The organism is Paenibacillus sp. GXUN7292 (genome assembly GCF_050864975.1).
Classification (GTDB): Bacteria; Bacillota; Bacilli; order Paenibacillales; family Paenibacillaceae; genus Pristimantibacillus.
Genome location: NZ_JBOZWO010000049.1, coordinates 1 through 42836, shown reverse-complemented (window position 1 = coordinate 42836; position 42836 = coordinate 1). Strand labels below are relative to the sequence as shown.

39 protein-coding genes are annotated in these 42836 nt (G+C 45.3%); 14 read left to right on the top strand and 25 right to left on the bottom strand.

Going from position 1 to position 42836, the window contains the following annotated elements; translation table 11 throughout:
• Positions 1-54 precede the first annotated feature (54 nt).
• Entirely contained in the window at positions 55-852 is a 798-nt protein-coding gene (locus ACRRU2_RS25655; protein WP_331700758.1) for a helix-turn-helix domain-containing protein, read from the bottom strand.
• Between the two features lie 183 nt (positions 853-1035).
• Here ACRRU2_RS25655 and ACRRU2_RS25650 point away from each other — a divergent pair, with 183 nt between their 5' ends.
• Positions 1036-1278: a DUF1761 domain-containing protein gene (locus ACRRU2_RS25650; RefSeq protein ID WP_331700757.1), complete on the top strand. Its 243-nt coding sequence runs from the start codon at positions 1036-1038 to the stop codon at positions 1276-1278.
• A 16-nt stretch (positions 1279-1294) separates the two neighbouring features.
• Positions 1295-2035: a spermidine synthase gene (locus ACRRU2_RS25645; RefSeq protein WP_331700756.1), complete on the top strand. Its 741-nt coding sequence runs from the start codon at positions 1295-1297 to the stop codon at positions 2033-2035.
• Between the two features lie 107 nt (positions 2036-2142).
• Here ACRRU2_RS25645 and ACRRU2_RS25640 read toward each other — a convergent pair whose 3' ends face one another.
• Positions 2143-3021: a LysR family transcriptional regulator gene (locus tag ACRRU2_RS25640; RefSeq protein ID WP_432506029.1), complete on the bottom strand. Its 879-nt coding sequence runs from the start codon at positions 3019-3021 to the stop codon at positions 2143-2145.
• Between the two features lie 149 nt (positions 3022-3170).
• On the opposite strand from ACRRU2_RS25640, the gene ACRRU2_RS25635 reads away from it, so the two are divergent.
• From ACRRU2_RS25635 to ACRRU2_RS25610, 6 genes are all read left to right on the top strand, one after another.
• Positions 3171-4061, top strand: coding sequence for a 3-hydroxyacyl-CoA dehydrogenase family protein (locus ACRRU2_RS25635; protein ID WP_432506027.1), 891 nt, complete (start codon positions 3171-3173; stop codon positions 4059-4061).
• Complete coding sequence (locus ACRRU2_RS25630) at positions 4051-5244, top strand: acetyl-CoA C-acetyltransferase (RefSeq protein WP_432506025.1); 1194 nt, start codon at positions 4051-4053, stop codon at positions 5242-5244. The genes ACRRU2_RS25635 and ACRRU2_RS25630 overlap by 11 nt, the downstream gene beginning before the upstream one ends.
• A gap of 17 nt (positions 5245-5261) precedes the next feature.
• The gene (locus ACRRU2_RS25625) at positions 5262-5951 is read left to right on the top strand and encodes a CoA transferase subunit A (protein WP_432506023.1); all 690 of its coding nucleotides are present in this window, start codon (positions 5262-5264) and stop codon (positions 5949-5951) included.
• 19 nt (positions 5952-5970) lie between these two features.
• Entirely contained in the window at positions 5971-6636 is a 666-nt protein-coding gene (locus ACRRU2_RS25620) for a 3-oxoacid CoA-transferase subunit B (RefSeq protein ID WP_432506021.1), read from the top strand.
• A gap of 53 nt (positions 6637-6689) precedes the next feature.
• Positions 6690-7466, top strand: a complete 777-nt coding sequence (locus tag ACRRU2_RS25615; RefSeq protein ID WP_432506019.1) for a 3-hydroxybutyrate dehydrogenase — start codon at positions 6690-6692, stop codon at positions 7464-7466.
• 65 nt (positions 7467-7531) lie between these two features.
• Positions 7532-8104 carry a hypothetical protein gene (locus ACRRU2_RS25610; RefSeq protein WP_432506017.1) on the top strand — a complete coding sequence of 191 codons (573 nt, stop codon included), beginning with the start codon at positions 7532-7534 and terminating at the stop codon, positions 8102-8104.
• Positions 8105-8626: 522 nt separating this feature from the next.
• Here the strand turns inward: ACRRU2_RS25610 and ACRRU2_RS25605 are convergent.
• Positions 8627-8854: a sulfurtransferase TusA family protein gene (locus tag ACRRU2_RS25605; protein ID WP_432506032.1), complete on the bottom strand. Its 228-nt coding sequence runs from the start codon at positions 8852-8854 to the stop codon at positions 8627-8629.
• Between the two features lie 21 nt (positions 8855-8875).
• Complete coding sequence (locus tag ACRRU2_RS25600) at positions 8876-9244, bottom strand: rhodanese-like domain-containing protein (protein WP_331700749.1); 369 nt, start codon at positions 9242-9244, stop codon at positions 8876-8878.
• 284 nt (positions 9245-9528) lie between these two features.
• On the opposite strand from ACRRU2_RS25600, the gene ACRRU2_RS25595 reads away from it, so the two are divergent.
• Positions 9529-9822 carry an ArsR/SmtB family transcription factor gene (locus ACRRU2_RS25595; RefSeq protein ID WP_432506015.1) on the top strand — a complete coding sequence of 98 codons (294 nt, stop codon included), beginning with the start codon at positions 9529-9531 and terminating at the stop codon, positions 9820-9822.
• Positions 9823-9836: 14 nt separating this feature from the next.
• Positions 9837-11501: a CoA-disulfide reductase gene (locus tag ACRRU2_RS25590; protein WP_432506013.1), complete on the top strand. Its 1665-nt coding sequence runs from the start codon at positions 9837-9839 to the stop codon at positions 11499-11501.
• Positions 11502-11563: 62 nt separating this feature from the next.
• Here the strand turns inward: ACRRU2_RS25590 and ACRRU2_RS25585 are convergent, their stop codons facing one another.
• The 8 genes from ACRRU2_RS25585 to ACRRU2_RS25550 form a co-directional block, all read right to left on the bottom strand.
• A complete protein-coding gene (locus ACRRU2_RS25585; RefSeq protein ID WP_331700746.1) occupies positions 11564-12628 on the bottom strand; it encodes an HD-GYP domain-containing protein in 1065 nt (354 codons plus the stop codon).
• 44 nt (positions 12629-12672) lie between these two features.
• Entirely contained in the window at positions 12673-13035 is a 363-nt protein-coding gene (locus ACRRU2_RS25580) for a response regulator (RefSeq protein WP_331700745.1), read from the bottom strand.
• 14 nt (positions 13036-13049) lie between these two features.
• The gene (locus ACRRU2_RS25575) at positions 13050-15437 is read right to left on the bottom strand and encodes a response regulator (RefSeq protein ID WP_432506010.1); all 2388 of its coding nucleotides are present in this window, start codon (positions 15435-15437) and stop codon (positions 13050-13052) included.
• A 287-nt stretch (positions 15438-15724) separates the two neighbouring features.
• Positions 15725-16750, bottom strand: a complete 1026-nt coding sequence (locus tag ACRRU2_RS25570; RefSeq protein WP_331700743.1) for a DUF4432 family protein — start codon at positions 16748-16750, stop codon at positions 15725-15727.
• 117 nt (positions 16751-16867) lie between these two features.
• Positions 16868-17764, bottom strand: coding sequence for an aldo/keto reductase (locus ACRRU2_RS25565; protein ID WP_331700742.1), 897 nt, complete (start codon positions 17762-17764; stop codon positions 16868-16870).
• Positions 17765-17984: 220 nt separating this feature from the next.
• Positions 17985-18926: a DUF2167 domain-containing protein gene (locus ACRRU2_RS25560; protein ID WP_331700741.1), complete on the bottom strand. Its 942-nt coding sequence runs from the start codon at positions 18924-18926 to the stop codon at positions 17985-17987.
• 750 nt (positions 18927-19676) lie between these two features.
• Entirely contained in the window at positions 19677-19988 is a 312-nt protein-coding gene (locus tag ACRRU2_RS25555) for a YbjQ family protein (RefSeq protein ID WP_331700740.1), read from the bottom strand.
• Positions 19989-20105: 117 nt separating this feature from the next.
• Positions 20106-22373, bottom strand: a complete 2268-nt coding sequence (locus tag ACRRU2_RS25550; protein WP_432506007.1) for a DUF2339 domain-containing protein — start codon at positions 22371-22373, stop codon at positions 20106-20108.
• Between the two features lie 223 nt (positions 22374-22596).
• On the opposite strand from ACRRU2_RS25550, the gene ACRRU2_RS25545 reads away from it, so the two are divergent.
• Positions 22597-23076, top strand: coding sequence for a DUF4362 domain-containing protein (locus tag ACRRU2_RS25545; RefSeq protein WP_432506005.1), 480 nt, complete (start codon positions 22597-22599; stop codon positions 23074-23076).
• Positions 23077-23214: 138 nt separating this feature from the next.
• Here ACRRU2_RS25545 and splB read toward each other — a convergent pair whose 3' ends face one another.
• Both splB and ACRRU2_RS25535 read right to left on the bottom strand, forming a co-directional pair.
• Positions 23215-24243, bottom strand: a complete 1029-nt coding sequence (splB, locus tag ACRRU2_RS25540) for a spore photoproduct lyase (protein ID WP_331700737.1) — start codon at positions 24241-24243, stop codon at positions 23215-23217.
• On the bottom strand, positions 24240-24503 hold the full coding sequence (locus ACRRU2_RS25535; protein ID WP_331700736.1) for a transcriptional regulator SplA domain-containing protein: 264 nt from the start codon (positions 24501-24503) through the stop codon (positions 24240-24242). The genes splB and ACRRU2_RS25535 overlap by 4 nt, the downstream gene beginning before the upstream one ends.
• 230 nt (positions 24504-24733) lie before the next feature.
• Between ACRRU2_RS25535 and ACRRU2_RS25530 the strand changes: the two genes are divergently transcribed.
• Both ACRRU2_RS25530 and ACRRU2_RS25525 read left to right on the top strand, forming a co-directional pair.
• On the top strand, positions 24734-24955 hold the full coding sequence (locus tag ACRRU2_RS25530) for a PspC domain-containing protein (RefSeq protein ID WP_331700735.1): 222 nt from the start codon (positions 24734-24736) through the stop codon (positions 24953-24955).
• Positions 24956-24984: 29 nt separating this feature from the next.
• On the top strand, positions 24985-25653 hold the full coding sequence (locus ACRRU2_RS25525) for a PspA/IM30 family protein (protein WP_432506002.1): 669 nt from the start codon (positions 24985-24987) through the stop codon (positions 25651-25653).
• Positions 25654-25718: 65 nt separating this feature from the next.
• On the opposite strand, the gene ACRRU2_RS25520 is transcribed toward ACRRU2_RS25525, so the two are convergent.
• The 9 genes from ACRRU2_RS25520 to ACRRU2_RS25480 form a co-directional block, all read right to left on the bottom strand.
• Complete coding sequence (locus ACRRU2_RS25520) at positions 25719-28151, bottom strand: hypothetical protein (RefSeq protein WP_432506000.1); 2433 nt, start codon at positions 28149-28151, stop codon at positions 25719-25721.
• A 300-nt stretch (positions 28152-28451) separates the two neighbouring features.
• A complete protein-coding gene (locus ACRRU2_RS25515) occupies positions 28452-29123 on the bottom strand; it encodes a class D sortase (RefSeq protein ID WP_432505998.1) in 672 nt (223 codons plus the stop codon).
• A 76-nt stretch (positions 29124-29199) separates the two neighbouring features.
• Positions 29200-29568 carry an aspartyl-phosphate phosphatase Spo0E family protein gene (locus ACRRU2_RS25510; protein ID WP_432505996.1) on the bottom strand — a complete coding sequence of 123 codons (369 nt, stop codon included), beginning with the start codon at positions 29566-29568 and terminating at the stop codon, positions 29200-29202.
• A 6-nt stretch (positions 29569-29574) separates the two neighbouring features.
• Positions 29575-31353 (bottom strand): LPXTG cell wall anchor domain-containing protein, encoded by a 1779-nt coding sequence (locus ACRRU2_RS25505; RefSeq protein WP_432505994.1) that lies wholly within the window; start codon positions 31351-31353, stop codon positions 29575-29577.
• 27 nt (positions 31354-31380) lie between these two features.
• Positions 31381-32763 (bottom strand): hypothetical protein, encoded by a 1383-nt coding sequence (locus ACRRU2_RS25500; RefSeq protein WP_432505992.1) that lies wholly within the window; start codon positions 32761-32763, stop codon positions 31381-31383.
• A gap of 486 nt (positions 32764-33249) precedes the next feature.
• Complete coding sequence (locus ACRRU2_RS25495; protein ID WP_331700728.1) at positions 33250-34035, bottom strand: hypothetical protein; 786 nt, start codon at positions 34033-34035, stop codon at positions 33250-33252.
• Entirely contained in the window at positions 34019-34543 is a 525-nt protein-coding gene (locus tag ACRRU2_RS25490; protein ID WP_432505990.1) for an RNA polymerase sigma factor, read from the bottom strand. Before ACRRU2_RS25490 ends, ACRRU2_RS25495 begins: the two co-directional genes overlap by 17 nt.
• Positions 34544-35223: 680 nt before the next feature.
• A complete protein-coding gene (locus ACRRU2_RS25485; RefSeq protein WP_432505988.1) occupies positions 35224-36159 on the bottom strand; it encodes a M15 family metallopeptidase in 936 nt (311 codons plus the stop codon).
• 18 nt (positions 36160-36177) lie between these two features.
• Positions 36178-37080, bottom strand: a complete 903-nt coding sequence (locus ACRRU2_RS25480) for an AraC family transcriptional regulator (protein ID WP_331700392.1) — start codon at positions 37078-37080, stop codon at positions 36178-36180.
• A gap of 163 nt (positions 37081-37243) precedes the next feature.
• Here ACRRU2_RS25480 and ACRRU2_RS25475 point away from each other — a divergent pair, with 163 nt between their 5' ends.
• Entirely contained in the window at positions 37244-39010 is a 1767-nt protein-coding gene (locus tag ACRRU2_RS25475) for a glycoside hydrolase family 35 protein (protein ID WP_432505986.1), read from the top strand.
• A 118-nt stretch (positions 39011-39128) separates the two neighbouring features.
• Here ACRRU2_RS25475 and ACRRU2_RS25470 read toward each other — a convergent pair whose 3' ends face one another.
• Entirely contained in the window at positions 39129-40103 is a 975-nt protein-coding gene (locus tag ACRRU2_RS25470) for a hypothetical protein (protein ID WP_432505984.1), read from the bottom strand.
• 17 nt (positions 40104-40120) lie between these two features.
• Positions 40121-42007 carry a tetratricopeptide repeat protein gene (locus ACRRU2_RS25465; RefSeq protein ID WP_432505982.1) on the bottom strand — a complete coding sequence of 629 codons (1887 nt, stop codon included), beginning with the start codon at positions 42005-42007 and terminating at the stop codon, positions 40121-40123.
• Positions 42008-42836 lie beyond the last annotated feature (829 nt).

Sequence of the window (42836 nt, the reverse complement as noted above, 5' to 3'; positions counted from 1 at the left end):
TGATCAAAAATAGCCGTTTTGAAATTGTAACGAAGATTAAGTACGCTATCTGATCTATTCATGCATCCGCCAGCGCTGCTTTCTCCACTGTGAAGGCGAGATGCCTTCGGCGCTCTTAAACCACTGCGAAAAAGAGTGCAGCCTGCTGAAGCCGATTTGCTCCGCAATCTCGTTCATATCTTTATCCGATGCGCTGAGCAGCCACTTCGCTTCCTGCATACGGCATTGCTGCTGATACTGCTTGGGGCTCAGCTTATAAAATTTCTCGAACGTTCGGCGAAATCCTACTACAGTCATGCCAGTCAGCTTGGCCAAATCGGCAACTTTAATTTGCTCATGTAAATTTTCGCGCAGGTAATCAGCCGCCTTAGTAATGGTCATTGCCTGCAGGTCAGACTGTGAATGCTCAAATAAATATAGCAGCAGCAGCTCGGCCCACACCTCATGCGTTCGCTCCTTCTCCTTCAGCGGCGAAGAAAGAACATGAATCCACTCCCTGTATAGCTTCTCAAAACGAGTCTGATCAAAACGGGACAAGGCATATATGCGCGGATACTTATAATCCTGTGCCAGCCTGTCCGCTACGCTCGTTAAAGCAGGCGTCATATGCTGCAAATGAATAACGCCAAACCTTATTTTAGCAGTTGCTTCAAAGCGGTGCGGAATACCTGGGGGAATAATGATCACATGCCCTGCTTCGATGGATACTCTGCGGTCGACCCATTCAAATATACCTCTGCCTTCGAGCACGATCTCGATTTCGAGTGAAGCATTTTGATGAAAGCCGGGGTCTTCCCAGTCTTCATTATACGTTCCAATACCGCTTAAAATCGAAAATGTTTTGTCTGCCAACAGCTTGTCCCTCCCGCTGCCTTTTGCAATCGCCTTACAAATATTTATGTACTTAGTTACCAATATTATTATTTATATTAAGCTTACTTTATCATACTTTATAAAAACACTATACAGCTATACAAATATCCTTTACACTGCTTGCAGGTGTTCAATTTTATCTTTATTTAGGAGGATTTAATCATGCTTCAATTTGGCGAAATTAATTATCTCGCTGTTCTGATTGCAACTGCCGTAACGATGGTTCTCGGCTTCTTGTGGTACTCGCCTGTTTTGTTCGGCAACGCTTGGGTGAAGCAAATCGGTCTGAATAAAGAAGAGATGTCGAGCGGCGGTCCAATAACTTACGTGCTTACGGCATTAACTGCACACGGCGGCACTTATCTGCTTGCTTTACTGCTTATTTGCTGTCGGGCATTATTTTAGGAGCCATGTAATAAGAATGAATGTACTAACTACATATGGCGAGGATTCGGACAAAATACAAGTTTATGAAACCGATACTTTATTTGGTGAAAAAGGACGCTTTCGCGTGCTGCAATTTGCAGATGAAGCCGTTCAAGGAGCTATAGATTGTCATCATCCAGAACGTATAGTATTTGAATATCCGCGTGCCCTCATTCACCTGATGGAATACAACGCCTCGGGCTTGCTGGATGATATTTTTATAATCGGTCACGGCATTGGCACGCTCGCTGGTTATTTTTCAGACAAGCATTGTGTCAGTGTGGAAATTAACGAGCAAATTGCGCAAATAAGCAAGCAATATTTTGACTATAACGGGGCTGCTGTACGAATTGGTGACGGACGGGATGTGCTGGAGAAGGATACGAACGTATATCAATATATGATTATTGACGCCTTTACAAGCGATGGCATTCCCAAGCATCTATGCACGCGGACCTTTTTTTCAATCGTTCGATCACACTTAAAGCCAAATGGAGCCATTCTTTGCAACGCAATTGGCAGAGGCAAGCAGGATATACAGACAAGCGCAATTTATAGCACCCTGCAGCAAGTATTTCCTTATGTCTATGCTTTCACTCTGCCATCCGAGAGCGAAAGAGATATACGCAACAGCCTGCTCGTCGGCAGCAACCAGGCAATGCAATATCGCTTGCGAAGCATGGCTGGCTTTATCCCTTACACGCCTAATGCCGGTTATATAATAGAAGACGATTAGTTCTATTCATCGCAAGGATAAACGGTTTCGCCGTCCTTTGGAAAGACGCGTTTACCGATGAAATATAGGAACAAATATAAGGTGAAAAGCTTATACTTTGCTATATTTTAAAATACTTTCTTCGCATATTGAATCCACTCTTTGGCAGCATGGGACAGGTAACTGTCCTTCTTCCATATTACACCGAGATTCCAATTAATCGGCGGCTCAACATCATGAATAACGGCCACCTTGCGCTTATCCATCCTCGCACAAATCGTTTCCGGGAGAAAAGATACGCCCTGCCCCGCGCATACAAGCTCATAGATGAAATCCCACTGACTGCTTTCAAAAGCAATATTCGGCGTAAAGCCCTGCGCGATACACGCCTCTTTGACTCGCTCATGCAGGCTGAATTCCTGTCGGAATAATATAAAGGGCTCATCCTTCAAATCAGCAAGCACAGCCTTTCTCTTATGCGCCAGCTGATGATCCAAGGGTACGACAAGCTTCAAATGCCTATTGACGATCGGCACAGTTTCGAATAATTGCCCATCCACCGGCAGCACGACAACGCCCAAATCCAGCTCGCCTGCCAATAGTCTTTGCTCAATCTGCTTGCCTCCCTCCTCTGTCAGCTTAATTGTAATTTGCGGATACAAGCGCCTAAATTCCATAATGACTTTAGGAAAGAAGCTTGCTCCAATCACAGGTGGCAGCCCCAAACTGAAGCTCCCTGCTCTTAGCTCCGATAGATCTGCGACAGCGGACTGTAAATTTTCCATAGCCTGCGAGACAGCCTGGGCATGAAGCTGAACAACCTGCCCTGCCTCGGTCAGCTCAACTGCGCGTGTTGATCGATTGAACAGCACAACGCCGAGCTCTTCCTCGAGACCTTTAATCATTTTGCTTAGAGTTGGCTGTGATATATGAATAGATTTACTCGCATTGGAAAAGCTCTTATGCTTGGCTACCTCCAGAAAATATTGTAATTGCCGAATATCCATTTCCGCACCTCACTTCAAGCGTTTATCATTTATAGATATTAGTAATAAATCGTATTCTATATATGTATTATCCCTATATTACCATCTCATGTAAAATAAAAAGAAAAAGCTTTAGCTCTCTTCAATTACATCTCATAAGGAGACCAAAAATGATTACACATATTGCTGTTCTTGGAGCCGGAACGATGGGATTTTCAATAGCCAAATTATTTGCCGAGCATCATTATAGTGTTGCGCTGTATGAGCCGTTCAGCCTTCAGGCTGCAAGGGAAAGGATTTCGCAAGAAGCGCTTTCGATTCATTTAGTATCCGAACTTGAGGAAGCGGTTTCAAATGCCGACCTTGTCATAGAATGCGCGCCCGAGACTATGGAAATCAAACAGCCGCTCTACAGGCAATTAACTACCCTGCTGAAGCAAGAAGCGATCGTCGCCTCCAACACCTCTACCTTTTCACTGCAGCAATTGGCTGATGGATTGCCCTATGCGGATCGTATCGTAATCGCTCACTTTTTTAATCCTGCGCATCTTATTCCATTGGTTGAGCTTGTAGGCTTGGCTAACACTCGTCCTGGGATTTTGGAGGTGCTTGCAGAGCTGCTCCGCCAGATGGGCAAGGCTCCTGTTGTGCTAAGCAAGGATATTCCAGGCTTTATAGCCAACCGTCTGCAGGCAGCGCTGCTGCGCGAAGCTAATTTTCTGCTCGAAAACGGCATCGCCGGTGCGGAGGAGATTGATTCTGTCGTTAGCAATGGGCTTGGATTGCGCTGGGCGCTTAGAGGCCCTTTTCAAATCGCAGATCTGGGAGGATTGGATATTTGGTCGAAGGTGACCGGCCATCTCTTTCCAGCGCTTAACAACGGTACAGAGCCCCCTGCAAGCATGATAAACCATATCGCACGCGGCGAGCTTGGCGTCAAGTCAGGCGGCGGCTATTATACATACAGCCAGCAGGAGCATGCAAACGGACAGATGATGAAAGAGCTGCAGCAGCTGCTCGCCTATATGAAGCATAAGGAGGAGAACGACAATGGCATCTGATTCTGTCGTTATTGTAAGCGCAGCAAGAACGGCTATTGGCAGCTTTGGCGGGATATTTAAAGATATATCTGCTATAGAGCTTGGGAAAGCAGCTATTCAAGCAGCGATCGACCGTTCGGGCATTGAATTAACTGCGATAGACGATGTCATAATGGGCAATGTGCTGCAGGCTGGACTAGGGCAAAATCCTGCCAGGCAAGCGGCGCTGGCTGCAGGTATACCTGCAGCCAGCCGCGCACTTACGATCAACCATGTTTGCGGTTCAGGTCTCAGCGCAGTCAGTATAGCCGCTAATGCTATTTCATGCGGAAATAGCGACATTATAGCAGCAGGCGGCATGGAAAATATGAGCCTCGCCCCTTATTTGCTGCCTGCAGCACGCGCTGGTTATCGAATGGGCAACCAAACCGTGATCGACAGCATGATGCACGATGGCCTCCGCTGTGCGGCAAATGATTATGCGATGGGGATTACAGCAGAAAATCTGTGCGAGCAATTCAACTTCTCGCGTGAGCAGCTAGATCAATTCGCTTACAATAGCCAGCTTAAAACGAAAGAAGCTATGCTTGCCGGTAATTTCAAGGATGAAATTGTCAGTATTAGCCTGCCGCAAAAAAAAGGCAGCGCAATAACGGTTGCCGAAGATGAATACCCGCGCCCAGATACAAATCTAGACGCGCTAGGAAAGCTTCGGCCTGCCTTTAAGCCTGCTGGAATCGTCACTGCTGGCAACTCATCAGGCATCAATGACGGGGCTGCTGTGCTGCTTCTTATGTCGGAGGCTAAGGCACGCTCATTAGACTTGAAGCCGCTTGCCAGCATTCGAGCGCATGCTGCAGCAGGAGTTGACCCAGCTTATATGGGTCTAGGTCCAATACCTGCAACCGAGTGTGTCCTAAAGCGGGCAGGGCTGCAGCTGACGGACATAGATTTATTTGAAGTAAATGAAGCCTTCGCAGCGCAAGCACTAGCTTATACCATGCATTTTGACATCGATCCGTCCCGGTTTAATGTGAACGGCGGGGCCATTGCATTGGGCCATCCTATTGGCGCCAGCGGAGCGCGAGTGCTGGTTACCTTGCTGTATGAATTACGGCGCAGAAAAGCCCGGTATGGGCTGGCCTCTCTGTGCATAGGCGGCGGTCAAGGTGTGGCGATGATTATAGAAAATTCATTTCATTAGAAAGGTGCTGGCCTTGGATGAAGCAAATACTAACCTCCTTCCCGGATGCCGTAAAAAACATTCATGACGGGGCAACAATTATGGTTGGCGGCTTTGGGCTCGTCGGCATACCTGAGCAGCTTATTAAAGCTTTGGCTAATAAAGGAACAAAAAATTTAACAATTATATCGAATAACTGCGGAGTCGATGATTGGGGACTGGGCCTGCTGCTGCAAAATAAACAGATAAAAAAAATAATAGCCTCCTATGTCGGCGAGAACAAAGAGTTCGAGCGCCAGGTGCTCAGTGGAGAAATAGAAGCCGAGCTTGTGCCTCAAGGCACGCTGGCAGAGCGGATACGGGCTGGCGGCGCTGGCATTCCTGCATTTTACACGCCAGCAGGGGTCGGCACTTCAATGGCAGATGGTCGGGAAACAAAAATGTTCGGCAATAAGGAATACGTGCTTGAGTATGCCCTTAAAGCGGATTACAGCTTAATCAGAGCGGCCAAATGCGACTATGTGGGCAATGCTGTATATAATAAAACAGCCCGCAACTTCAACCCTATTATGGCTGCTGCTGCAACGACTACAATTGTCGAGACAGAATGCCTAGTAGAAACAGGGCAAATTGATCCTGAGCTGATTCATACGCCCGGCATTTATATACAGGCGATTATTGTCGGCAAGCAAGAGAAGCGCATCGAACGGTTAACGATTAAAGCCTAGCGGAAAGGAGCCTCCCTTTATGAATACACAACTCTCTATAAGAGAACGTATAGCCCTTCGAGCCGAAAAAGAAATAGAAAACGGCATGTATGTCAATCTTGGCATTGGCATTCCGACACTAGTAGCCAACTTTATATCAGCTGACAAACAAATTATTTTACATTCTGAAAATGGCTTGCTGGGCATAGGGCCTTATCCTGAAGCCGATAAAGTTGACGCTGACCTGATTAATGCCGGCAAGGAAACGGTCACAGCTGCTCTGGGCGCTTCTTATTTCAACAGCTCAGAGTCCTTCGCCATGATTCGAGGCGGCCATATAGATCTGGCTATTCTTGGCGGCATGGAAGTTTCAAGCAAAGGTGATTTGGCTAACTGGATGATCCCTGGCAAGATGGTAAAGGGTATGGGTGGCGCGATGGACCTTGTGCACGGTGCCAAACGTGTCGTTGTTATTATGGACCATGTCAATAAAGCCAATGAACCGAAAATACTGCATGATTGCAAGCTCCCTCTCACCGGCAAGCAAGTGGTGCATCGCATTATAACGGATCGAGCCGTTATCGACATTACCGACAAGGGTCTACTGCTCGTCGAGGTTGCAAGGGGCTACACGGTGGAAGATATTAAAGCGATAACAGAACCGCCGCTGCTTTTATCCAAGGATATTAGGATGAATGCATTTTAATTTGCATCTGCTTTGATGACAGACTGGCTTCACTGCTGAAGGAGGAAATAGCAATGTTCAATAAGCGTGTCATTATCGTTACAGGCGCTGCTTCAGGAATTGGTCTTCAGCTTGCTGAGCGATTCGCTCGAGAAGGCGGGGTAGTCATGCTGTCCGATCTAAACGGTTCTGCCTTGCAGACCGCCAGAAAGCAGCTTGATGAGCTTGGCTATCAAGCTGCTTCTGTTCAGGCTGATATGACAATAGAACAGGATATTATAAATTTAATTGACCAAACGGTTGCCCGGTTCGGGAGACTGGACGTTCTAATCAACAATGCAGGCATTCAGCATGTTGCACCGCTTGAAAATTTTCCCACCGATAAGTTTGAGCTTATGATTAAACTGATGCTTACTGCTCCTTTTATAGCTATCAAGCATGCGATCCCTATTATGAAACGGCAAGGCTTTGGCAGAATTATAAATATGTCATCGATCAACGGGCTTGTCGGCTTCGCTGGCAAATCCGCTTATAACAGCGCTAAGCACGGTATCATCGGCTTAACAAAAGCTGCTGCTCTGGAAACAGCCGACTATGGCATTACCATAAATGCATTGTGTCCGGGATATGTTGATACGTCTTTAGTACGCGGACAGCTTGAGGATTTAGCTAAAACACGTAACGTACCGCTCAAAAGCGTACTGGAGGAGGTCATCTACCCGCTTGTTCCGCAAAAGCGCTTGTTGGATATGGATGAGATAGCGGATTATGCACTTTTTTTGGCCAACGAGCGCACCAAAGGTGTAACAGGTCAAGCAGTCGTGCTGGATGGGGGCTATACAGCTCAATAGCGCTATTTAGCGGGAAATTATGATACACTTGCTCTAATTAACATGATGTTGAGAGGAGTATCGCAATGAATCCAGCTATCGTTATCATTATGGAACAGCTTGAACAAAGAACAACGCTCCAGCCGCTGTCTCCGTTGTATTCATGGGATGAACAGCTAGAGACAAAAATCGAATCTTTGAAGCAAGAAGCGACCAGCACGCCTATGATCACTCTTATTGCCGCCCTTCATCTGCGTAATGACAGCTTGGCGCTTTCACATTCCTACGCACAGCAAATCGAGCATGATCCAACTGGCGCTTATTGGCATGGCATCATGCATCGGATGGATGGCGATTATTGGAATGCCAATTATTGGTTTAGACAAGCTGGCAATCATCCCGTTATGACGAAGATCAAACCGATCGTTGCACAATGGCTGCAGCAAAATTGGCACAGCAAGCTGGCGGACTCAGCCAGCGCTCACATATTGGAATCTTTCAAGCTTAATAATGCTTGGAACAGCATGCAATTTACAGACCTTGTCCAGACGTGCCTGCGTTCAAACGATGCCATCCTGGAAGAGCTTTTAAAGCATATTCAAGCTATTGAGATAAAGGCTCTATTTCAACATACTCTGAATGCTCTTGCCAAAAGCTGATGTTTTACAAGAAGCAACCTATTTACGGTATCAAGGTGAAACGGCTGTCGCCGTCCTTATTGCGATCATAAGTTTCATTCCGGAGAAATATTAGAACAGGTATAAGCAGAAAACTTATAATTTCTAATATTTCAAGAATAAACGGCTTAGCCGTTCACTGGAAAGGCACATTTACTGATGAATTATAGGAACAAGTATAAGGTGAAACCTTGTGCTTTTTCTATATTTTAGAAACTTGCATTTCGTAACGTAACCTATAATCAACTGGCAAAATTGCTCTAACGGTTGCCATCGCTGCTATTTCGATTATTTTAGCTAATTTCAGCATTTAACGGTTGCCACGAGTGCTATTGTACTATTTATCGAGCAAAATCAGTGCTTTTGAAGAAATTAAGCGCAATAGCAACCGTTAGAAAATTCAAGCTGCCATTTTTGCAGGAATAGCGTTTGTGGCAACCCTTAGAAAGATCACAACCCATACCCAAACATAACTCCAGTAGTGGATTGTCAGTTGCTTGTTTTTTAACCTTTTTTAATCCAAAACTTAAACAGACCGTTATCCTCCGCAGATTCCAATAACTCATTGCCAGTACTTTTAGACCAAGCAGCAATATCGCTTTGTGACCCTTTATCTGTTGCATGAACTTCGAGAATTTGTCCGGCATCCATTTCAGCCATCATTTTTTTCGTCCTTACTATCGGCATAGGACACGCAAGTCCTGTAGCATCTAATAATTTATCGCTTTTCATCATTCATTCCTCCCCTTGTTGTTAAACGGAGCGATCCTGAGGATAGCTCCAATTGTTCATGCCTTCATAAGCATTAATAATATGGGTAAATCCTTGCTCTGCAAGCAGCATGCACGCCGTATCGCTGCGATTACCCGATTGGCAAATAACAATATATCTGTCCTGCGGATCAAGCTCCTTCATTCGTTCTGCCAACTGTCCGAGCGGTATAGAAATAGCTTCAGGGATATGGCCAAATGCAAATTCCGCCGGCTCTCGTACATCGATCAGCTTGCACGTCATACCTGTGCTTAACTGCTTATAAAGCTGATCATTGCCTATGACATGGGGATGCTTAATCGCTTCCTTCCCTTTACTAGCTTCAGATTTGCGAATAAAATGCTTCCACATCCCCCACACCTCCTATACCCGATATATGGATGTCCATCCATATGTTCTTCATATTTAATAATATGATCAACTTACAGGCCGTTCATGCGGACAGCTTCTTGCATCCTAATTAGACAGCAGCAGACAATAGGAAATTAGATATACCCGTATAGGTATAAGAATAGCGAAATGCAACTTCGATGTCAACTCTCCCCAGCGTCAGGTTATTCACACTTTCGTCATTGCACTTGCCGTTTCAATATCGTATTATCTAGATATAACGATTTATAGACAGGAGCTACATTATGGATAAAGAGCAGCAAATGCTTGAAGAAGCCGCTGAGCTGCTGCGCACAATCAGTCATCCTGCGCGGCTTTGTATTATTAAACGGCTATTGGATGAGGAACCTTGCAACGTAACCTACTTGCAAAATTGCATGGGGCTTCCTCAGTCCACATTGTCTACCCATTTGCAAAAGCTGCGCTCAGCAAATATCGTTACTGCAAAGCGCAACGGCCTAGAAGTTTTTTATGTCATTCATAATGAAAAAGTAAAGCAGCTTATTCCTATTTTATTTTCGCACGAATCAATTTTATAACTGGAGGGTTTTATATGAGCAAAAAAGTATTAATCGTTGGCGGAGTAGCTGGCGGAGCATCCGCTGCTGCAAGACTGCGCAGACTGGACGAGCAAGCCGAAATCATTATGCTTGAGCGCGATGAGCATATTTCATTTGCTAACTGCGGACTGCCTTATTATATTGGCGAAACGATTCAAGAGCGTTCCAAACTGCTAATCCAAACACCGGAAGCCATGAAAAAGCGCTTCAACATTGATGTACGAATTTTCAGCGAGGTCATCGCCATTGACGGCGATAACAAAACAGCCACGATTCGCAGCAAGGATCGCGGCACTTATGAGGAAAGCTTTGATTATTTGGTGCTGTCTCCAGGCGCCAAGCCGCTTGTTCCTCCTATTCCTGGCATTGAGCTGCCTGGCATTACGAGCCTGCGCAACATTGCCGATACGGATCGCATCAAGCAGCTTGTAGATGAGAAGCCAATCAAGCAGGCCATCGTTGTCGGCGGCGGCTTTATCGGCATTGAAATGGCGGAAAACTTGCGTGAACGCGGGATAGGGGTTACCGTTATCGAAGCAGCGCCTCATATTTTAGCCCCTTACGACACGGATATGATCGCCCATGCCGAGCAGGAGCTGAAAAAGCATGGCGTCGAGCTGGTGCTTGGCGACGGTGTTGCATCCTTCACAAAAAATGAACAGCATCAAACAGAGCAAATCACCGTGCAGCTGCAAAGTGGCAGCACCTTACTGGCTGATCTGGTCATACTTGCCATTGGCGTTAAACCAGACACAGCATTTCTGCAGCAATCCAATGTAAATTTGGGAGCCAAAGGGCATATTCTAGTCAATGAATATATGGAAACTAATCTTGCTGGCGTATACGCAGTCGGCGATGCTGTAGAGGTAACACATTTTGTAAGCAACCAGCAAACGGCTATACCGCTTGCCGGACCGGCCAATAAGCAAGGCCGAATCGCAGCGGACAATATAGCAGGTCTGAAGAGCGCTTATAAAGGAACGCAAGGCTCATCTATCATTAAAATTTTCGAGCTGACCGGAGCCGCCACTGGTATGAACGAACGTATGCTGCAGCAGCTGAATCAACCGTATCACGTCGTACATCTTCATCCCGCTTCGCATGCTACCTATTATCCTGGCGCATCGCCTATAGCGATGAAGCTTATTTTTGACTATGAAGGCAAAATACTAGGTGCGCAAGCCTTTGGCAAGGATGGCGTCGATAAAAGAATAGATGTGATCGCAACCGTTATTCGCATGCAAGGCACCGTGGAAGATTTGACAGAGCTTGAGCTTTGCTATGCTCCGCCGTACTCCTCCGCAAAAGACCCGGTTAATATGGCAGGATACATTGCTCAAAATATTGTTGACGAGCGCGCAGTTGTTTTTCTTCCGCGGGATTTGGCAGACAGAGATCTGGACAATACAATGCTGGTTGATGTGCGTACCCCGAAAGAACATAATGACGGGCATATTCCAGGCTCGATCTCTATTCCAGTTGACGAGCTTCGCAGCAGGCTGGATGAGCTGGACCGCGATAAAGAAATCTGGGTGTACTGCCAGGTCGGTTTGCGCGGCTATACTGCATTACGCATACTTGCTCAACATGGTTTTATAGTTAAAAATTTAACCGGCGGGTATAAAAGCTATACGATGAGCAATTTTACACTAGCCTAATTTCATAATAGTTTCAATAAAAAGAGCGACCAAAATTTGGTCGCTCTCCGTTATTCCTATTTCTACCCTACATGAACACCGTCCAAAGTAAATGATGTAAGTATCCCATCCTTGTATAAACGTATAAACGCATCCGCTACGACAGGGTCAAAATGTTTGCCGCGCTGGTTCTCAACCTCGCGAATCGTCTCTTCCGGCGTCCATGCACGCTTGTAAGGACGCTCATGCGTAAGCGCATCATAAAAATCCGCTAATGCGACTATTCGCGCAGGCAAAGGAATCTCTTCCCCCTTTAAGCCAATCGGGTATCCAGATCCATCCCATTTCTCATGATGATACATCGCAATAATGCCTGCCAGCTGCAAAATGCTAAATGAAGTGCCTTCTAATATACGATAGCCAATCGTCGTATGAGTTTTCATAAGCTCAAATTCGCTTGGCTCGAAGCGGCCCGGCTTTAGCAGCACGGCATCCGGTATGCCTATTTTGCCAATGTCATGAAGCGGCGCCGCTGCTCGGATCATCTCGATTTGCTGCTCCGGCATACCTAGCTGCTCTGCAATTTTTCCGGATAGCCAGCCTACCCGCTGCGTGTGCTGCCCGGTCATATCATCCCGATACTCCGCCGCTCTTGCAAGCAGCTCCAATATTTCGAACTTCGCATATTGCAGCTCTTCTGTTCTTTGATTGACGCGTTCTTCTAGCTTGTTGTTGTTTTGCTGCAGCAGCTTATGCAGCTGGCGGGTTTTCAACAAATTATTAATCCGAAGAATGACCTCTGTCCGATCATAAGGCTTAACTAGAAAATCATTAGCGCCAGCCTCCAACACTTCCTGCTTTACACCAGGCGTAATATCTGCGGTAAGCATAAGTACAGGCAGGTAATTTTCCTCTCCAACTTGTTCACGTATAAATTGGAGCACCTCCCTGCCATCCATAACAGGCATATGCAAATCAAGCAGAACGATATCCGGTCGATAGGTGTGAAGCAAATGTTTAATGTCTTCTGCTTTCATCGTTGTATGAATATGCTCAAAGCCTGCTCGTCTAAGTATTCGTTCAAGCAGAGAGACATTATATTCTTGATCGTCGATAATCAGCAGCTTCGACTTTTTTAATTCGCCCATTTTGTTCCCACACTCCATTTAACTGTCAAAACGTGATAAGCCTATCATGCTAATGCAGAAACTATCTTTCCCAGCAGCCTGCTGAATTCAACAGGCTTCGTATCGAAGTCATCACAACCGGCTTGAAACGCTTTTTCTTTATCTCCTGTCATAGCATGAGCAGTTAGTACAATTACAGGAATATGTTTAGTAGCCTCACAGCTCTTTAACGTTCTTGTTGCCTCCCAGCCATCCATAATTGGCAGGCTTAAATCCATCAAAATTACGTCGGGTACGTGCGCGAGAGCCATATCCACACCTTGCTGTCCATCATCTGCCGTCAGGATTGTATAGCCTTTACGAATTAGCCTGCGAGAAAGCATGTCCCTGTTCATCTCATTGTCTTCTACTAATAAAATTGTAGGCAAGCTTTCACCTTCTCCTAATCGTCTCTATTATTATTATCGGCAGAACCTATTAAATCATTTATTCTTGCAAGCAGCGCAGTATAATCTACAGAGCCCTTTTCTACAATCCCGCTCACTGAACCGCCCAGCATTAACAAATCTGCTGCTGTTATCGTTTTAGCTGTTACGACTACAACGGGAATATGCCTCCACTTGTCATGCTTGCGCAGCTCGTCAACAAACTGAAAGCCATCCATTTCCGGCATCATCAAGTCCAGCAGTATCAGTTCAGGCGTTTCTTCCTCCACACAGTCAAGTGCAAGCTTGCCGTTGCGCGCACAGGTAACTTCATAACCTTCCTTTAACAGCAATCTGGCCATCAGCTCGCTCGTTGGTTCATCATCCTCGATTACGAGTACAGCTTTGCCCGCCAGATTCGTAACATACTTATCAATTACATGAACGAGCGCATCTCTGCTGACAGGCTTTACAAGAAATTCCGATGCGCCAAGCGCATATCCAAGCTGCTTATCATTTGTCATGGACCATATAATGACGGGAATATGATTTAGCTCAGGATCGCTTTTAATAGATTCCAATACGCGCCAGCCATCCATACTCGGCATTAATATATCCAGACAGATCACCTGAGGCTTCAATTCTCTAGCCAGCTTCAAGCCTGTTTGGCCATTGCTGGCAAACGCAATCGTCCAGTTTTCCTTTTCGACATACCGTTTTAATAAATCATAATTAAAAGGCTCATCATCAATAAGCAAAATTTTGGGACTTTGACTAGATTTCCATTCCGTGTATGGCGTCCCGTCAGCATCAATTGCTCGAAATTCGGTTTGATTCGTACAAATAGTCGGCAGCCAGCAAGTGAATATGCTGCCTTCGCCTGGCTTGCTTTCAACCGAAATATCTCCGCCCAGCATATTCATAAAGCTGCGGCTGATTGCAAGCCCGAGCCCCGTTCCGCCATATTGCCGGGTTGTAGATGAATCTGCTTGAACAAAGGGCTGGAATAAATGGCTCATTTGTTCCTCAGTCATGCCAATGCCTGAATCTTCGATTCGAAATACAAATCCGTCATTCTGGTTGCGCCTTTGAGCTGCAACATCTAATTTAATAACGCCTCCATTTGTAAACTTAATGGCATTGCTTAATAAGTTAATTAAAACCTGCCTAAGCTTAGTCATATCTGATGACAATTCGCCAAGTGCAGCAGACACACGCAGCTCATTGTTATTTTTATCAGCGAGCGGCTGCATCGTGCCGGCCACATCGTAAATAAGCTGCGATAATTCAAAGCTCTCAATATGAATATCCATTTTTCCTGCTTCGATTTTTGAAATATCCAAAATATCATTAATTAATGTCAGCAAATGATGCCCGGCCTTTTTGATTTTACCCAGGTCATCTACAAAAAGCGGCTGATTCAAATCCTGCGCTTCCTCCATAAGCATCTCGCTGTAGCCAATAATCGCATTTAGAGGCGTCCTCAGCTCGTGGCTCATATTAGCAAGAAACTGGCTTTTGATTTGGTTGGCACGTATAGCCTCGTCGTGAGCCTGCTCCAGCTGGGCAGTGCGCTCTTGCACAAGCCGCTCCAAGTTGCCGTTCAGCTCGCGCAGCTGTTCATTCATCGCATGTATTTCGGCACTTTTCTGTTCAATCTCTGAATCCTTATAATACATTTTTCTTGAAATATATATGGCTACTAGTGACAATCCCAAAGTGAATATCGTAACGATTGTAATAAAATAAGCCAGCCTGCTTTGGTCCAGCACAACTCCTGTGGACGCTTCTATTTTACCGCCCATATGAAACGTTGCAGCCAGCATGCCAGAATAATGCATGCCAATTATGGCCAGTCCCATAATTAGTCCACTGCCCAGCTTTTTTAAATTAACGTAAGTATCTTTGTCTTGATGCAAATATAAGGACAACCAGAAGGCCGTAATAGAAGCAACGATTGCTATGAGTATAGACAGCGCTACATAGTATGGGTTGTATGTAATATCAATAACCATGGCAGCCATGCCTATATAGTGCATAGCTACGATGCCCGCTGCAAGCACCATTCCTCCCGCAACTAGTCTGGAAGCCGACAAGTGCGGCTTGCTGACTATCACTAAAGCGATAAATGCAGCTATAATCGCAACTATAACAGATAAAACTACGATCAGAACATCATAGGCAACCGGAACTGGAAGAGAAAATGCCAGCATGCCTACGAAATGCATCGACCATATGCCCATCCCCATAGCCGCTGACCCGAAGCCAATCCATAGCAGACGGCTTAGCCCCGTTCGGCTTTTAATAAGGCTTATCAAATTAATAACGGTATAAGAGGCTATAACAGCAACAATATAGGAGCAAACAACTAGTAACATATCATGTGAGCCATGAATATGCTGCATGCAGGTCTCCACCTCATCTCTATCAATTAGTGACCAAAAGACTATGAAAAGCAACTAAATTTCCCGAATTCTAGTCATTCATTATACTCGATTATTGTCGATTTTCCTATAAAATACTTACCGAATTTATAATAATTCAGTAACAAAGTCCTGCTTTCGGCATTTTCTGCGAAATCAGGAACCTTATTAACAGCATAGCTGTTACGTAAAATTGTAATGGCATGCAAAAAAGCATACTTTATCCTTTTCAGTATGCTTTCGACTTAGACTATAGTTACCACTTTTTACTAATGATTTACAATCGAAACCTCTACGGCAAAATCCATGCTTTCACCTGGCTCCAGCTCGGTGACCAGCCCTTGTCTGCGTGCTTCGGAGCGCGGCTTAACAAGACAGTTGGATGGCTCGATCGCCGTTACATACAATCCGTCCATTACATTATTCCATTGCCACAAATGAGGCAAGGTATCATGCTTGTAGCGAATTTTAAGAGCAAGCTGTTCATTGTTAATAGGATATGGTGCACGTACAGTCACTTCTCCCATCTGATCATGCTCGTATTCGCATTCATGGTAGAGCATCTCTACATCAGTATTTACAGAATTACGGAAATAATCAGCTCGCGGATCAATCAGCTCGGTACTGTTTCGCAGCAAACGGCGACGGTTGGCTACTTCGATGCTCGTATCGTCCTGTACGAGCGGGAAGCCTAAGTTCATATGATATTTAATCATGCATGGCATTTTCATTGCGCCAAGATTCGTTACTTGATCATAAATGCGAATAACAGGCTGGTCGGCCGGGACTTCAATACGGCGATGAAGCTGCATATGGTCGCCTAGCGAGCTGGCATCATTAACCTTGCCGCTTATGGCAAGCGAATAATTATCGCCAGTCCAGCTTCCGCCGTAACTAACCTCCGCAGCAGGCAATCTGCTTATCCGTCCGTGCATCTCATGCTGTCCTTCCTCATCCTCGCATGCCCGGCCTACATTGTTCAATCCGCAGGTCGCCAGCATGCCGCCATGAAATCCGGCAAGCCAGCCCCCTTTGTGCAAATGCGCAGGATGAACATACCCCGACTTGCTCATCCATGCCAGAGGTATTCCCTTATAGTAAAAAGCCCCGATATCCATGCCGCGATCAGGCAGTGCATAAAACTGCAAGCCAGCAGCATTCCAGGCATGCAGCCCCTTCGTTCCATGCTCCAGCCCATCCATAAAATGAATGCCCTTCACTCCGCATAGCTGGCTTATGTCTCCTACACGATTAATGACCTGTTGCCTTGTCCATTGCTCTCCGAATATTTGCATGCTGCCGTATGCCCCTGTCTCTTATGTCATAGAATAGATTACTTGTGATTGCAGCTTGGCTATACAAAAATACCTGAAGCAAGCCATCTGCCAAATGGCTTGCTCCAGATGCTTCTATTATGAATGGAGCAGCTCTACAGCTTTGGCATTCGCCTCCACCTGCTGCGGGTTTTTACAGCCAGGAATAACTGCCGTTACCGCTTCATGCTTGAGGCACCAAGCCAATGCCCAGCTGGCCATGTTTACGCCGGCAGGCACTTCCTCACGCGAAATGCGCTCGACCTCCTGCAAGCGCGTCTGTACGAGAGCGGCATCATGGCGATGGCGCACATCCGTTTTATCAAAGGTAGCACCGGGTTTGTACTTCCCGCTCAAGTAGCCGCTCGCTAGCGGCACCCTAGCCAGCACACCCAAATCCTGACGCTGGCAGGATGGGAATACTGCCTCCTCAGGCTTGCGGTCCAATCGGTTATATACGACTTGAATCACTTTAGAGCCTACTTGTGTGGAAGCTTCCGTCTGATGCACATTGTCATTTTTAGCAATAGAGGTGCCCAGGTGACGAATTTTTCCCGCCTGCACCTGCTTATCCAGCACCGTCCATAGCTCATCATTATCGAATACATGGTCCGGACCGGAATGGAATTGATATAAATCTATGTACTCTGTCTGCAGCGCTTTAAGCGAGGCATCCAGCTGCTTCACTACATCACCCGGCTCAAATACATCCGTACGTGTAAACCGCTCGTGAAAATGATGGCCGAACTTTGTTGCTACAATCCAATCTTCACGTTTACGTTTGGCCAAATAGTTGCCGATAAAAGCTTCTGACAAATGATCGCCGTAGCATTCAGCCGTATCGATTAAATTAATGCCCAGCTCATGTGCCTTGTCCAATATAGCATCGACCTCTGACTGCTCATACTGGACACCCCATTCCCCGCCGAACTGCCAAGTGCCGACGCCAATAACGGATACATTTAAACCCGTTTTTCCTAATCTTCTATATTGCATATCGATCGCTCCCTTATCTGAAAATAGAAAGTATTCATCCTTACTACTATTATATGTCATGGAAGATATGATTAAATACATACCTTTTTATAACTATACCATGAATCGTTCGGCGGCGGCTTTTACGCGCTCTTATCAACAAACAAAAAGATCGCCCCTGCCAATCGAGGCGGGTGACGATCTTCTTCCATTTTCAGCAAATTATAGTATTGCTCCCTTATTATTTAGGGTCATTATTAATCGTTTGATCCGATGATGAGTTATCTGTTCCATACGGATTTACATATGACTGCTCTTGCTGCTCCTCTTCCTGTCTGCGTCCTGATCTGCCCTTAATCCATCTCCAAATCGCCAGAGGAACCGCCAGCAGCACAAACCAGAACTTTTTAAGCAATACTAGCGCTGCGCCAATAAGACCTGCCTTCTTCGCAGCAACCAGTCCCGCTCCTCCCAAAATTAGCCCCGTCAAGCCAACTTCAGATTTCTTGTCCACGCTAGGATCAAAATCTTCATAGGTAGAGCCTGCTGTAATGGAGTATTTTGGCAGAATCAGCTTATTTAGCGTCGCTATCTCTCTATCAAGAGTAGCCTCATCTGTAACGAGAAGCACAGACACATAGCCGCCGCGAGTAAGAATACGCACATTATAGTTAATAATTGCGTTGCCATAGAAATCTTCTGCTAGCAAAGCCCAGATCAAAGTACGATCCTCTTCATTATAGTAAGGCTCTGTATGCCAGCCCTTTACGAACAGTCTTTCTTCTTCTGCACGCGTCTCATTGCTTGCATCAGTGCCGTCCTGGTAGCTTTTTAGCAGCTTCTTGGCATTAATTTTGTTTTTATCCTTATCGGAAATATAACCTACATCCTCGTACTCGAATAAAACAAACCAGCTTTCTTCCTCATTAACAGGAAAAACGCTTCCCATCTCTGTACCCATTACGTTATTTCCCAAATATTCCTGAACGTCCATCGTATCTTCACGATCCAGATAAAGAAGGGATTCATCCAGTTCAAGTGTAGAAATATCTCCTACATTAACAGTAGTTCCCCCTTCAATCCAGTTCGGTTCAATCGGGTTACTTTCTGCTGTTGCAAATACTGTGCCTGTTGTAAGTAAAAATATTAATACCGTGCAAACCATCATTTTCATGTAACGCATTCCATGACCTCCGACAAATGTTACTAACATATTTTCTTTGGATTCCATTCATTTCCAATTGGAAATAATGACACTCGTTGTATAGTAACATATTTCCATATCTATGGAACTGGGTACTAAGAACTGTTTTATTTTACCATTTGACATTTCATTATTCCATTATTTGTTTTTTTTAGATTTAATAGTAGGCTGTTTACCGCAATTTCATAGTCAAAAAGATTCAACTTGCCAGTACCAGCTTGCGTGCGATGCCTGCTGTACGAAGAAAATGCATTAAAGCTCATTCAGCGGACAACAAAGTTATTCACAGCATTACTAACAAATGAATCGAGGTTATACACATAATCAACAAAAATATTCACAGGTTGTGCACGAATTTCTTCAAAAACGCATGCTGATGACTTGATTTTGAAAAGTTATACACAAGTTGATACAAAAAAGAAGCTGTCAAAGCATCAGCTAACCGTACAAACGCTTCAGTCAGCTTGACCGCTTAACAGCTTCTTTATTACTACATCAGCAACCAAGAAGAAACGCTGCGCGTCCTTGGCTAAGGATGTGCCGTTTCTCGATGAATATAGGATGAAGTATAAGGTGAAAACAGATACTTCCCTATATTTCAAGGATAAACGGCTTCGCCGTCCTTCGCTTGAACGAAGGAGGCGCGTTTACCGGTGAAGTATAGGAACAGTTATAAAGTGAAAACTTATACTTCCCTATACTTCAAGGATAAACAGCTTCGCCGCCTAGTTAAATAATAACGGCCGTACCGCTTACCGCTACCATCAGCATACCTTCGCGAACAACTTCATAATCAATATCAATACCGACAATGGCATTGGCACCCATTCTGGCAGCCTGCTCCTTCATCTCTGCAAATGCCGCATCTCTTGCCTCTTGAAGCTTGCTCTCATAAGCGCCTGAACGTCCGCCTACTATATCCGTAATAGAGGCCAAAAAATCTCTCACTACGTTTGCACCCATAATAACTTCGCCTGTTGCGATTCCTGCATAATGTTTAATTGGATATCCTTCGATTATAGGGGTTGTTGTAACGATCATTTTAATTCCTCCATTTTGATGTCCCTTCAAAGAGGAGACACGTAAAGTGAATGACACTCGGTATTACGAATAGAGCTATGCTTTGGTTTCCAGCTGAAACTGCAACTTGAACACCGTTTATATATTTGTTTCTTCCTCGGCTTGCTTGCTGGCATCTTCCTTGCCCGCGTACAGTAATCTTGATACGGCTATTCCTACTGCGCCCAGCACGATAAACATAATCGCTCTGATCGAAAGCGATACATCGGGTACATCGATAAGAATAACCTTCATCAACACGACAAATAAAAACAGCATGCCGGTCAGTCTAGCTTTTGAAAGCTTGAAAATCATACCTACAGCGATAGCGCCTAAAGCATACAGCAACCAAGCCCCCGACAAAATAAAGTGCCGTATATCGCTTTCCATCCCTTTGGTTGCAAGGTTAACGATTATTGATACAAAAATAAGGCCTAGAGCCGCTTCCAGCCATAACAGCGCTGATAATAACAGCTTATTGTTGTCGTGCCCGATCGCACCATCAGCTTCTGTTGATTGCTGCGTCTTTGGAAAAATCCATTTGGAATAAGCAGCATAAATAACCGCAATACCCGCCAGCAGAACAATCCAGCCCAATGTTTCAGTTGATACAATTTTCACAGGAGCGTCCGTTATGATCCAAACGCCTGATATAATCGCTAAAATGCTGCCAGTAATTTTTTGTAGAGTATATTTTATTTTTGCCCCTAAAATTAATGCCAATACTCCTTCTGCAAATACAGCTATGCTGCTATAGGCCATGCCGCTCCAATTCATAATAAACAGGAACACTGCAGCTGTCGCTATCACCATGCTTACATCTACACGATGGCGGTGAAAGGACTGCTGCTCATGATCAGCAGCGGCTTGGGAAGCGATTTTCATAAAATGGTACGCCGCCGCTCCATAAATGAGCGCTCCTGCAGCCAGCATAATCGGATAAAGGTTGCTGTCGTTATACAGCAAATTTGCCCACATCGCCAGCAGCAGGAATGAAACAAACTGCATAGCAAGCTGTTCGGCATTTGATTGCTTGCGCCTTATAAACTGAACGAGCAATACAAGATGCTGAATCGTTAATGCTGTTAAAATTAGCGCTTCGTTTTCTGTGTAATCAAGGGCCAGTGCCAATATAAAAGAGAAATGCAGCAGGCCAAATGAAAACCAGTAAGCGACTTGATAGTTATAACGTGTCGCCAGCAGGAACATGAAAATAGAAAATACGAGCTGATAGCCAATAAATAAATACTCGCTCGAGCTGTTGTACGCGACCAAAAACGGTATCATATAGCCTGACAAGGTTGACAAAACCAGCAAGGTCTGGGAACGCCATTTAAGCGATGTGTACGTAATGAGCACCAATACCGCCATGTACAATATAATAGCGACTGGGGCTGATATTAAATCATAAAGCAGATGAGCTGCCGATAGGGACAATATAAATACGCCAAGCGAGCCACCGAGTAATACTTTGCCGAGCCCGGCCCGATCCTTTTTCGTCTGCTGCACGCCAGTTCCGTACAAAATAGCTCCCAGCAAAACGCCGAGTATACACCTCACCTCTTGCGACAAATGTCCGTTTACAACAATCGCAAGAAAACCCCACAGCACACCCAACAGCAGAACAACTATGAACACGCGCGGCAACCATACTCTGGCCAGCACATGCTCCAAGCTCTGATTCTCTTTATATCGGCCATTGGAATCTATTGGCCGGTACGGCGGCGGCGGATAGCCGTAAGGCTGTATCGGCGGCTGGGCAGCTGCTTGCCCTGGATGCGGCATGCTCCCCTGCGGCTGTTGAGGTGCTTGACCATACGGCGCGGACGGCTGCGACTGGCCTTGCACTGCTTGCGGCCCATAGCCGTATGGCGCGGACGGCTGCGATTGACCCTGCGCCGATTGCGGCCCATAGCCGTATGGCGCGGACGGCTGCGACTGGCCCTGCGCCGATTGCGGCCCATAACCGTATGGCGCGGACGGCTGCGATTGGCCCTGCGCCGATTGCGGTCCATAGCCGTATGGCGCGGACGGCTGCGACTGGCCCTGCGCTGCTTGCGGCCCATAGCCGTATGGCGCGGACGGCTGCGACTGGCCTTGCGCCGATTGCGGCCCATAGCCGTATGGCGCGGACGGCTGCGACTGGCCTTGCGCTGCTTGCGGCCCATAGCCGTATGGCGCGGACGGCTGCGACGGCTCTTGACTTTCTGATGAGCCGGACTCCTGGGCCTCTTGTTGCTGAGTATGCTGCTGCGCTCCAGCAGTTTGCGTATTCTGAGCGCTGCGCAGCTGGCTTATTTCATCCTCTAAAGAGTTGATTTTTTGCTCTAATCTTAGTAATAAATCCTTCAATTGATTATCATCCACTTTTGATCCACCTCCTGCAGCTGTACTCCTAAATCACATCGCCATATTATAGCTTATTTTCCCAATCTTTATGAAGCGTTTCTTGCTTGATTAGGCAGCAAATTGCAATTTAAAAGCTAATTCACTACTAAAGTCCCGCAATAAATGATTCCTTTTCACAATCATACAGTACCTTTAGTATGCTATTATTTAATAACTAATACAGGAATGAGAGGAAAATGATGTGAAGACACGATTAATCCTTTTCATTGGGCTGCTTATTACCCTTATTACATTACTAACAGGCTGCAGCGGTTATACCTATAAAGACGCAGTCAAAAACGGAGATGTTATCGGAGGGCCTGGAGGTCCGCTTCATGTCGAAAAGCTTGATCAATTCGTGGATCATGCCGCCAGCCGGCAGCAAGCCAAGCTTACGGTAGTCAACTTTACTGTAGAAGGACAGCCAGATATCGGAAAGCTGGAATACAAAGACGGGAAAATTCAATATTCCTGGTCTACACGAAGTAAACTGAACAAAAAAAGAAACGACCTGCGCTACAAGACTGCCTGCAGCACAATCGAAACGATAGAAGAACAGCTGGAAGGCAATGTTGTTGTTTCAAAGCTGTATATACTGAAAGGCTGTGAGGAAACGATTGGAATGAGATACAAAGAACCAGACTCCATCATCGTTTATCAATTGCCAATTGAACAAGAATAAACGGCTCTGCCATCCTTTGGACAGGCGAGTTACTGATTCATTTGCATCCTACAAAATCACGATCCTGCGAAAGTTAAACTGAAAGCATATACTTTTCTGTGCATTGGAAGTCTGGGGAAGGAAGCCTTCCCCTTGCCCCTACGTAAAATATTCAAATCGAGCATGCGGAAAATAACGATTCATGCTAGCCATAAGATGTTCTTTAATCTGTTCCTCTTCTTCCTTCTGATAAATATATTTGCCTATGCCGTACTTCCCCCATTTATAACGCCGCTTGGCCTCATCCAGCTCCAGCTTCGTCATCGGATAATTTTGCTCGATAATCCGTTTGGCCGGTTTAGTAAAACGATGCTGAATAAATTCAAAGGTAATGTCTTCGCGCGCATCCTTATCCAATTCATTATCCAGTCGCTCGAACATGTGCTCATAACCGGCTTCCCAGCCTTCGTGCAAATAAATGGGAGCAACTATAAAGCCTAGCGGATAACCAGCTTTGGCAACCTTGCCAGCCGCTTGAATACGCTGCTCAAGCGAGGATGTGCCAGGCTCGAAATTTTTAATGACATAATCGGCATTGACACTGAACCGAAACCGCGTCTTTCCATTATGCTTGGCATCAAGCAAATGATCGACATGATGAAACTTTGTAACAAACCTCAGCTTTCCATACTCCGACTGTCCAAAATGCTCTATAGCACGCTTCAATGTATGGGTCAAATGATCAATTCCTACAATATCAGAGGTACAAGAAGCCTCAAAGCGCGTCAGCTCAGGCGCCCGTTCTGCAATATACGCATCTGCCGCCTCCAAAATTTCATCCACATTCACATAGGTACGAATATACGGCTTGCTGCCCATTGTCGTTTGCAGGTAGCAATAATGGCAATGCCCCATACAGCCTGTTGCGAAAGGAATGGCATATTCAGCCGAAGGCTTTGAAGTATCAAATTTCAAAGTTTTGCGGATGCCTACTACAAGTGTTGATTTAGCAATCCGATAGCGCTGCAAATAAGACTCCCCTGGCAAATTGCGAATCTGATTATGCGAGGTCGTATATCTGATTTCTAAGCCAAGCTTCGTAAACTTGTCCAGCAGCTCTTTTCCAAGCGGATACTCTAATGCATCAGGCTCAAAATAAACGAGCCGCGGCATAAAAGGAGCGTTCATTCAAAGCCGCCTTCCCAGCTTAAGCCGAAGCTCTCTTGATACGCTTGCTCAGCCTCCTGTTCTGAAGAAAATACAGCCATTTCTTCCGTAAGCGGATAATACTGATCATACAAAAATACAGCCAGCTCACCTGGGTTGCCAGGATTGCTGACGACAGCGGCAGCCTGCACGTTCGCAACATTTTGAACATGCGGATTGCGATACAGCACGTATACAATATCGCCTGGCTGATAAGATTGCGCAGCATGCTCCAATGACATATTTCAACAGCCTCCTTAAAGTGAATAGATAATGGTTAAATATTCCCTATTAGCTGTCAAACTATGTCTTTCACAGCAAAACCATTTCGCTATTGCCATTATGCCTAGCCATCCGTCCAGTCTCTCCCCTACCAAAGGCCAGTATAACAAACAGTCTCCGGACTGTTACTTAGACTAAGCTTACAGCTTACAATTAAGACATCGAATACGAAGCGAAAGGATAATGCAATATGAAAAAATTATACCGGTCCCATACAAATAAACTACTATCTGGCTTATGCGGAGGAATTGGCGAGCTGCTGCAAATTGATCCAACCATCATTAGACTTGTTTTCGCGGTATTGGCGGTTTGCAGCTTTGGATCAGTTCTGCTGATTTACATTATCGCATCCATTCTAGTCCCTAAAGCGCCAATCAATCATTTTTCTTACCACAACCAATATCATTACTAAATTATAATTTTAAAAGGAGAGATTGAAATATGGGTATTCTAAAACGTGTAGTTGATATGACAAAAGCCGCTGCAAATGAAGTGTTGGACAAAATCGAAAAGCCAGGCATGATGCTGAATCAGTATTTAAGAGACTTGGATGAGCAAATTTCCGGCCTGGAAAATGCGATTTCGACACAAAAGGTTCAGGAGCGCATGCTGCAAGGCAAATATCAGGACCAACATGAGCAAGCAAGCTTCTATGAAGAAAAGGCTGGAAAGGCTATTGCTGAAGGGCGCGAAACAGATGCGCGCATAGCACTGGAAGCCAAGCTTCTTTATGCAGAGCAGGCAGAGGAAACTGCAAGATTGCAGGAAATGGCAGCAAAATCCGTTACTGAGCTGGAGCAAAATTTGGAGCAAATGAAAGAAGAGCGCACCCGCCTGCAGTCAAGACGAAGCGAACTTATGACTCGGATAAATCATACAGAAAAACAACAGCATGATTCAGCAGCTCATTCCTTATACGGCGGTACGGCATCTCAGGGCTTTGACCGCATCGAACAAAAAATTATGGAATGGGAAGCACATCAAACAATTGCGAAGCCTTATTCCGCATACACAAACCAACATGAGGCTAGCTATCAGCAGGAGCTGCGTAATACTCGAGTAGAAGAAGAGCTTCAGCGCTTGATGCAAAAACAAAACGGACAAGGCTAAATGTCTTCATATAAAAACGAAACAGTCAGGGACAAATGCCCTGACTGTTTTCGTTAAAATTCCTGCTAACGAGCTTCCTCAGCCTTCAAAAAAACTATTTTTTCAAAACTTTGGGCCGGTTCTTCATTTCCTTCCTCAACCTCATCAATCTCTTGCTGCAGCCATACTATGCGACGATAAAAGCCCTCTGCGACAGCTCGCTCAATGTGCTTATCAGCTGGATCGATTTGAACAAGCTCAGAATAATAGCTTTGCTGCGACTCATCACCAACCGGATTAGAATAATGATAACGATCTTCAATATGATTATGAAGCAGCAAATACAGTTTTCCGTCATGCATTTGCATATCTGCTATTTCGGCATAATTTTGCCTGAATAAGCTAGTTGCCTGTTTCAATTCCAAGTCGATTGATAGTATCCGATAGCCTTGCACCAAAAATATTTTTCCTGCAGCCTCATCTATGATCGCTTTGTTTTCTGCTTCAGGCGTCCGATCATAAATGCCGTCCGGCTCGGATCTCGGAAATTGAATATCGCCCAGCCAGTTTCCTTCGCGGTCAAACAGCTCTAATCGATGATCCAGCATAACCGCAATTGTATCTTTGTAAGGGAAAATTTGCGCTTTTGCATGCGCATTTCGGCTAATTCCCAAGAAGGCTGACTTAAATTGTTCATTCTGCTCGTCATATTGAAAAAGGCGGCCCATAAAGCTGTACCAGACCAGTCCGCTGGCTTCATCCTTATACCACTGCCTTGGCTTTAAATAATCCTGTTCGACAACAGCCGTCACTGCTTTAAATTCCTGCATGTTTGTCTCCATCATCAGCAGGTCCAAATCAGTTACTATTTCATTAAGAAGCGATTCAATATGAACGCTGCCTTGCTTAACAATCAGCTTGGAAGGCACCGGCACAGATAGCTCTGCTGCTATTTTCATATCGCGGTCAAGCTTGATGACACGATTGGCCTTCGTATCCGCTACAAGCCAGCCCTGCTCCAGCTTAACAAAATCCATTGCACCAAAGCCGCTCGCCCCTTCGCCAATAGCTACTTCAATGGTAACAGGCCACTCACCCAGCTTGGTCAGCTTATTATTTTGATATTGATAAAAATCCTTCTCTACAAGCACATACCAGGTTGATTGCAAGTATCTATATGTTTTGGCAAAAACATAATCCGAATCCGAATACAGCTCATCAACGGCACGCTGCAGCGCAGGCGGCACTTCGGCATTCGCATTTCGCTCCTCCCCGCTCCATTCTACAATTATATGGTTTTCCCATACGGGGTCCAATTCGGAATTGTCTACTGCCTGCACATCCGGGTCCTGCATCCATTCGGCCCAAATAGAATCCAGCGTATCTGCTTCTGTATGAACAAGATCATAAAAATGCAGCAGCTGCTTTTTTCCTTCAACTTCAAATTCGGCCAGCAAGCCGTTTTCGCTTATCAGCTTAGCTGCACCAAGCTGAAATTGCTTATAGACTGGCTCATTGTCTATTGAAGCAAAACCTTCCTCATATTGCAGTACATCGATAGCTTCACTCGTAATTTGCACAAAATTGTATGGATCGACCGCAAGCCATTTGCCTTGCCATAACCGCTCGTCAATAGGAAGCACTAAATCTGCCCGCTCGAAAAAAACAGCTGCTTCATTGCCGGCGGAATCGCGAAGATGCCCTAAAATCATCAACGTCTGATCCGGCTTATGGATAGGCCTCGCAACTAAAAGCTCATAACCGTCAAATCTCAGCATCTCCTTGCTGGGATTGCTGAAATAGACAAGGCTGCTTCCACTGTCGTCAAAAACATCCATCGTCTCATCCTCGGAAAGCTCGTAGCTTTCTTGCTGCTGTAAATAATGGACCGCATTATCTTTTTCAAATAAGGCTAACTCTTCACCTGGAATCGGCTTGTCAGACACTTGATGCCAACGATTGTTAGCTGGATCATATATACGCTGTGTTAAACTGTTTTGTAATTTCATAGTGAAGCTAAACAAATTGGCAGACTGCGTGAAAGCAGACGCTACGATTTCATTCGGTCCGAAAAATTGCTCTCCCTTTTCCACTACTTTTGGCTTCTCTGCCAGCTCAATGGCAAGCCATAGACCAGCCGGCTCCGTCTGGCTTGCGCTTGCGGTACGCGTTTGAGCGCCGATCAGCAAGTAATTGCCATTGACGAAGGCTTGGGCAGGCAGCGAGCTCGCCCACTGCTGCAGCAGCACAGGGGCTTCTTCCTTCCCAGGCGAGTAATAGAGCTGATTATGCTGGACATATAACTCCTGGCTATCCTTTCTCCATAACACCAATTGCTCCGTCGTTCCGGTAGCAAACCGCTGATTTACTTGCTCCCAAATCTCTATTGTCTGTAAGGGAGTTTCCTCTTCAGGAGCGGCAGCTCTTTGCAAGTGCATATAATACCAGACTCCAGCTCCAAGCAAGCCGATGATGATAATCGCGCTGAGCAGCATCCACTTTCGCTTAACTCCCATCATAATCCTCCCTTAAACGGTTATTAACATTGAATTCAACTATAACTTATAAACGATATGCAGCTGGGAATTGTTTCATGTAATAGACTTGTACAGCGTGTCACTACCAGACTTATCGCTGCTTTTTTTGAAAGCTTATCATCGTTATTCTTCTATGTATCTAGCATATATGCATTATAGTCAGCTTTGCAAACAAAACTAGACGAATTCTTTATTGAGCGGCATTCACGCGTCAAGGATAAACGGCTCTGCCATCCTTTGGACAGGCACATTTACCGATGAAATATAGATACAACCAGAAGGTTAAAACTTATGCTTTCCTATATTTAATTGGGAAAGCCCGGCGGACGCAGCGGCGTCCCCGGGCTTATGCTCAACCAATTCTGCTCCAACGATAAGTCTTTTCTTATTGGAACGGAAAGGATGACATGTAATTAATGTTACAAGCGATTTGCTTTCAACAGGATCGATGACCTGTACATCCGTTGGCATGACAACTGTTTTGTTGACAATAGCGTACGAATACGTTTCTGTAGGCGTTCTGACGATAAAACCGTCACCTGGCTCCAATTCATCCAAGCGGTTAAAAAATTGACCAAATGTCGCCGACCGGTGCCCTGCAATTGCAAAATTAGCGCCTGTCTCACCTAAATCTCCGCTTTCAGCAAGATGGCCGACTGCAGCGGACAACTGCTCGGAGCCTGCACCGTGCACGATAGGGACTGCTAAATCGATTTTAGGGATTTCCAAAATAGCCAGCACGTCGCCAATCACATAAACTGGGGAAGCCTCTGCCAATTCTGCAATCTCAATGGCATCTGGCAAAGCCTCATTCAGCTCTTCAAAGGGCAGCTGTACGAATTCCTCTACAAGCCTCGCGGTTTTCGCTTCCTGTATATACTGTCCGGCCATAAGATAAATGATAACTCCTACACCGAAAATGATCATCAAATTGCCCAAAACTTTCATCATCATCCTCCAATAGAAAGGGAAGGACAGTGTCCTTCCACAGTCTGCTCCAAAAGGATCGATCATTTGCTGCTGTTAGGCTTTATTTTTTTAATTTAATGCTGCTCATGATCAATTGGTCCAGTTCACGGGATTTCTCCATTACAACAGGATCAAACAAATGATAGTGCTTGGCGAGCTCCTCGACGTCCTTGCTCAGCTGTTCGGCTCGCTCGAAATTATGTTCCAGCTCCTTCTTCAAAGAATTTTCAATGCGGCTGATATAATTCATTTTGATCCTTTTCAAACGCTTCAGCGGTGCAGACGCTGCCTTTCTTTGCGGTATTTCTTTCATATAAAGCACGATAAGATTGTCCAATTGCTGTGATTTTTTTATAACTAGGGAATCCTGCAAGCCCCGCTGTTGAATCAGCTCCGCCAACTCGCTGCGCAATGTCTCGATTTTTGTCATATGGCATCATGCTCTTCTTCTTCTGACTAACAACCCGGCAGCCATAAGCAGCATTGCTCCAATGAGAAGCACGCTGCTATCCAGCAAACCGCCGGTTTTAGGCAGAACAGCTAGTCCTTGCTTGTCAGAGTAGCTAGCTTGCCAGGAGCTTTTTTCCGGCTTTGCATTTTTGGTCGATTGACCTGAATCGTTAATGCCAGTTGTTTTGCCGCCCGTTCCGCCATCGCGGCCGCTTGCGCCTCCATCATTGCCTGTGGCGCCGCTGCTGGCATGCTCATCATCTTTGCCGGAGTTATTTGTGCTGTCATCTCCCCCGATGATATTGTTATCATCCGCACTGCCTGTACTGCCAGAGTTACTGCTTCCGCCGGGTTTTCCGCCTCCACCAGAGTTTCCGGCTCCGTCAGGGTTTCCACCTCCGCCAGTGTTTCCGTCTCCGCCAGGGTTTCCACCTCCGCCAGAGTTTCCGTCTCCGTCAGTGTTTCCGTCTCCGTCAGGGTTTCCGCCTCCGCCAGTGTTTCCGTCTCCGCCAGTGTTTCCGTCTCCGCCAGTGTTTCCGCCTCCGCCAGCGTTACCATTGCCCTCTTCTGGAATAATTGCGCCGTTATATGAGCAGTTGCTATCCGTTTGCAATTGAAGCGTCAAAATCGGATCAAGACAAGCTGAGACCGCAACACCGCCGATAATATGGTCTACAGTATCCAACAGATTTGAGGTTGAAATCGGCAGAACCGCGTCAACCGAATCCAAAACCGTTTCTACCGTACTGCCCAAACCCGGAAGCAAGCTTTCGACATTTGGCAGCAAGCCATCCAGACCAGCATTCACATCCAGGTCCACTAAAGAACCGCTCCCCTGACTGCCTTTTCCTGGGGACAACACGTCCACATCCACATCCAATAGGGAGCCAGTGCCTGCGCTGCCTTTATCTGACGGAGACAAGATATCCAGGTTTACATCTACCAAGGAGCCTTTGTCTTGGGTCTCCTTCTTATCTGGGGACAACACGTCCACATTGACATCCAATAGGGAGCCAGTGCCTGCGCTGCCTTTATCTGATGGGGACAAGATATCCAGGTTTACATCTACCAAGGAGCCCTTGTCTTGAGTCCCCTTCTTATCTGGGGACAACACATCCAAATCGACATCCAATAGGGAGCCAGTGCCTGCGCTGCCTTTATCTGATGGAGACAAGATATCCAGGTTCACATCCAGCAAGGAGCCCTTGTCTTGAGTCCCCTTCTTATCTGGGGACAACACGTCCAAATCTACGTCCAACAGGGAGCCAGTGCTTGCGCTGCCTTTATCTGATGGAGACAGGATGTCCAGGTTTACATCCAGTAAAGCTTCCGTACCTTGGCTTTCTCTTCCTTTGTGTGACAACACATCCAGGTCCACATCCAATAAGGTTCCCTTTTCTGTACTGCCATTATCTGTCGGGGACAGCACGCCCAGATTTACATCCAGCAAGGAGCTCCTGTCTTTGTCCGCTTTCTTTTCTGATGACAATACATTCAGATCAACGCCCAGCAGAAAGTCAGTACCTGACTCCACTGTTGGCAGAAGTGCATCCAGATTAACGTCTACCTTCAAATCGAGCAGTTTAGCGTCATTGGTATGCTCAAGCAAGGAACCGATGTTCAACAAGCCGCCAGCTTGCTCCTCAATAACCTCGTCAAGATTTAATGGAAGCAATGCCGCATGTGCCTTGCTATTTCCTAGTGTCATTAAAAAACCAATCATCAACCCCATTAGAACAATGCCGAAAGAAATACTTTTTTTCATATTCGTTACACTTCCTTTTCTCATTTTTTATGCAAATATAGAGAAAAGGAAATGCTGAGGCGGCTCTGTTGGCGGTTCATTGGCCCACTTGGTAATGAGTTGTCTCGTATCTTTTGCTATGCTTCTTCTTCCAGCCTCTTTCTCGGAAACGCTTTCACCAAGAATCATATCCACTCCGCCTGCTGATGACGAGTTTCCACTGCCAGAACCCGTTCCATTTTTAGGCGCTGGCTTGGCAAAAATAATAGCTAGCGTAAAAGGATCGGCTCTCTTTTCTTCTTTTTGAAGCGGATGTTGCGATGGCAACTGATTCGATTGGTCTGGCTTGAATTGAATATCTTCGTCATCAGCTGCCTGCCTGAACCCTTTGTCTGCAGCAGTATCCAATTGATCGAATAGCCAAGCATCACCGTCATGGTCAACTGCTTCAGTTGTTGAATCTTCTCGCTGAGCTACAGATTGTTCCGCATAATGAGTTTGTTCACTATCATCAGGCGAAAGAGACAACTTTACTGAATTTCCAATGTTCCCGGAGGTTCTAACCTCTTCTGGTTTCTCTGTAAAGCCAGTTTTTTCAGAATGGCTGGTCTCTTCACGAGGATAGTAACCTTCCGTATTCTCATTCGAACTTTTCCCATTCTCGTCAGAAGGAGATGTATCCGGCTTCTCTTTTTCAGAATCAACTTCAGAGTCAACCTCAGAGTCAACAGGTTTGTTTTCATTCTGTCCGGCTCCAATCAGTCCACTTACCAAATCACCGACACTGGTTACAAGATCGCCTGTATGGCCGACCGTTTCGCCTACACCCCCTACAATTTGCCCTACACCATCGACAAGCTCAGGAATAGGCAATAACGGTTTAGTAGAAACAACGGTAGCTTCGACATTTTTAACAATACCTTCAGTACCGCTTGCAGCTGTCTCGACTGTCTTCACAACAGCGCTTACAGTCGAATCCACCGTGCCAGCAACGTCCTGTACAAGCTGTGTGACACCTTGTCCCGACAATAAATCTCTTTCAGCAGTTAAAACAGTACTGACTTCATTAGTTACATTTTCGACTTCCCTTGTGACGGTAGAGGTCGTCTCTGTCACCGTGTTCACCGTCGACTTGACGACTTCAGTCAGATGCTCCGTAGTCCCGCCTAATCCAAGCGGAGACAACAGTTTTCCCTCCGACGTTGCAGAATTGACAACATTGGCGGTTTCCGAAACAGTTTTATCTACCACATCCGTTAACCCGTCGACAATTTGAAACAAGCCAGAACTTCCAGATGCCTCTTCTTCCGCGCTTTCTTTGTTTCCTGATAATAAACCCAATAGGCCACGCGCATCAATTGATTCCTGGAAAACGCAGGACACACTAGCAGCAAGCAAGAAGGCACACAAACACTTTATCCATGTGTTCATTCATTCACCCCCTTCCAGTTTTCAACAACCTTGGGATATATCGAATATTATAGAAAAATGACGAATTACTGTCATCGGAAGAAAGACACAACTGGAGAAAACATAGACATGTGCAAAATGGTTTATTCAGAGGCGAAATAGTGAAAAAAATGTCGAAAAATGCCTAAATTAATGCCCAGGTCACAAAAATAAATGACTTAACCGTTCTTTAGACAGGTCCTGTTTGCAGAAGAATTATAAAAATATCGAAGCTGTCGATTTGTTGTGAATAGGGCAAGAAGCAATGAAAAGGGAGGCTACTACGATCAAGTTTGGGATTCCGACCGCTGTTGTAGTCCAATTTTTTCATCAGCTATCCACTGTAAAGGATAAAATCAGCCTACAAAGGGGGATGCTGCCGCTTCTCCATTCCCAATCTTGCTCACCGCTCCCCTTTCTTATTGCTAATTAATAGTTATCCACTATGAAGGGATACCTCATTCAATTTTAGTCATTTTTCAGTATCTCGAACTGCTCCAGCGTTTGTCTAAACCGGGAGCCATGGCCTTCGGCCGCTTCCAGGAAGTAGCTCGACGTCAAAATAAAACTGCCTTGCTGCTCGTTGCTCGTCACATAGACGGATACGACCTCACTGAGACGGTCATGACCGTTAATCGCATGGATCAGATATCCATTCACCGGCTCCGTTACCGGCTCAACGTCGCGCACCTCCAGGAACTGATCGGCGAGCTTCGCAGCAATTTCTTTTGCCAGATCTTCAGGCAGCTTATCTACTTCCTGCTCAATCGTTAGCGATACTTGCGGATATGGATCTGGCAGCGGATCGATAGTTGTAATTGTATCTTTGCCATTCTCTTGAACGAGTTTATAACGATCCTTGTCATAGTAAATCGCGTAACGGCTTTCCTTATCGACGTGAACCTGGCCATTGGTTTCTTCCTTCTCGCCTTCTACTGAGATTTCAATTTTTTTCTCCGGTTCAAACCAGGATTGCATACTTTTCATCAGCGCCGTACCTGCTGGTAAAGATAGAAATGCGGTTATGGCTACAGCAGCAGCGGCAATACCCGTCGTTACTTTAATCATTTTCATAGTTTTACTTCTTCCTTTGCTATTCGTAGTTGCTGCAGCCGCCTCTGTGGCCCGATTGGCATAATACTCTTGCGATGCCTGACTATCCAATTGCGATTCTAGGCGTGCCCAAATGTCTTCCTTCACCCCGTCGTCTGCATTAGTTTTTTCGATTAATTGTTCTTTAAGCTTTCGATCCATATGAATTTCCCCCCAGGCATTCTCTTATCTTTTCGCGGCCCTTAAACAATCTGGATTTCAACGTATTGACATTCAGCTCCAAAATGTCTGCGATTTCCCTCTCACTATAGTCGTGCAAATATTTTAAAATCAGCGGGATTCTGTACATATCGTGCAGCGACTGCAAAGCGTCGTAAATATCCAGCCTCACATCCGGCAGCTTCTGCTCCACTGCGATACGCTCAAGCTGTTCCCCGAATGGCATAACCTTCTTCTCTCGTTCCATCACCCGATAGCACTCTCTTAGAAGAATACAGTAGAACCAGGGCTTAAACGGCTTCCCGCTGTCATATTGCCATATATTCCGGTAGACACGCAGGAAAGTTTCCTGCACGGCGTCCTTTGCCCACTCCCCATTCTTCGTCACCAGCTTCGCCGTACGAAGCGCGTAGTCGAAGTATTCGTCATAAAGACTTCGGAATGCTTCCCGATCACCTTGTAGTATTCGACTGAGAGTTTCCTGCTCCAACCCCACTCACCTCTTTCATGCTGTTCTATAAGTATTACCCTTCATAACTCAATAAAGTTTGCTGCAGATAAAAAGAAACGGCTTCCCCGTCAAAATACTAAGGATAAACGTCTATCGCCGTCCTATGGACGGCACGTTTACCGATGAAAAATAATAACAAGTATAAGAGAAAAACTTATATCATCTTTTATATGAAACAAAGCCCATAATCATGTAGATTATGGGCTTCCTGTTCCTATAAGTATGGACGTTATTTATTCTATCTGTGAATTTTCATTTTGACCCTTCCTAGCTTACCTACGTTTGCCCAAAAGAATCTAAATGGTCACACGTTCCGTTATTTGCCTTAAAACCGCCATTTTCCAATTTTCGCGGACACACGTTCCGCTATCCGGCTCTAAATGAGGCTTTTTCTGCGAATTATGGCTCAATAACGGAACGTCTGTCACTTTGCTGCCTCAAAACTGCGTTTTTGGACGTAATAGCGGAACGACTGACCACTTCATTGCGGATAGAGAGGCAGAAAAGCAAGCCACCGATAGGGCTGACATTACGATCAAGTTTGGGCGACGCTGCCGCTGCTCTAGTTCTACTCTTATCTCTCTGACACTCTTGCTTATTACCTACGTAGCCCGACTCCTACTATCAATATTAGAGCCATGCGCCTGCAAAGCTCCTCATCATTCAATATCGAAATCAAAATATTGATTCGGAAACGGCTCCTTATGCAGGGTGTAATGCCACCATTCCTTGCTATACGGCTTAAAGCCGTGTTCGACCATCAGCTGCTTCAGCAGCTGCCTGTTAGCTGACTGTTCTTTCGTAATTTCGCCTGTATCGAATCGCGATATCCGATCCAGCATATCAACAGAGCTGCCCATATCCAGCTCTTCGCCAGTGTCTGCATAGGCTAAAGTAAGATCGAAGGTGCTGCCTCTGGAATGTCCCGATTTTCTGGCCAAATAACCTTTTTGGAAAAAAACTGCTTTATCTTCATTTGGATAAAACAACTCCTTCATCGCAACATCCGACTCATCGGCCGACCACCGCGCGAAATGCTCGACCGCTTTTTGCGGTCTGTAAGCATCGTAAATAACAAGAATATAGCCTTGCTTCTCAGCAGCTGCGCTTACACCCTGCAAGGCAGCAGCCGCAGTCTCGGTAGCAATAGCAAAAGGAGCGTTATAGCCGTCAATAGAAACTCCAACAAAATTTTGCTCGCCATAATATCCCATTACATATTTGGCGCTCGGTATATATTCGTCCAGGTAAACAAAGCCTTCAGGAAGATTATCTTTTTTTACTATAACACCAGGTTCCAGCTGTTGTTCTTCTTCCAAAAGTTTTTCTTGTCCCAAAGGCTTTTCTTCTTCCAAAAGTACTTCTTCTTCCGAAGGCTGTTCTTCATCCGCAAGAATAGATACTTCTTGAACGTCTTCCTTCGCAATATCTCCTGTATAACCTGATGGCGAATTTATATTTGTCTTCTTTTTCTCGTTATTTCGCCCTTCTTGCCCAGCAGAAGTGCATGCTGTAAGCAGCCCAAATGACATCGCTGCTAGTATAATTATGACAATAAACTGTAAGAATACTTTATGTGACCTTGCTCTTTCCATCTATAGTTCCATCTCCCGTCAATCCTTATGCTTCGGTCTATATTGCATTGGCGGCACGCCTGTCCAGCGTTTAAATTGCCTGGAAAAATGACTTAATGATGAGAATCCTAACTGCTGTGCAATATCCTCAATAGACATTTCACTTTCCAGCAGAAGATGCTTCGCCTTGTTTAATTTTAATTGCGTTAAATATTGCCGCGGCGACATGCCGTACACTTGCATAAAAATTTTATAGCACTGACTCCTGCTTAAATTTTGCTTTCGTGCGATATGAGCTACTGCGCCTTTGGAAAATAAATGATCCTGAAGCATCGCTTCCATCTCATGCGCAACATCAACCTGTAATCTGGACGTCATCTTCTTGCCGTGCTGCTCTTCCTCAGCAGGATGCTGTTGATGCAATAGCATGGCAACCTCATTAATGATCAGCAGCAGCTGATTTTGAAAAAGCAGTTTGTCAACGCCAGATAAATGCATAACAAGCTGCTGCTCTGTTCTATTCACACTGCCCGGGCGCAGCAGCTCCAGCTGGAGCAAGCTTTCTATTTCCTTAATATATAGCAGCAGCTTAGATTGCTTCACCTGCTCGTTGCTAAATAGCTCAAATGAATTTTTTGTAAGAAGCTCGCGCAGCTCCTTATCATCTATATTGAAATGTACGTTAAAAAAGCTGTAATAACCATTTGAGTGGTTAAAGGTATGATGTTTTACACCCGGCTTCAATAAAATCAATTCTCCTGCTCTCATCGTCACCTGCTGATCCTCAGAAGACTGCGTTACCTCCCCGTCCCAGCAATACAACAGCTCAAACAAGTGGTGATGATGGCGAGGATACAACCAGTCAGGAGGTTTAACTGCGAATTGGCAGCCTGTTATTTGAACCGTGTATGTCATATTCGGCAAAATAATTTCCGTATCCATATTCTCATCCTTTCACCTTTTGCGACCACAATTGTTAATGCTTAATAGTATAACACTCGAACGAAACAAATGGTCAAATAATCGCATAGTTTGACAATTGTTCAAGAACAATTAATTTCTTATGATGAGTGCATACTACATTTCTGTATATGGGGTGAGCCAAATGAGCAAGTTCAGCTATGAGGGAAAGCAATTTTTGCTTAACGATAAACCGATTACGATTATTTCAGGCGCTATTCATTATTTTCGAGTTGTGCCGCAGTATTGGCGCGACAGACTGTTAAAGCTTAAAGCATGCGGCTTTAATACAGTAGAAACCTATGTGCCTTGGAATTTGCACGAGCCTCAGGAAGGAACATTTAATTTTGAGGGGATTGCAGACCTGGAGCAGTTTATTAAAATTGCCGAGGAGCTTGGACTGCTCGTTATCGTCCGCCCAAGCCCTTATATTTGTGCGGAGTGGGAATTCGGCGGTTTGCCTGCTTGGCTGCTTGCTGATTCCGATATGGTGTTGCGCTGCTTCCACAAACCATATCTAGAAAAAGTGGATGCCTACTACGATGTTTTGCTGCCGAAGCTAAAGCCTTTGCTTTGTACAAACGGCGGGCCGATTATCGCTATGCAGATTGAGAATGAATATGGAAGCTATGGCAATGATACCAAATATTTGGAGTATATAAGAGACAGTATGATTGCACGAGGCATCGATGTCCTGTTGTTCACATCGGATGGCCCAGAGGATTTCATGCTGCAGGGCGGTATGATTGACGGTGTATTGGAAACGGTCAACTTCGGTTCCCGCACTGCTGAAGCTTTCGAAGCGTTGAATCAGTATCAACAGAACAAGCCGGATATGTGCATGGAATTTTGGAACGGCTGGTTTGACCACTGGGGCGAGGAGCATCATACCCGCAGCTCTGATGAAGTAGCAGCTGAGCTTGACGAAATGTTCAAGCTGGGCGCATCCGTCAATTTCTACATGTTCCATGGAGGAACGAACTTCGGTTTTTACAACGGCGCGAACAATCCTAAGTATGCACCAACGATTACAAGCTATGATTATGACGTTCCACTTAGCGAAGACGGTGAGCCAACAGCTAAGTTTTATGCGGTGCGCAGTGTAATTGAGAAGCATTTTGGGCTTGAGCCGCTGTCACTGCCAGAGCCTATCGCCAAAAAAGCTTACGGCAAGGTAAGTCTAAGTGAAAGCGCAAGTCTGCTAAGCCAGCTTAATGAGCTCGGCACTTCAAGCAGCCATGCTTTCCCTGTAACGATGGAGAAGCTTGGACAAGATTATGGCTTTATCCTATATAAGACGGATGTTTCGGGTCCGCGCAATGCAGCTGTCCTCCATTTGCAGGACGTTCATGACCGGGCAATTATTTACTTGAATGACGAATATATTGGGGTCATTGAGCGCGATCATCAAGATAATCAGATTGAATTGGCGATCCCTGAAGGCGGAGCAAAGCTAAGCATTCTGGTTGAAAATATGGGACGGACCAACTACGGACCACTCCTGAGAGATTGCAAAGGAATTACAGAAGGTGTGCGTCTGGGCAATCAATTTTTATTCGGCTGGGAAATTCATACTTTGCCTCTCAACAATGTAGAACAAGTTCAATTTCAGCAAAGCTTGGAGCAAGTTAACGTATGCGGCGACCATAATACGAAGCAGCCGACCTTCTATAAAGGAAGCATTGAAATCGATGAGACGGCCGATACCTTTATCCATATGGAAGGCTGGACGAAAGGCGTTGTCTATATTAATGGCTTTAATCTGGGACGCTACTGGAATCGCGGTCCACAGAAGACGTTATATATACCTGCCCCGCTATTGAACAAAGGAAGCAATGAAATTATTATTTTTGAGCTTCACGAAACAAATAATGCCAGCATCAAGCTGGTCGATAAACCCGAGCTTCAATAATGCGAAAAGCCGAGTCTCCGTTCCAATATGGAATAAGGATGACTCGGCTTATTCATTTCAAGTGCCAGGCTTGCCAATAACAATTGGAATTCATGTGATTAATGATTGCTGCCTTTAACTATTTCTCAAACATATTGTCAAGATTGTGGTAGTAATTATCACCTAATCCAGCGCTTCTCCGGTCGAAATCATCGATATCTGTGTAGTCGTCAACAAGTTTTACTTGATGCTTGCTAAGCAGGTCGCGAGCATGCTTCAGCTCTTTTTTCAGCACACAAATACTTGGCATTCCCGCATCATCGTATATAATATATGCCGCCAAATGATTTGCCCGCAATAGCTTTACATACTCATTTTCTTTATTATCGACGACATAGCCCATATCATAAAAGATATCCTCCACGTCAAATTCCCTTGTCTCGGCGATTCCTTGCCAATAAAACACCAGATCTACTGCAGAAAGCATCAGCGTCTGCTCATGACCAAAATATAAGGAATGGCAGTCCAAGGCTTTAACCTCGTACTCATTTTTATATTCAGCTACTCGAAAACCAAATGAACGCAAAAAGCGTGCAGCCTGTTTGCTGCAGCTTTCCGCTATCTTCTCAGGCGAGCCTGTTGGTGCGATTAATTGATAAGGCTCCGGCTTTATATTCTTGGCACGAATATGCTGCAATTGATTCGCATATTGTTGACGCATCCGTTCCAGCGACTCTTCTCTAAAACTGCTATTTTGAATAAACTGATTGAATTGCTCTCCATAGTGCTTCAGCTCCTCTTCCGTTTCGGACAAAGTAAAGCGAATCCAGAAACGAGACAGCAGCCCTTTGTTATAAGGATGCTCCTCCCGCTGCTCAGCGAAAAACGGCGCCCCTCCTTTGCGGCCGGTAGGACGGATCCTGACTTCGACGTACAGATCATCCTTGCTCGCAGAATTATTTTTAGAATATCGCCCCAGCAAACGTTCAAGCGCGTCGTATTCATCCGTGCCATCGCTTGTTTCATCGAATCGATACCATGCAAACTCCCTATCCATTAAGCCTCTCGATCGTTGATATGCAGCTCCCTGAATAAAATATTCTTTTAATCCCAAGCGCCTCGCTCCTTACTTTAGTTAATAGCATGCTTGCTCATCAACTGCTTCAGCTCTGTCTTCGCCTCCTCATCGCCGCGTTCTGCCGCGTTTCGGAACCATTTCATCGCTTCAAATATATTTTTCTCTACCTCCACTCCCTCGGCATACAGAACGCCGAGATTGAACTGAGCATCTGTCCAGCCCTGCCGTGCTGCTTTTATATACCAATAGATGGCCTCTTCCATATTTTTATGAACGCCGTCTCCTGCCTCCAGCTTGCATGCCAAATTAAATTGAAAGGCTTTGTATCCGCGCAAGGCAAGCTCCTTGGTCCACTTCCATGCATGTTCACTTTCTTTATTTTCAGTATATAGAGCTGTCAATTGATAGATCGCACCAACATGGCCTCTCTCACCGGCTTGCAGTAACCACTTCAATGCCTCCTGCGGCTTAGAAGCGCCAAGCTCTCCTGTCAATAGCATCGTTCCAAGCATAAACTGCGCATCTCGATTGCCTTTATTGGCAGCTGCTTCATACCAGCGTTTGGCCATATTATAATCCTGAGGTGTTCCTCTTCCACGAAAATACATTTGCGCCAATACAAAAGCCGCATCTGCACCGCCATTTTCCGCAGCTTTCTTATAGAAAGAAAAGACGTCTCTCGCTTGCATGCCGCTATCGTTAACAGAAAAGCTGAACTGCAGCCGCGGCATGCCTGCTGCTCGTTCAAACCAATAATTCATTTCGTATAACTGTGGGATCTTCAAGCTCCATTCCTGCTGTTCAGGCTCAGGAAAAATCTTCGTCTTCGGAGCATGCGCCAGCTCGCTCGCATTCCGAATCGTTTTTAATTGCGGCTCTTCGCCAATTTTGGCCCAGGACAAATAGGAAAGCAGATTTCGCTCAAGGACCAGGCCTTTAATTTGCTCTAGCTCTTCCTTGGATACAAAGCCGCCATGCGCCGCTTTATTTCTAATTGGCAGCAGTTCTGTCAGCATGGCTCCCAAATCAGGCATATATGTGCTTACAATCGGAATGGAATGTGTATGGCAGTAATGAGAGAGATCTCGCCACATCATCCGTTTCTCATTAGGCCAGCTCTCTATTTCAAATATAATATAGCGCAGCTCCTCTTCTATTACTCCCAGATAGCTCATTGCTATTCCTTGGTAGGACAATAGCCCCGCCGATTTCTGCGACGCCATCGTATGCTCTAAAGTCATTGCCGTAGCCAAAGTTTTTTGGGATTGAACAGAAAGACCGTACCAGTCATTTTGAATAATTTTGAATTGGTTCTCCAGCTCGTCCTTGCTCTCGATATCTATCCATATGCGGTCTTCTATGTCATACTCTTTTCCTTCAAACAGCTCCCAATCGACAACGGTATCACCCGTATCTGTCCGTACAATCGCTCTAGTGATTTGTGTTGCATCGGATATCCCTTGTTTCATAGCTTGAAAGGTTAAATAGGCAAGAGCGTGCATAGCGCCGTAATCAGGTGTAGCCCCTTTGGACAGGCAAGCAAAATCTGTAAGAATTCCCTCCACGACTGTAATCAGCAATCTGTTTTCATTTGCGGTTAAAACGGATGCCGTATTGGTCCGACTGAAGTCCTCGTGCTTCTCATACAATTCATTGCATATCGATATCACAGCACCATCGCGAACTTGGCTGCTCTGCAATTCCTGCGTCAATTGGTCCAGCCGTCCCAAGACGCGGGAGCGGTGCCCACTTTTTAATTCATATTGCGTCAAAGGCAGCTCCGCATCGGGGATGCTTCGGCCAAGCACGGGTTGAATCAGTTCTTTTCTAATATCGCTAATCATTATGGATTTATCTTGAAGGTCATTTGATTTTAGCAGACAGCACTTCTTATACTTTTTCCCTGAACCGCAAGGGCACAGATCGTTTCTCCCCGTCAATCCTCTAACCCCCTATGTGGTTTATAGTTATTTTATCATGGGTAATTAGATAAATGGATAGGAAAATAAATAGTTCCATGCTACTAAGTCAGAGCGCGTTCAAAATACATTTATTCGTTAACGGCTTTCCCGTCTTTTGGACAGGCACGTTTACCGATGATATTTTTACGATTGTGAGGAGGGTGTCGATTAATTGTGGATAGTTGCAATAGGCAATAGAAAGGGGCCACTGCGATCAAGATTGGGATTCCGACCGCTGTTATAGTCTAATTTTTATGAATAAACAATGCCTGTAAAGGAAAAAATTAGCCTACAAAGGCGGAAGCTACCGCTTCTCCATTCCCATTCTTGCTCTCCGTTTCCCCTTTCTCATTGCTTATCAATCGTTGCCCACAATGAATCGACAGTCTCACTGCAACCGTTAAATTTTAGAATGAGCGGATTCTCGTCCAATAACGCTGCTTCCTGTAACCGTTAAGTTTTCAAGCGTGCGGGTTTCCCCTCTGTTTTGAGGACGCACCGTCCGGTTCTGTATGAAATTTCATATACAATTTTGTTTTTTGGGGCATTTCAGCATTTTGTATTTGAAATTTCATATACATTGACCCGTTTTGAGGTAGCGCGGACCGATTCTGTATGAATTTTCATATACAATTGTGTTTTATGGAGCATTTCAGCATTTTGTATATGAAATTTCATATACATTGACCCGTTTTGAGGTGGCACCGTCCGGTTCTGTATGAATTTTCATATACAATTGTGCTTTTTGGGGCATTTCAGCATTTTGTATATGAAATTTCATATACATTGATCCGTTTTGAGGTGGCAC

Excerpts from the sequence above, each read along its gene's own strand:
- ACRRU2_RS25600 (WP_331700749.1), bottom strand. The coding sequence starts at position 9,244 with ATGTGGAAGCATTTTATTCGCAAATCTGAAGCTAGTAAAGGGAAGGAA.
- ACRRU2_RS25495 (WP_331700728.1), bottom strand. The coding sequence starts at position 34,035 with ATGGATCGAAAGCTTAAAGAACAATTAATCGAAAAAACTAATGCAGAC.
- ACRRU2_RS25585 (WP_331700746.1), bottom strand. The coding sequence starts at position 12,628 with ATGGGCGAATTAAAAAAGTCGAAGCTGCTGATTATCGACGATCAAGAA.
- ACRRU2_RS25640 (WP_432506029.1), bottom strand. The coding sequence starts at position 3,021 with ATGGATATTCGGCAATTACAATATTTTCTGGAGGTAGCCAAGCATAAG.
- ACRRU2_RS25475 (WP_432505986.1), top strand. The coding sequence starts at position 37,244 with ATGAGCAAGTTCAGCTATGAGGGAAAGCAATTTTTGCTTAACGATAAA.
- ACRRU2_RS25650 (WP_331700757.1), top strand. The coding sequence starts at position 1,036 with ATGCTTCAATTTGGCGAAATTAATTATCTCGCTGTTCTGATTGCAACT.
- ACRRU2_RS25590 (WP_432506013.1), top strand. The coding sequence starts at position 9,837 with ATGAGCAAAAAAGTATTAATCGTTGGCGGAGTAGCTGGCGGAGCATCC.
- ACRRU2_RS25485 (WP_432505988.1), bottom strand. The coding sequence starts at position 36,159 with ATGGAAAGAGCAAGGTCACATAAAGTATTCTTACAGTTTATTGTCATA.
- splB (WP_331700737.1), bottom strand. The coding sequence starts at position 24,243 with ATGAACGCTCCTTTTATGCCGCGGCTCGTTTATTTTGAGCCTGATGCA.
- ACRRU2_RS25615 (WP_432506019.1), top strand. The coding sequence starts at position 6,690 with ATGTTCAATAAGCGTGTCATTATCGTTACAGGCGCTGCTTCAGGAATT.
- ACRRU2_RS25515 (WP_432505998.1), bottom strand. The coding sequence starts at position 29,123 with ATGATGATGAAAGTTTTGGGCAATTTGATGATCATTTTCGGTGTAGGA.
- ACRRU2_RS25595 (WP_432506015.1), top strand. The coding sequence starts at position 9,529 with ATGGATAAAGAGCAGCAAATGCTTGAAGAAGCCGCTGAGCTGCTGCGC.
- ACRRU2_RS25645 (WP_331700756.1), top strand. The coding sequence starts at position 1,295 with ATGAATGTACTAACTACATATGGCGAGGATTCGGACAAAATACAAGTT.
- ACRRU2_RS25630 (WP_432506025.1), top strand. The coding sequence starts at position 4,051 with ATGGCATCTGATTCTGTCGTTATTGTAAGCGCAGCAAGAACGGCTATT.
- ACRRU2_RS25610 (WP_432506017.1), top strand. The coding sequence starts at position 7,532 with ATGAATCCAGCTATCGTTATCATTATGGAACAGCTTGAACAAAGAACA.
- ACRRU2_RS25620 (WP_432506021.1), top strand. The coding sequence starts at position 5,971 with ATGAATACACAACTCTCTATAAGAGAACGTATAGCCCTTCGAGCCGAA.
- ACRRU2_RS25570 (WP_331700743.1), bottom strand. The coding sequence starts at position 16,750 with ATGCAAATATTCGGAGAGCAATGGACAAGGCAACAGGTCATTAATCGT.
- ACRRU2_RS25510 (WP_432505996.1), bottom strand. The coding sequence starts at position 29,568 with ATGACAAAAATCGAGACATTGCGCAGCGAGTTGGCGGAGCTGATTCAA.
- ACRRU2_RS25560 (WP_331700741.1), bottom strand. The coding sequence starts at position 18,926 with ATGCGTTACATGAAAATGATGGTTTGCACGGTATTAATATTTTTACTT.
- ACRRU2_RS25555 (WP_331700740.1), bottom strand. The coding sequence starts at position 19,988 with ATGATCGTTACAACAACCCCTATAATCGAAGGATATCCAATTAAACAT.
- ACRRU2_RS25500 (WP_432505992.1), bottom strand. The coding sequence starts at position 32,763 with ATGAACACATGGATAAAGTGTTTGTGTGCCTTCTTGCTTGCTGCTAGT.
- ACRRU2_RS25605 (WP_432506032.1), bottom strand. The coding sequence starts at position 8,854 with ATGAAAAGCGATAAATTATTAGATGCTACAGGACTTGCGTGTCCTATG.
- ACRRU2_RS25575 (WP_432506010.1), bottom strand. The coding sequence starts at position 15,437 with ATGCAGCATATTCATGGCTCACATGATATGTTACTAGTTGTTTGCTCC.
- ACRRU2_RS25535 (WP_331700736.1), bottom strand. The coding sequence starts at position 24,503 with ATGTCATTGGAGCATGCTGCGCAATCTTATCAGCCAGGCGATATTGTA.
- ACRRU2_RS25530 (WP_331700735.1), top strand. The coding sequence starts at position 24,734 with ATGAAAAAATTATACCGGTCCCATACAAATAAACTACTATCTGGCTTA.
- ACRRU2_RS25635 (WP_432506027.1), top strand. The coding sequence starts at position 3,171 with ATGATTACACATATTGCTGTTCTTGGAGCCGGAACGATGGGATTTTCA.
- ACRRU2_RS25505 (WP_432505994.1), bottom strand. The coding sequence starts at position 31,353 with ATGAAAAAAAGTATTTCTTTCGGCATTGTTCTAATGGGGTTGATGATT.
- ACRRU2_RS25520 (WP_432506000.1), bottom strand. The coding sequence starts at position 28,151 with ATGATGGGAGTTAAGCGAAAGTGGATGCTGCTCAGCGCGATTATCATC.
- ACRRU2_RS25625 (WP_432506023.1), top strand. The coding sequence starts at position 5,262 with ATGAAGCAAATACTAACCTCCTTCCCGGATGCCGTAAAAAACATTCAT.
- ACRRU2_RS25565 (WP_331700742.1), bottom strand. The coding sequence starts at position 17,764 with ATGCAATATAGAAGATTAGGAAAAACGGGTTTAAATGTATCCGTTATT.
- ACRRU2_RS25480 (WP_331700392.1), bottom strand. The coding sequence starts at position 37,080 with ATGGATACGGAAATTATTTTGCCGAATATGACATACACGGTTCAAATA.
- ACRRU2_RS25525 (WP_432506002.1), top strand. The coding sequence starts at position 24,985 with ATGGGTATTCTAAAACGTGTAGTTGATATGACAAAAGCCGCTGCAAAT.